The organism is Pseudomonas sp. ABFPK, from assembly GCF_001586765.1.
In the GTDB taxonomy this organism is placed as follows: domain Bacteria; phylum Pseudomonadota; class Gammaproteobacteria; order Pseudomonadales; family Pseudomonadaceae; genus Aquipseudomonas; species Aquipseudomonas asiatica.
Map to the genome: position 1 here is coordinate 283,889 of NZ_LQXW01000001.1, position 55,880 is coordinate 339,768.

Genomic DNA, 55,880 nt, shown 5'->3' on the forward strand with positions numbered 1-55,880 from the left:
GGACATTCCGCATCATTTGTTCGCCAGTGCCGAGGCGTTGTTCGAGGCCCGCCTGGAAACCCCCTATGCCTGCCTGTTGCTGGACATGCACCTGCCCGATACCAGCGGCCTGGAAGTCCAAGATGCGCTGCGCCGACTTGCGCTGCCCTGGCCGATCGTGTTCATGACCGGCTTCGGCACCATCCCGATGACCGTCCAGGCCATGCGTGCCGGAGCCGTGGAGTTCCTGACCAAACCGTTCGACGAAGACCAGCTGCTGACACTGCTGCAGGCGGTGCGCACGCGTGCCGTGGCCGAAGGGCGCAAGTGGCACCATGCGCGGCAGGTCGAGGAAAAGTACCAGCGCCTGACCCAGCGCGAGCGCCAGGTGTTCTCGCTGGTGGTCGGTGGCCTGTCGCACAAGCAGATCGCCAGGCAGATCGGCACCAGCGAGGTGACGACCAAGGTGCACAAGAAAAACATCATGAACAAGATGCAGTCCCGCTCGCTGCTTGAACTGGTGGCCATGCACAACGTTATCGGGGCGCAGCCTGAGGGCCTGGGCGGCGCATGAGCAGCACTGTGTGCATCGTTGACGACGATGCTTCGGTGCGCAAAAGCCTGGCCAACCTGCTGCGTTCGGCAGGTTTCGAGACCTTGTCTTTTGCTGCCGGGGACCTGTTCCTGGCCTCGGCACTGGCGCGGCAAGCGGGGTGTGTGCTGCTCGACCTGAGGATGCCCGGAATGAGCGGGCTGGCAGTGCAGCGCGAGCTGGCCCGGCTGGAGTGGCGGTTGCCGGTGATCTGCATGTCGGCGCACTGGGATGAAGGGGCGGTGCGGGCGGCGATGGCGCTTGGGGCGCTGGTCTGCCTGGGCAAGCCATTTTCTGAAGAGGTGCTGCTGAAGGTGGTTGAAGATGCTTTGCTGGGCAGCCAGTGAGGTATTCCTGCCCCGGCCCCTTCGCGGGCTTGCCCGCTCCTACAGGGACTGCACAGGCTTTGGGCCGATGTATTCGGTGTGGGAGCTGGCTTGCCTGCGATGGGCTGCAAAGCAGCCCCGGCAATTTAACTGCTCCCCGGCCGGTACTGCAGGGCCTCGGCCAGATGCGCCCGGCCAATTGCCTGGTTACCTTCCAGATCCGCCAGCGTCCGCGCCACCTTCAGTAACCGGTGAGCCGCACGTAACGACAGGGTCAGCCGCTCACAGGCCCCCTCCAACCAGGCCTGGTCCGCCGCCGCCAACCCACAATGGCAGCGCAACCCCTCAAGGTCGAGAAATGCATTCGCACACCCTTGCCGCCGCTGTTGCAGTTCACGTGCCTCGGCTACCTTGGCCGCCACATCGGCACTGGTCTCGCCGCAGGGCTGGTTGTTCAGCGTGGTGCTCTCCCGGGCCACGGTCAGGTGCAGGTCGATACGGTCCAGCAATGGCCCGGACAGCTTGTTGCGATACCGCGCGATCTGCTCGGTGCTACAGCGGCAGCGGCCAGTGGGGTCGCCCAGGTAGCCGCAAGGGCAGGGGTTCATTGCCGCCACCAACTGGAAACGTGCGGGGAAGCGCACCTTGTCGCGGGCCCGGGCAATCACGATCTCGCCCGACTCCAGCGGTTCGCGCAACACTTCCAGCACGCGACGCTCGAACTCAGGTAGTTCATCCAGAAACAGCACGCCATGGTGGGCGAGGGTGATTTCGCCCGGTTGCGGCCGGCTGCTGCCGCCGACCAGTGCCGGGCCGGAGGCGGAGTGATGCGGATGGCGGAAGGGCCGCTGCGGCCAGCTGCTCAGTGGCGTATGGCCGCTGACCGACTGTATCGCCGCCACTTCCAGTGCTTCGTGCTCGTCCAGTGGTGGCAGCAGCCCCGGCAAGCGGCTGGCAAGCAAGGTCTTGCCGGTACCGGGAGGCCCGGTGAACAACAGGTTGTGCGCCCCGGCCGCCGCTAGCAGCAGCGCACGCTTGGCCGCCAGTTGGCCCTGCACTTCGCTCAGGTCCGGGTACGGACGTTGCTGCAGGATCAGGCCGTTGGCGGCATACGGTGGCAATGGCACCTGGCCGTTCAGGTGGGCGACCAGTTCCAGCAGGTGCCCCACCGCATACACCACCAGCCCGCCTGCCAGGCTGGCTTCCTCGGCATTCTCCCGCGGCACCACCAGCGCCCGGCCTGCTTCGCGTGCCGCCAGTGCTGCGGGCAACACGCCCTGCACCGGGCGCAACTTGCCAGACAGCGCCAGTTCGCCCAGGCATTCGACCTCGGCAAGGGTGGCCGTTGGTACCTGGCCATCGGCGGCGAGGATACCCAGGGCAATTGCCAGGTCATAGCGCCCGCCATCCTTGGGCAGGTCGGCGGGGGCGAGGTTCTGGGTGATGCGCCGCTGCGGGTAGTTCAAACCGGAGTTGACGATGGCGCTGCGTACCCGGTCCTTGCTCTCTTTGACCGTGGTTTCCGGCAGACCGACCAGCGTGAGATGGGGCAAACCGTTGGCCAGGTGGGTTTCGACGCTGACCGCCGGTGCCTGCACGCCCACCTGGGCGCGGCTGTGGACGAGGGCTAGGGACATGGACGCTCCGTTGTCGCTGAAGAGGGCCGCTTCCTGCGGCTTTGCAAGAATAGCGAGCACGGCCCGGACCGGCGAAAGAAGTGTGCGTCCTGGTTTTTCAGGCAGGGTTTTCCCCTGCATTGTCACCCCGTCAGGTTCGTGCCTGCTGTGCGCCGGAAGGGCTCAGGCGCGTACATAAACCCAGGCGGTCAGGCCCGATGCGAGCGTTACGGCCACGCGCTTGTAGTCTGCGACTTCATAGCGATCCGCCGCTGCCAGCTCTTCTTCGCTGATCTGGAAGACCATGCCGGCCACGCTGTCGTCTGCCTGGCTGCTGGGAGCGACGATAGGGTGATGGGACTTGCCGCTGGCTGCCAGCACGGCCGGGTCGGTGATCTCGACCCAGTCCTGGCGGTAGCCCAGCATGCGGTCGGCCTGGCCGCTCAGTTCGCGGCCGAAGTTGGCGAGCTGCACGGCTTTGTCCTGCAAGGTGCCGTAGGAAAACAACAGTACCGGGTATGCGCTGGAGGGTTGCATTCACTCATCCTGTGGGGTCGGGTTCAGCCGGGCTTCCAGCTCGGCCACTTGTTTTTCCAAAGCCTCCAGGCGTGCGCGGGTGCGCGCCAGTACGACCATCTGGCTGTCGAATTCTTCGCGGCTGACCAGGTCCAGCTTGCTGAAGGCACCTTGCATCAGCACCTTGAACTGACTTTCCAGTTCGGCGCGGGGCTGGGCGGTATCGCTGCTGAACAGGCGCGATGCCTGGTCGCTCAGGGCATCGAGAAGGGCTTTGGGCGCGAGCATGGGGCTGTCCACTGATACTGGGAAATGGCCGGCAGTGTAACACGCATGCATGAGCATCCGGCCTCGTCGCTGGCTCCTACAGAAAGCAGCGCTCATCTGAAACTGCACATTTTTCGAGCGATGCAGCAGGTCGAGGTGCACCGAAATTGTGCATGTTTCCCATGCTGGCGACTGGCCAATCCCGACTGATTCACATAACTCCCTGTTTTCCCGAGCTTTGACGGAACTGGCAAGGTTTCTGCAAAGACCAGTGCGAGCCATGCACTGATGCAGTTCCTTGTGACCAGGCAGTGCGCACGCGGAGCCGGATGCCGACGACGCGTTACAAAGCCAACCGCTGCGCTTAGACTTGAGACGGGTTTGTTTTCCTGGGGCAAGTCCACCAAATCGGGAGAGAGTTTCATGAAGCTAGTCACAGCCATCATCAAGCCGTTCAAGCTGGACGACGTGCGCGAGTCGCTGTCGGAAATCGGCGTGCAGGGCATCACCGTCACCGAAGTCAAAGGTTTCGGTCGGCAGAAGGGCCACACCGAGCTGTATCGCGGTGCTGAATATGTGGTCGATTTCCTGCCCAAGGTGAAGATCGATGTCGCCATCGATGACAAGGACCTTGATCGGGTAATCGAAGCCATCACCAAGGCAGCCAACACCGGCAAGATCGGTGACGGCAAGATTTTCGTGGTGAATCTGGAGCAGGCGATCCGTATCCGTACCGGCGAAACCGATACCGACGCGATCTAAGCAGCAACAAAGCCTCACCAAACCCAACGCCCCAGGAGAAAACAACATGACTCTGCGTAAGATCGCAGGGCTAGGAGCCCTATTGTCCCTCGTAATGCCCGGGCTTGCCCTGGCAGAGGAAGCTGCCCCAGCGCTGAACTCCGGCGACACCGCCTGGATGCTCACCGCAACGGCGCTGGTGCTGTTCATGACCATTCCGGGCCTGGCCCTGTTCTATGGCGGCATGGTGCGATCCAAGAACGTGCTGTCGGTGATGATGCAGTGCTTTGCAATCACTGGCCTGATGAGCATTCTCTGGGTCGTCTACGGCTACAGCATGGCCTTCGATACCACTGGTATGGAAAAGGGCGTGCTCAACTTCAATTCCTTCGTCGGCGGCTTCTCCAAGGCGTTCCTCAGCGGCGTCACGCCCTCGAACCTGACCTCGGCTGCCGCGCTGTTCCCTGAAGCGGTATTCATCACCTTCCAGATGACCTTCGCCATCATCACCCCGGCGCTGATCGTCGGTGCCTTCGCCGAGCGCATGAAGTTCTCCGCGATGCTGGTGTTCATGGGCATCTGGTTCACCCTGGTCTACGCGCCGATCGCGCACATGGTCTGGAGCGGTGACGGTGCACTGATGTGGGACTGGGGCGTGCTGGACTTCGCTGGCGGCACCGTAGTGCACATCAATGCCGGTATCGCTGGCCTGGTCTGCTGCCTGGTGCTGGGCAAGCGCAAGGGCTACCCGACCACCCCGATGGCTCCGCACAACCTGGGCTATACCCTGATGGGCGCGGCCATGCTGTGGGTCGGCTGGTTCGGCTTCAACGCAGGCTCTGCCGCGGCTGCCAACGGCACCGCCGGCATGGCCATGCTGGTGACTCAGATCGCCACCGCCGCCGCGGCCCTGGGCTGGATGTTCGCCGAGTGGATCGGTCACGGTAAACCGAGCGCCCTGGGCATCGCTTCGGGTGTGGTCGCCGGCCTGGTCGCCATCACCCCGGCTGCCGGTACCGTAGGCCCCATGGGTGCCCTGGTGATCGGCCTGGTCTCGGGTGTGGTCTGCTACTTCTGCGCCACCAGCCTCAAGCGCAAGCTGGGCTATGACGACTCCCTGGACGCCTTCGGCGTGCACGGCATCGGCGGTATCGTCGGCGCCATCCTTACCGGTGTGTTCGCAGCTCCGGCGCTGGGCGGCTTCGGTGCCGTCACCGACATCGGCATGCAGGTCTGGATCCAGGCCAAGGGCGTGATCTTCACCGTGGTCTACACCGCCATCGTCACCTACGTGATTCTCAAGGTGCTTGATGTGGTGATGGGCCTGCGGGCAAGCGAAGAAGAAGAGTCTGTCGGCCTCGACCTGGCTCAGCACAACGAGCGCGGCTACAACCTGTAACTGCGACGCGGTAAAAACTTGCCCGGCTTGCCGGGCATTTTTTTGCCAGATTTTTAGCATTTCCCGCACGGCAAACGGTTTATCCGACACGTTCGCGACGTAGGCGGAAATCTTACAAAACGCAGAGCATTCATGGTGCTTTGCTTTTTCTGCTGGCGCGCTAGAATGCGCGCCGAAGGGTGTTTGACGAGTAGTCCACACGCTTCGCCAGCCTTTGCTAGGCTTGCCAATAGCGTGTGGCCAGCAGGGGCTAAAGGATTTGTCAGGTCCTGCCAGGAGCAGGGTCTGCTGGGTGCCGCCTCCCATCAGGAGCGCCGACCCTAGGGCAGTGGCCTAACCCACGGCCAGTTGAATTTTCACTGGTGGCTGCCGGTCTACGGCTGCACTGGTCTATAACTAACCTGCTTTTCGCAAGTCATGAGGTAGAACATGAGCGACGACGATCTGGAAAATGATGACCTCGAAGTAGGCGACGAAGACGAGGGCGATGAAGGCCTCGAAGCGGCAGCTGATGATGGTGCCGAAGACGCTGGCGATGACGACAGCAGCCCGGCGCCCGCTGCCAAGGGCAAATCCAAGGCGGCGGTCTCGGTAGACGAGATGCCGAGCATGGAAGCCAAGCAGAAGGAGCGTGACGCCCTGGCCAAGGCCATGGAAGAGTTCCTCGCTCGCGGCGGCAAGGTTCAGGAAGTCGAGGCCAACGTGGTCGCCGATCCGCCCAAGAAGCCGGATAACAAGTACGGCAGCCGCCCTATCTGAGTGGCTGATCGAAAAAAAGCCCGCCGTCGCTGCGGGCTTTTTTGTGCCTGTCAGTTTTGTGTTGCCTGTACCGGCCTCTTCGCGGGCACGCCCGCTCCCACAGGGATCGCGCAGAAGCTGAGAGGGCAGTAAACCTGTGGGAGCGGGCGTGCCCGCGAATGGGCCGCGAAGCGGCCCCTGTCAGCGCCAGCGCGCAAGGATGTCGGGTAACTGCGACAGGCGCTGGATCTCGGCGTCCGGCGCCTGTTCGCCTACCCACGCCTTGCCCTGGGGGTTGAACCACACCGCCCGCAGCCCGGCGCGCTGGGCGCCGGCAATGTCATCGCCCGGGTGGTCACCGATGTGCACCGCTGCGCTGGCCTCCACGTCACCGCGGCGCAGGGCTTCGAGGAACGGCGCCGGGTCCGGCTTGCCGATGCCGAGGTCTTCGGCACACAGGGCAAAGCGGAAATAGTCCGCCAGCCCCAGCCGGCTTACGTCGGCATTGCCGTTGGTGACCACGCCCAAGGTGTAGTGATGGCGCAGGATCTCCAGCACCGGCTGCACCTCCGGGAAAATCTCCACCTGGTGGCGGGCATGCAGGAATACTTCGAAACCTTCGTTGGCCAGCTCTTGCGCATGTTTTTCGCTGTAGCCGACTTCTTCCAGGGCATGAAACAGCACCCGTCGACGCAGGGCGCTGATACGGTGCTTCAGGCCGGGTTCGGCTTGTACCAGGCGCTCGCGAATGGCGAACAGGTGCTCCACCGGTACGCCGCCAAGGATCGGGGCGTTGGCTTCGAGCCAGTCGCGCAGCACTACTTCCGCGCTGGCAATCACCGGCGCGGTATCCCACAGGGTGTCGTCGAGGTCGAAGGTGATCAGCTTGATGCTCATGAGTCTGTGCCTTTGCTGCGTTTGGCCCGAGGGTGGGCGCTGTCGTACACCGCGGCCAGGTGCTGGAAGTCCAGGTGGGTGTAGATCTGCGTGGTGCCGATGTCGGCGTGGCCGAGCATCTCCTGCACCGCGCGCAGGTCCTGGGACGATTCCAGCACGTGGCTGGCGAAGGAATGGCGAAGCATGTGCGGGTGCAGGTGCTGGCCCAGCTCGCGCTCACCGGCTGCCTTCACCCGTTGCTGAACGGCCCGTGGGCTGATGCGGTTGCCTTGGCGGGTGATGAAAACCGCGCGGTCGCGCGGGTTGCCGATGCCGCGCAGGCGGTACCAGGCCTGCAATGCCTCGCGGGCCTTGCGGCCGACCGGCAGCACGCGGGCCTTGCCGCCCTTGCCCAGCACCTGCACCAGGCCGGCTGCGAGGTCGAGGTGATCGAGGTCGAGGTTGGTCAGCTCGGACAGGCGCAGGCCCGACGAATAGAACAGTTCGAGGATGGCCTGGTCACGACGGGCGATGAAGTCATCGTCGACACCGCCATCCAGCAGTTGCAGGGCGCGGTCGGTGTCCAGCACCTTGGGCAGCCGGCGTTCGCCCTTGGGCGCGCTCAGGCCGCTGGCCGGGTCGTGCTGGCACAGGCCTTCGCGGTTGAGATAGCGGTACAGGCCACGCACCGCCGACAGCAGCCGGGCCAGGCTGCGCGAGGACTGGCCGTGGTGGTGCTGGCGGGCGATCAGCTGGCGCAGCTGCTGGATCTGCAGCGCCTGCCAATCGGCAATGCCGTGCTCCTTGCAGTAGGCGACCACCTTGTCCAGGTCGCGACGGTAGCCCAGCAGGGTGTGCTCGGACACCTGGCGCTCGTTGCGCAAGTGTGCGCAATAAGCCTCCAGCTGGCGTTCCATCAGCGTACCGGGCGCAGGGTCTGGGTAACGCGTGGCACAACGCGGCCAAGCACCTCGGCAATGTAGCCAAGGAACAAGGTGCCGACGCTGCTCTTGTAGTGTTGCGGGTCGCGGCTGCCGATGGCCAGCACCCCGTGCAGGCCCTGGTATTCCAGGGCAGCCACGGCGCTGGAGCCCACTTCCCGGCGCTGTTCTTCACCGAACAGGAAGGCCAGCTCGTGCTCGCGCAGGTTGCCGCTGACCGTCTTGCCGCCGCCCAGCAGGGCACCGATGGCCTGCTGCGCTTCGGCGTTACTCACCCAGCGCCCGACCGGCGCGACGTTTTCGCCGAACAGGATCAGGCTGACGAAGGGCACCTGGAATTCCTGGCGCAGGCTGTCTTCGACTGCCATCACCACTTCCTCCAGGCTGCCGGCGTCGAGCAGGTCGAGGATCAGCCGGCGGGTCTTGTCGAAAAGCCGATCGTTGTCGCGGGCCACGTCCATCAGTTGCGACAGGCGGTGGCGCATCTCGATGTTGCGGTCGCGCAGCAAACTGAGCTGGCGCTCCACCAGCGACACGCTGTCGCCACGCTGGTGAGGGATGCGCTGTTCGATCAGCAACTCGTCGTGCTCGGCGAAGAAGGTGGGGTGGGCGCGCAGGTAGGCGACCACCGCTTCGGCATCGAGCTCGGCGGACTGCTGGGGTACAACCTGGGGCTGATCGGTCATGGCGGTTACTCGCTTAGAGACGAACCTGTCCTTCGTAGACGCGTACGGCTGGGCCAGTCATCAGCACGGGCTTGCCGGGGCCGGCCCATTCGATGTGCAGGCGGCCACCGGGCAGGTCGAGGGATACCGGGGAGTCCATCCAGCCCTGGCTGATCGCCGCCACGGCGGCGGCGCAGGCGCCGGTGCCGCAGGCCTGGGTTTCGCCCGCGCCACGTTCCCACACCCGCAGGTTGGCGCGGTGGCGGTCGATGACCTCGAGGAAGCCGGCATTTACCCGCTGCGGGAAGCGTGGGTGGTTTTCGATCTTCGGGCCCAGCTCATGCACAGGGGCGGTACGCACGTCGTCGACACGCAGTACGGCATGCGGGTTACCCATGGACACGGCGGCAATCGAATGCACCTGGCCGTCGACTTCCAGTGGGTAGTTCAGCGCCTGCTCGTCGGCGACGAAGGGGATTTCGGCAGGGATGAAGCGCGGTGGGCCCATGTCGACACTGATCTGGCCGTCGTTCTGCACGTCCAGTTCGATGATGCCGCTCTTGGTTTCCACTCGGATACGCTTTTTAGCGGTCAGGCGCTTGTCCAGCACGAAGCGGGCGAAGCAGCGCGCACCGTTGCCGCACTGCTCGACCTCGGAGCCGTCGGCATTGAAGATGCGGTAGCGGAAGTCCACTTCCGGGTTGTTCGGCGCCTCGACTATCAGCAACTGGTCGAAGCCGATGCCGGTGTGGCGGTCACCCCATTGCTTGGCGTGCTTGGGCTGGATGTGCGCGTGCTGGCTGACCAGGTCGAGGACCATGAAGTCGTTGCCCAGCCCATGCATCTTGGTAAAACGCAGCAGCATGGGCTTACTCCGGCAGCAGGCTTTCGCCAGCGTACAATTCGGCGATGGTCTCGCGGCGGCGTACTTCGAAGGCCTGGTCGCCGTCGACCAGGATTTCAGCGCAACGGCCACGGGTGTTGTAGTTGGAGCTCATAACAAAACCATAGGCGCCCGCGGACTGTACGGCCAGCAGGTCACCTTCGGCCAGGTTCAGCACGCGGTCCTTGCCGAGGAAGTCGCCAGTCTCGCAGATCGGGCCGACCAGGTCGTAGGCACGGCCTTCGCCTGCGCGTGGCTTGACCGCGCTGACACCCATCCAGGCCTGGTACAGGGCTGGGCGGATCAGGTCGTTCATCGCCGCATCGATGATGGCGAAGTCCTTGTGTTCGGTGTGCTTGAGGTATTCCACGCGGGTCAGCAGGACGCCGGCGTTGGCCACGATGTAGCGGCCCGGCTCGAACACCAGGGCCAGATCGCGGTCGCCGACGCGCTCGCGGATCGCCTTGATGTAGTCGGCCACCAGCGGCGGTTCCTCATCGCGGTAACGCACGCCGACGCCGCCACCCAGGTCCAGGTGGCGCAGATGGATGCCGCACTCGGCCAGGCGGTCGACCAGCACCAGCAGGCGGTCGAGGGCATCGAGGAAAGGCTCGACGGTGGTCAGCTGCGAACCGATGTGGCAGTCGACGCCGACCACTTCCAGGTTCGGCAACTGCGCGGCCCGCACGTAGATGGCCTCGGCGTCGGCGATGGCGACGCCGAACTTGTTCTCTTTCAGGCCGGTGGAGATGTACGGGTGGGTGCCGGCGTCGACGTCCGGGTTGACCCGCAGCGAGACCGGGGCAACCTTGCCCATCTCGGCGGCCACCACTTGCAGGCGCTCCAGTTCGTCGGTGGATTCGACGTTGAAGCAGTGCACCCCGACTTCCAGGGCACGGCGCATGTCGTCGCGGGTCTTGCCGACACCGGAGAACACCACGCGGTCGGCACGGCCGCCAGCGGCCAGCACGCGCTCCAGCTCACCGCCGGATACGATGTCGAAGCCTGCGCCCAGGCGTGCCAGCACGTTCAGCACGCCGAGGTTGGAGTTGGCCTTGACCGCGAAACACACCAGGTGCTCGGTGCCTTGCAGTGCATCGGCGTAGCTACGGTACTGGGCCTCGATGTGGGCGCGCGAATACACGTAGGTAGGGGTGCCGTAGCGTTCGGCGATGGCCGACAGGCCCACGCCTTCCGCGAACAGCTCGCCGTCGCGGTAGTTGAAAGCGTTCATCTGGTTTCCTTACTGCGCTGGCGACTGCTCGGGCTCGGACTGCAGCTCGGGTTGCTGCTCCTGCGTCGGGGCCGGCTTGGCTTTTGGCTGGTACTGGTGCGACTTGTGGCTGGCTTTGCCGTCCTTGCCATCTTCAGGCAGGTACAGCGGGCCTTTCTGGCCGCAGGCCGAAACGAGGCAGGCAACAGCGACCAGCGCCGCGAGGGAGGAAATCAGGCGCTTCATGGGTGAAATCCTTAGAAATATGCAGTATTGCGCCCGAGTATACCGAGCGACCGACGGCTTGCCTATGCAAGGGCCGGCCCGCCGGGCGGGCTATTCTTACCGCCTGCAAGGGCCCTTTCGCGGCTGAAGCCGCTCCCACCTCGACCGCATTGGCCTCACGCCATGTGCAGTACCGTAGGAGCAGCCTTGTGCTGCGAAGAGGCCGGTACTGGCAACACATATCGCAGCCTTGCCGGCCTCTTCGCAGCACAAGGCTGCTCCTACAGTACTGCACTGGCCTCGGGCCCTGTAGGAGCGGCTTTAGCCGCGAAGGGGCAAGTGAAGGTAGCGGCTAAACCTTTGCATTCGGCGGCAAGCGCCCGTATCTTGCCGGGCTTGCCTGTAACGCAGCCAATTTCGAGGTTCCTGCAATGAGTTTGAGTGAAGCGCGTTTCCATGATCTGGTCGACGCGACCCAACAGGCCCTGGAAGACCTGTTCGACGAGAGCGGCCTGGACCTGGACATGGAGAACTCCGCTGGTGTCCTGACCATCAAGTTCGACAATGGCAGCACGCTGATCTTCAGCCGCCAGGAGCCGCTGCGCCAGCTGTGGCTGGCCGACCGTTCCGGCGGTTTCCACTTCGACTACGACGAAGAAAGCGGCAAGTGGGTGTGCGAGAAGAGCGAGGAGCTGCTGGGCGAAATGCTCGAGCGCATCGTCTGGGAGCGGGCCGGCGAGAAGCTGGACTTCGACGAGATCTGACATGAGCAGTACCCAGGCCCGGCCGCCCAAACCGCTCTACAGCAACGTCAGCCCCGCCGTGCCGTCGCCGTGCATCAGCGTTTGCCGGCTGGACGAACAGCGGGTGTGCACAGGTTGCCACCGGCATGTCGAGCATATCCGTGAATGGCGTTCGGCCGATGACGAACGGCGCCGGCAGATTTGCCGCGAGGCCCAGGCCCTGCGCGACCAGGCTAAGGCACACTGATCGCAGGGGCTTGAGTATTTACCCGGCTGTGGTAACGTCGGGTTCTGCGTCGGTGACGCCAAAGCCTTCACAAACCCCGCCCTTGGGCGGGGTTTTGCTTTATCTGCACGATGAAAACCGCCTGTTCAAAGGAGTCTGACTGGATCATGAGCACCAAGCCTTCCCTCATCCTCACCCGATTGGACGTACAACGTCTGGAGCGTCTGATCGACAGCCTCGACGAGAGTACGCCGGGTGTGCTCGCCCTGCAGGGCGAGCTGGACCGCGCCGAGCAGGTGGTCGGTCACGAGGAAGTACCGGCTGGCGTGGTGACCATGAACTCGCGCGTGCACTGCCGTGAGGAAGCCAGCGGCAAGGACTACCACCTGACCCTGGTGTACCCGAAGGATGCCGGGCCGGAAGGCAAGGTCTCGATCCTGGCGCCGATCGGTTGCGCCTTGCTGGGGTTGTCGGTGGGCGAACAGATCGACTGGCCGGCCCCGGGGGGCAAGACCCTCAAGCTGAAGCTGCTGGAAGTGGAATACCAGCCGGAAGCGGCGGGCGATTTCGACCTGTAAGGGCCAGGGGGCCGCTTTGCGGCCCCTTGTCATTCAATTAGCACCTGCTCCAACCCCTCGTTCAAAGCCTGCTCCAGCTCCCGCTTGTAGCGCAGGTACAGCTGCGTCGACCCCAGCTGGTCATCCAGCAACTCGGACAAATCCAGGTCCGTGATGTAGCAGCGGTACTGCCCTGCACCACGTCGCTGCCCGATGATCTGCCGGGCCACCACCGCATACAACTGCTCACCATGCTCCAGTTCGGAAAACTCCTGCTGGTCGCAATACAGCGTCACGTGCGCCGCGCCTGCCACCCCGGCCTGGATGATCGCCTGCACCTCATAGTAAGGCTGGTCGCTACCCTCGACCGGCGCCTGGCGCGGCTCGATGCTGCGCGCCTTGCCTGGCCCGGAAGGCAACAGTTGCGCGTAGTGGATGTCCAGTGAAGCCGCGCGCTGGGTGTCCAGCGGCAGCCGGGCATCACGGCGCATCACCACCGAGCGCAGAAAGCGCTGCAGCGGCAACAGCAAGTGAGCTTCGTCGTGCAGCGGTAGGCGTTGCTGCCACAGGGCATTGTATTCATCCAGCACGTACAACTCGGCCCAGCCACCCTGCAGGCGGTAGAACACTTGGATGCAGGACGGCCGGCCTTGCTCCAGCACCAGGGGCAGGTCGTGGTCCTGCAGGGCGTTGGCATCCAGGTACAGTGGGCTGTAGGCGCTGCGTTCTTCGCCCAGATGGTTCAGCAGTGCCTCATGCTCGGCCAAGGTGGTGAGGCCGACATGCCCGGCCATCAGCTCCAGCACATGGGTGTGCTGGGCCACCTGCAGCAGGTAGCGGTGGTTCAGGCCCTGGTCCAGCAGCAGTTGTACGGTGTCGAATATTTCCTCCACGCGTTGGCCGATGGCCTGGGCGCGGCTCTGGCAGAAGCAACGCACTCGCACCTTCGGCCGGTGTCCGCGCGGCACGGGGCTGTTGAGGAAGTCGCGCAGGCAGCGCACCAGTGCGTGCTCGCCGTCATAGCGCTGGACCAGTACTTCGTTCCAGCTGTTGAGGATGACCTGGTCCAGGGTCAGGACCAGGTTTTCGCGCACGCCTGCGTAGCTCAAAGAGTCTGTGCGCTCGGTGGTCATCAGGATGTTCATATCGCGGTGGTGGCGCAGCGGGTCGATGGCGACGTTGACCAGCAACAGCACCTCGTCGGCAACGCTCGGCTGCAACAAGCGCACCTCGCTGACGGTCGGCAAGGGCAGGGGAATGCTCTGCTGCAGGCAGCCGATCAGGTTGAATAGCTCGTATTCGCTGAGGTCGCTGACACCCGGGTGCAGCGCCAGGCGCGTGCTGCTGTCGATCACTCCGTTGCGATAAGCCCAGGTCAGCAACTCGAGCACCTCGCGGCAGCGTTTGAGCGGGCTGAAGTGGTCCACCTCATGGGGGCTCAGGTTGCCGGTGTACAGCTCCCAGTGATGGCTGCCGGGCTCCTTGCGATTAGGCGCTTGTACCAGGGTCAGGGTGCTTTCGGCCAGGTCCGGGGCGATACCGGGGTTGATGACTTCGACCTTGCCGGCGCGGCGCTCGAAGGCGGCGTAAAGGCGCCGGCCCAGCACATTGAGATCGCGTTGGTCGGCGCGGCTGCTGGCGTTCTGGGTACGAGCGAACTGGCTGAGAAATCGGTAGCTATGGTTCAGTTCGGCCACCAGTTCACGGCGCTCGATGGCAACCTGCTGCACCTTCCATTGATTGCGACTGTCCAGCAGGGCCAGCTGGCGCTCGTCCCAGCCCCATTCGTCGGCCAGGCGCTGCAACAGCCGGCGTTGCCAGCCATTGGCCCGGGTCGGGTCGCTGAGTTTCTTGTTCACCTTCAGGTACAGGCTGCGCCGCACCAGCTCCAGGCGCGCGTGTTCGCCACGCTGCAGCAGGTAGCGCTCGATGCGCCGGTACACCATCACGTAGGGGTCCAGCTCGTCGAGGTCTAGCTGGTTGGCGAACACTGCCTGCTTGTAGTCCAGGCTCAGGCAGCGAACGGTGGGGTGCTCGCTGGCATAGGCCTCGGTCAGCAGCAGCTTGAGCAGCGACTTGTAGGGCGAGTCGATGCCTTTGAACAGCTGCCACAAGCCGGCGCCGACGAACTCGCCGGGCGGGATGTGCGCCAGGTTGCCGAGATCGAGGGCGTCCTGGCTGCGGATGAAACGCTTGGACAGCAGGGTCTGGGTATAGGTGTGGTAATCGTGTTCCTGGTAGACCGGCACCAGCCACCACAGTGGCGTGCGCCCGGCCAGCCAGATAGTGGTGCGGTAGAACTCGTCCAGCAGCAGATAGTGCTGGGTGGTACCGCAATCGTCGGAGCCGAGCTGGCCTTCGCGCTGGCCCTGGGCGAAACCTTGCGTGTCGATCAGGAAGAAGTGCGCCTCGGCACCCAGGCTTTCCGCCCATGCCTCAAGCAGCTGGCATTTGCGGCGCAGTTCGTCCAGCAGCTCATCGGCCAGGCCCGGGGCGTGGCAAACCCACAGGTCCATATCGCTTTGCTCGGCCTGGGCCAGTGAGCCCAGGCTGCCCATCAGGAACAGGCCGTGGATCGGCTGCGGTGGGTTGCCATGGCGGGCCTTGTAGGTGAACGAGCGGGCCAGGCGCTGGGCCTCGACTACCAGCTCGGCGCTTGGCTCGTAGCCCGATACGCCGGCGGGGGTGCTGCCGGAGACATAGCCCGGCAGCAACGGGTGGTTCACATGAAACAGCAGCGGCAGCAGTGTCAGCACCTGTTGCTGGCGCGTCGACAGGCCCTCCAGTGCCCGCTGCAGCCGGCCTTGGTTGAGCCGCAGGAAGCGCGCACGCAATGTCGCCAGGACCTTGCGGTCGATGCCTTCGTCCAGGTCGGGGCGGATTTCGTGGGGGTGGTTCATTGCGCACTCGGGCAGGCCAGCGGGGCTGTGGCGAGTGTAGCCTGAGTGGCGAGGTCGGATAAGCGGCAATTGAAATATTGGCGCCATTTTTCCAGCGACCGTGGGTGGCTGCTGCAGCTTTCGTTGCGCTTGAGGCATGATGGGGGCCTCAAGCTGATTGCGAGGTTTTCCGATGCGTGTGTGGATCGATGCCGACGCCTGCCCCAAGGCAGCCAAGGATCTGATCGTCAAGTTCGCCCTCAAGCGCAGGTTCGAGGTAGTGATGGTGGCGGGCCAGGCTGTGGCCAAGCCGGCGTTCGCTATCGTGCGCCTGATCGTGGTACCCAGCGGCATGGACGCAGCCGACGATTACCTGGTGGAGCACGCCGTGCCTGGTGAGTTGGTGATCTGCAGTGACGTGCCGCTGGCCGACCGCCTGGTGAAAAAGGGCGTGGCGGCACTGGACCCGCGCGGGCGCGAGTTCGACGAGCGCAACATGGGTGACCGGCTGGCGGCGCGCAACTTGTTTACCGAGTTGCGCGAGCAGGGCCAGGTGGGGGGAGGGCAGGCGCCTTATGGCGAGCGCGAGAAGCAGGCGTTTGCCAATGCGCTGGACCGGATCATCGCCCGGTTGTCCAAACCCTGAAGCGACCCGGCTGGCAGGATGGACACGACGTGTGGGAGCGGCCTTGTGTCGCGAAAGGGCCGCGAAGCGGCCCCAGGATTTCAGCTTCGCCGCATAAATTGCCGGGGCCGCGCTGCGGCCCTTTCGCGACACAAGGCCGCTCCCACAGGGACCGCGTCAGATTCTGAATCTTGCACCAGTTACTCGTGCGTCAGCTCCAGAACCCGATCCACCAGCTTGTAGATCCCGCCAGCCGCTTCACTGATCGACTTGGCCTCCATGTACGCCGGGGTGGTCACCAGCTTGCGCTGGGTGTCCTCGACAATATCGTGCACATCGCATTCTTCATGAGTGCCACCCATCTTCTGCACGGCCGCCGCAGTGCCAGCGTCGGTACCGATGGTGCAGACCACGCCTGGCCCGTAGATCTTCGCCGCCAGCGCCGGCGAGATGCAGATCAGGCCGACCGGCTTGCAGGCGTCGGCAAAGGCTTCGGCCAGGGCCAGCACATCCGGGTTAACGGTGCAGTTGGCGCCTTCCACGGCAAAGTTGGACAGGTTCTTCGCCGCCCCGAAACCGCCCGGCACGATCAGCGCATCGAAGTCTTCGGCCTTGGCCTCGCGGATGTCCTTGACCTCGCCACGGGCAATGCGCGCCGACTCCACCAGCACATTGCGCGATTCGGGCATTTCCTCGCCGGTCAGGTGGTTGATCACATGCATCTGCGCAATGTTCGGCGCGAAGCACTGCACCTGCGCACCACGCTGGTCGAGGCGCAGCAGGGTGATCACGCTTTCGTGGATTTCGGCGCCGTCATAAACGCCACAGCCGGAAAGAATCACCGCTACTTTTTTTGTCATGCTTTTTACTCCAGTGTCGAGGCGCTAAATGTCCTCTAGTTTGGCAGATGTAGCCATAGGGATTCCTGCAAGCGCGGCCTAATCTTGGCGGATAACGTCTGAGGTCGTACCCATGGACCTGATCCTGCTGGCCGTGCCGTTCTTCTTCGTGCTGATCGCCGTCGAACTGCTGGCCGACCGTGTGCGTGGCCAGCGCAACTTCACCCTCGCCGACTCGATCAACAGCCTCAGCACCGGCGCACTGTCGACCAGTACCGGGTTGCTGACCAAGGGGGTGGGGTTGGTGACCTATGCGCTGGTGTTCGAGCACATGGCGTTGCTGCGCCTGCCGCCGCAGGCCTGGTGGGTGTGGTTGCTGGCCTTTGTCCTGTACGACTTCTGCTACTACTGGCTGCATCGTCTTGGCCACGAGCGCAACGTGCTGTGGGCTGCGCATTCGGTGCATCATCAGAGCGAGGAGTACAACCTCACCACGGCGCTGCGCCAGACCAGCAGTGGGTTCATCTTTTCGTGGCTGTTCTACATGCCGCTGGCGTTGCTCGGTGTGCCGCCGCTGGTGTTCATCACGGTGGCATCGCTCAACCTGCTGTACCAGTTCTGGGTGCATACCCGGCACATTCCCAAGCTGGGCTGGTTTGAGTGGGTGTTGATCACGCCATCCAACCATCGCGTCCACCATGCGCAAAATCCTGCTTACTTGGATCGCAATTACGGCGGCGTGTTCATTCTCTGGGATCGTCTGTTCGGTACCTTCAAAGAGGAGGACCCAGCCGAGCCGGTGGTGTTCGGGGTGACCACGCCGCTGGCCAGCTGGAACCCGCTGTGGGCCAACCTGCAGTTCTATACCCAGCTCTGGCACGACGCCCGGCGCGCCGACAGCCTGTGGGACAAGCTGCGCATCTGGTTCATGCCCACCGGCTGGCGCCCGGCCGATGTGGCCGCACGCTACCCGCAGGCCAAGCAGGACCTGGCGTTGTTTCGCAAGTTCGAGGTTGCCCTGGGCCGTGCGCAGCAGGCCTATGTGGCGGCGCAATTCGTGGGTTACGTGGCGCTGGGCAGCTATCTAATGGAGGTGGCCGAACGCGTGCCAACCGCCGCCCTGGTACTCGGCTGGGCGCTGATGGCGTTTGGCTTGTTCGTGCTGGGCGCGTTGCTGGAGAACCGGCCATGGGCCATGCGCCTGGAGTTGGTACGGCTGCTGGCGAATGCGCCGGCGCTGTACCTGGCGGGTGCACTGGGCCTAGCGGTGGTCGTGCCGCCGACCTGGTTCGTGCTCGTGGCTTACAGCCTGCTCAGCCTCTGGGGCCTGGGCTTTGCCCGCCGCCTTGCGCTCCGCGCGCAACGTGCGGAAACGCCGGCGCAGCCACAACAGGCCGCCCAGCGCCAACAGGCCACCGAGCACCCATAGCTCGTAGCGTTTCACGTTGCCCAGCAGGCCTTCAAGGATGGCGCCGAAGTGATACGCGGCCGCGCCCAGGGCCACTGCCCAGATGGCCGCGCCGATACCGTTCAGCAGCAGGTAGCGGCGTGGCGGGTAGCCGGACAGGCCAATGGCCACCGGCATGACCGTGCGCAAGCCATAGACGAAGCGGAAACTCAGTACCCAGATGTCGGGGTGGCGACGGATGTGGTCCAGCGCCCGGTCACCCATCGCCTGCCAGCGTGGCTTGCGCGCCAGGATCCTGCGCCCGTGGCGGCGGCCCATGAAGTACCACAGCTGGTCGCCGGCATAGCTGCCGAAAAATGCCACCAGACACACCAGGTTTATGTCCATGTAACCGCGGAACGCAAGGAATCCTGCAAGCACCAGGATGGTCTCGCCTTCGAAGAAGGTGCCTAGAAAAAGGGCGAAGTAGCCGAAATCCTGCAGGAATTGTTGAAGCATTTTCTGAGGTGCTGGCGAAATGAACGCGAAGCCTACCCCTTCGCGCGCGTTCGTGAAAGTGTCCAGATGTGTCTCGACATGAACAATTCCTGCTTGGAGAATGCCAGAAGCCACGCGCCACGGCTTGCCCTGGCGTGTAACACAGGCGTCATAATGGGCGCTTATCTTGCCGCTCAATAGATGATAGGGCGTTAACGTCCTCAGGAACGCCAGATGAATAATGAAGTGCTAACCCCTGTCGCGATCAAGGATGCTCAGGAACTCCCCGAAGAGATGGTGCAGACCCCGCCAGACCTGCCGCCAGCGCCCCTGCCTGCCGAACCGGTGGCAGAGACTGCGGCCCCGGCCCCTGCGCCGGCCCCGGCGATCGTCATCCCAGGCCTGGACGACAGCAGCCTGTACATTCATCGCGAACTCTCGCAGCTGCAGTTCAATATCCGTGTGCTGGAGCAGGCGCTGGACGAGAACTACCCGCTGCTCGAACGCCTCAAGTTCCTGTTGATCTTCTCCAGCAACCTCGACGAATTCTTCGAGATTCGCGTCGCCGGCCTGAAGAAGCAGATCAACTTTGCCCGTGAACAGGCTGGTGCCGACGGCCTGCAGCCGCACCAGGCGCTGGCGCGCATCAGCGACCTGGTGCACAGCGAAGTGGAGCGCCAGTACGCGATCCTCAACGACGTGCTGCTGCCCGAGCTGGAAAAGCACCATATCCGCTTCATCCGCCGGCGTTACTGGACGCCGAAGCTCAAGACCTGGGTGCGCCGCTACTTCCGCGACGAAATCGCCCCGATCATTACCCCGATCGGCCTCGACCCTACCCACCCGTTCCCGCTGCTGGTGAACAAGAGCCTCAACTTCATCGTCGAGCTCGAGGGTGTCGACGCCTTCGGCCGCGACTCGGGCCTGGCGATCATCCCGGCCCCGCGCCTGCTGCCGCGGGTCATCCGGGTGCCGGAAGAGGTGGGTGGCCCGGGCGCCAACTATGTGTTCCTGTCGTCGATGATCCATGCGCACGCCGACGACCTGTTCCAGGGCATGAAGGTGAAGGGCTGCTACCAGTTCCGCCTGACCCGTAACGCCGACCTGGCGCTGGACTCCGAAGAGGTCGATGACTTGGCCCGCGCCCTGCGCGGCGAGCTGTTCTCGCGCCGCTACGGTGACGCCGTTCGCCTGGAGGTGGCCGACACCTGCCCGAAACACCTGTCGGACTACCTGCTCAAGCAGTTCAGCCTCAGCGAAAGCGAGCTTTACCAGGTCAACGGCCCGGTCAACCTTACCCGCCTGTTCAGCATCACCGGCCTGGACAGCCACCCCGAGTTGCAGTACACGCCGTTCACCCCGGCGATCCCCAAGCTACTGCAGAACGCCGACAACATATTCAGCGTGATCGGCAAGCAGGACATCCTGCTGATGCACCCGTTCGAGTCCTTCACCCCGGTGATCGACCTGCTGCGCCAGGCCGCCAAGGACCCGCATGTGCTTGCCGTGCGCCAGACTCTGTACCGTTCCGGGGCCAACTCGGAAATCGTCGATGCGCTGGTGGACGCGGCGCGTAACGGCAAGGAGGTCACTGCGGTGATCGAGTTGCGGGCGCGCTTCGACGAAGAGTCCAACCTGCAGATGGCCAGCCGCCTGCAAGCGGCCGGTGCGGTGGTGATCTACGGTGTGGTCGGCTTCAAGACCCACGCCAAGATGATGCTGATTCTGCGCCGCGAGCACGGCGAGATCGTGCGTTATGCGCACCTGGGCACCGGTAACTACCACGCCGGCAACGCCCGCCTGTATACCGACTACAGCCTGCTGACCTCTGACGATGCCCTCACCGAGGACGTCGGCAAGCTGTTCAGCCAGTTGATCGGCATGGGCAAGACCCTGCGCATGAAGAAGCTGCTGCACGCGCCGTTCACCCTGAAGAAGGGCATGCTCGACATGATCGCGCGGGAAACCCAGTTCGCCCTCGAAGGCAAGCCGGCGCATATCATCGCCAAGTTCAACTCGCTGACCGACGCGAAGGTCATCAAGGCGCTGTACAAGGCCAGCCAGTCGGGCGTGAAGATCGACCTGGTGGTGCGTGGCATGTGCTGCTTGCGCCCAGGCATTCCGGGGGTTTCGCACAACATCCAGGTGCGCTCGATCATCGGCCGCTTCCTCGAGCACACGCGGGTGTTCTACTTCCTCAATGGCGGCGAAGAGCAGATCTACCTGTCCAGTGCCGACTGGATGGAGCGCAACCTCGACAAGCGCGTCGAAACCTGCTTCCCGGTGGAAGGCAAGAAGCTGTTGCTGCGGGTGAAGAAGGAGCTGGAAGGCTACCTGACCGATAACACCCACGCCTGGACCCTGCAGCCGGACGGGCGCTATGTGCGCAGCACGCCGACCGGCAACCAGAACCCGCGCAGTGCCCAGGCGACCCTGCTGGAGCGCCTGAGCAACCCGGTCCTCAACGTACGCTGAGGACGAAGCCGACCCGGGCCAGCCACTCCGCCTCGTTGGCGAAGTCGGCCTGGGTCAGCTGGTTCTGTTCCAGCCAGCCCTCAGGGAAGGCGACATCGAGGCTGCTGTCGGCAGCCTTGAGCTCGACCTTCGGCATCTGCTGATTGCCACGGATGTGGTGGAACAGGATGGCGAAGCGCAGCAGCACGCACAGGCGCAGCAGCTTGACGCCTTCCTCGCCCAGTTCGGCGATCTTGTCCTTTGGGATGTTGCGGCGATGGCCGCGTACCAGCAAGGCCATCATCTGCTGGTCCTCGCGGGAGAAGCCCGACAGGTCGGAGTGCTCGATCAGGTAGGCGCCGTGCTTGTGGTAATGGTAGTGGGCGATATCCAGGCCGATTTCGTGCACTTTCGCCGCCCAGCCCAGTAGATCGCGCCAGTTCCCGTCTTTGAGGTCCCACGCGTCGGCCACCTGGTCGAAGGCGTGCAATGCCTTGCGCTCGACGCGTGCAGCCTGGCCCTGATCCACGTGGTAGCGCTCCATCAGCGAGTTCAGGGTGCGTTCGCGCACGTCTTCGTGGTGGTGGCGGCCCAGCAGGTCGAACAGTACGCCTTCGCGCAGGGCGCCGTCGCAGTGGTCCATGCGCTGCAGTTCCAGGGCATCGAAGATCGCTTCGAGAATCGCCAGGCCCGCCGGGAAGATGGTGCGGCGGTCCGGCTTGACGCCTTCGAAGTCGATCTTGTCGACCTCTCCCAGCTTGAACAGCTTGCGCTTGACCCAGGCCAGCCCTTCGGCGTTGACCTCGCCATTGCCCAGGCCGCCTGCCTTGATGGCGGCGCCGATGGCACGAATGGTACCGGACGAGCCGATGGCCTCGTCCCAGGTCAGGCGGTGCAAGGCATTCTCGATGCTCATCAACTCCAGGCGCGCGGCGGTGTAGGCCTGGGCGTAGCGGGCCGGGGTTATCTTGCCGTCGCGGAAGTAGCGCTGGGTGAAGCTTACACAGCCCATCTGAAGGCTTTCGCGCAGCAGCGGCTCGAAGCGCTGGCCGATGATGAACTCGGTACTGCCGCCGCCGATATCGGCCACCAGGCGCTTGCCGGGGGTATCGGCCAGGGTGTGCGACACGCCCAGGTAGATCAGGCGCGCTTCTTCACGGCCGGAGATCACCTCGACCGGGTGGCCAAGGATGGCTTCGGCGCGCTGGATGAATTCGTTGCGGTTGCGCGCTTCGCGCAAGGCGTTGGTACCGACGATGCGCACGGAGCCTGCCGGCATGCCGTTGATCAGTTGGGAAAAGCGCTTGAGGCAATCCAGGCCTCGTTCCATTGCCTCTTCACTGAGCATGCGTTCTTCGTCGATGCCAGCGGCCAGCTGAACCTTCTCGCCGAGCCGCTCGAGAATGCGGATTTCGGTATGGTGGGCCTTGGCCACGACCATGTGGAAGCTGTTGGAGCCAAGGTCGATGGCGGCAATCAGGGACAGGTTCTTCGCGATGGTATGCGGCATGATCTGGTTTTTCTCGGTCGTTAACCCGGCAATCGTGCCACGATAGCAGGCTGTCGCCAACGCGTGGTACACAGCCATTGAGCTGGCCTTGATGCAAGGCAATGTGCCATTCGATGCTATGACGTCTGTATGACAGTTTCGATTCGTGGCGTCTTGCACAACTATAGTTACACTCAATCGTCCGTGGCTTCCTGTCGGGCGTGGGTACGGCTATCATGGGCCACGTTTTTTTGCTTACGACCCTGGAGATATCCATGAGCAGCGATCTGATCAAACATGTCACCGACGCCTCCTTCGAAGCCGATGTCCTTAAGGCCGAAGGCGCCGTACTGGTCGACTACTGGGCTGAATGGTGCGGTCCATGCAAGATGATCGCTCCGGTACTGGACGACATCGCCTCCACCTACGAGGGCAAGCTGACCGTCGCCAAGCTGAACATCGACGAGAACCAGGAAACCCCGGCCAAGCACGGCGTGCGTGGTATCCCGACGCTGATGCTGTTCAAGAACGGCAACGTCGAAGCCACCAAGGTCGGCGCCCTGTCCAAATCGCAGCTGGCCGCGTTCCTCGACGCCCACCTGTGATGTGAAAAAGCCCCGCAGATGCGGGGTTTTTTTTGCCTCTGCAAAGGCAGTCTTGCCCATGTAGGAGCAGCCTTGTGCTGCGAAAGGGCCGGTAAGGCTGACGTTGTCGCTGCGGCTGATGGCCTCTTCGCAGCACAAGGCTGCTCCTACAGACAGGTGTGTTGCAGCTGAAAATGGCAGGGCAAAACCACTAGACGCAGAAAAAAGCAAGTGTTACATTCGGCCTCGCACTGCTTCTCCAGTGCCCTCTACACGCCGTCGCCGAAGCATCCCTAATTCGAATCAGTACGCGATCTTGTCGCCATCTAGCGGCGCGGCCTCATTAAGCCAGAAGCTTAATTCTCCCTTCTTACATGATTACGTCATTCCCCTTATGAACCTGACTGAACTCAAGCAAAAGCCGATTACCGATCTTTTGGAAATGGCCGAACAGATGGGCATCGAAAACATGGCCCGTTCGCGCAAACAGGACGTGATTTTCGCCCTGCTGAAGAAGCACGCGAAAAGCGGCGAAGAGATCTCGGGTGACGGCGTGCTGGAGATTCTCCAGGATGGTTTCGGTTTCCTGCGTTCGGCTGATGCGTCCTACCTGGCCGGCCCTGACGATATCTACGTCTCGCCCAGCCAGATCCGCCGCTTCAACCTGCGTACCGGCGACACCATCGTCGGCAAGATCCGCCCGCCGAAGGAAGGGGAGCGTTACTTCGCCCTGCTGAAGGTCGACACCATCAACTTCGACCGCCCGGAAAACGCGAAGAACAAGATTCTGTTCGAAAACCTGACGCCGCTGTTCCCGAACAAGCGCCTGAAGATGGAAGCGGGTAACGGCTCCACCGAAGACCTGACCGGCCGCGTCATCGACCTGTGTGCCCCGATCGGCAAAGGTCAGCGTGGCCTGATCGTTGCTCCGCCGAAAGCGGGCAAGACGATCATGCTGCAGAACATCGCGGCCAACATCACCCGTAACAACCCCGAGTGCCACCTGATCGTCCTGCTGATCGACGAGCGCCCGGAAGAAGTGACCGAAATGCAGCGCACCGTGCGCGGCGAAGTGGTTGCCTCCACCTTCGACGAGCCGCCAACCCGCCACGTGCAGGTTGCCGAAATGGTAATCGAGAAGGCCAAGCGCCTGGTCGAGCACAAGAAGGACGTGGTCATCCTGCTGGACTCCATCACCCGTCTGGCGCGTGCCTACAACACCGTGATCCCGAGCTCCGGCAAGGTACTGACCGGTGGTGTCGACGCCCACGCCCTGGAGAAGCCGAAGCGCTTCTTCGGCGCCGCGCGTAACATCGAGGAAGGCGGTTCGCTGACCATCATCGCTACCGCGCTGGTCGAAACCGGCTCGAAGATGGACGAAGTGATCTACGAAGAGTTCAAGGGCACCGGCAACATGGAGCTGCCTCTGGACCGCCGCATCGCCGAGAAGCGCGTGTTCCCGGCCATCAACATCAACCGCTCCGGTACCCGCCGCGAAGAGCTGCTGACTGCCGACGACGAGCTGCAGCGCATGTGGATCCTGCGCAAGTTGCTGCACCCGATGGACGAAATCGCCGCCATCGAGTTCCTGGTCGACAAGCTCAAGCAGACCAAGACCAACGACGAGTTCTTCCTGTCGATGAAGCGCAAGTAAGCGTTTCAGGCCGGAATTGATTGGGGCTGCTTCGCAGCCCATCGCCGGCAAGCCAGCTCCCACAGGCACTGTACAGCTCTTGAAGCTTGTGCGGACTCTGTGGGAGCTGGCTTGCCGGCGATGGGGCGCGAAGCGGCCCCAAGTCATTTTTGGCCATTGGGTACTGAACGGCGCTACACTCTGCACCCCCGACCGATACGGCCAACATGAGGCTTCTGCATGCAGTATCGCGACTTGCGCGACTTCATCCGTGGCCTGGAACAGCGCGGCGAGCTCAAGCGCATCCAGGTTCCGATCTCCCCCGTCCTGGAAATGACCGAGGTCTGCGACCGCACCTTGCGTGCCAAGGGCCCTGCATTGCTGTTCGAAAAGCCCACCGGCTTCGATATCCCGGTGCTGGGCAACCTGTTCGGCACCCCGGAACGTGTGGCCATGGGCATGGGTGCCGAGTCGGTCGATGAACTGCGGGAAATCGGCAAGCTGCTGGCCTTCCTCAAGGAGCCGGAGCCGCCGAAGGGTCTGAAGGATGCCTGGTCCAAGCTTCCGATCTTCAAGAAAGTCGTGTCGATGGCGCCGAAAGTGGTCAAGGACGCGGTGTGTCAGGAAGTGGTCATCGAGGGCGATGACGTCGACCTCGGCGCTCTGCCAATCCAGCACTGCTGGCCGGGCGACGTGGCGCCGCTGATCACCTGGGGCCTTACCGTCACCCGCGGCCCGAACAAGGACCGTCAGAACCTGGGCATCTACCGCCAGCAGGTTATCGGCCGCAACAAGGTCATCATGCGCTGGCTCAGCCACCGTGGCGGCGCCCTGGACTACCGCGAATGGTGTGAGAAGAACCCTGGCCAGCCGTTCCCGGTGGCCGTGGCCCTGGGCGCCGACCCGGCGACCATCCTCGGCGCCGTGACCCCGGTGCCGGACACCCTCTCCGAGTATGCCTTTGCCGGCCTGCTGCGTGGCAACCGCACCGAACTGGTCAAGTGCCGGGGCAGCAACCTGCAGGTACCGGCCACCGCCGAAATCATCCTGGAAGGCGTGATCCACCCGGGCGAAATGGCGCCGGAAGGCCCGTATGGCGACCACACCGGCTACTACAACGAAGTGGACAGCTTCCCGGTGTTCACCGTCGAGCGCATCACCCATCGGCAGAAACCGATCTACCACAGCACCTACACCGGCCGCCCGCCAGATGAGCCGGCGATCCTCGGCGTGGCGCTGAACGAAGTGTTTGTGCCGATCCTGCAGAAGCAGTTCCCGGAAATCGTCGATTTCTATCTGCCACCGGAAGGCTGCTCGTATCGCATGGCGGTGGTGACCATGAAGAAGCAGTACCCGGGCCACGCCAAGCGCGTGATGCTGGGTGTGTGGTCGTTCCTGCGACAGTTCATGTACACCAAGTTCGTTATTGTCACCGATGACGATATCAATGCCCGTGACTGGAATGACGTGATCTGGGCCATCACCACACGCATGGACCCCAAGCGTGATACGGTGATGATCGACAACACCCCGATCGACTACCTGGACTTCGCGTCACCGGTATCCGGGCTGGGGTCGAAGATGGGCCTGGATGCCACGCACAAGTGGCCGGGCGAGACTACACGCGAATGGGGACGAGTCATCGTCAAGGACGAAGCCGTCACCCGCCGTATCGATGAGCTGTGGGATCAGTTGGGAATAGATTGATGCAGGTAACGTTGCAGCCGTCCGGGGCGGTGCTGGCGCTCGAACCCGGGGAACGGATCCTGGATGGAGCGCGGCGGCTGGGCTATGACTGCCCGAACAGCTGCCGCAATGGCAATTGCCATGTCTGCGCCGCGTTGTTGGTCGAAGGCCGGGTACGCCAGGACGGCGAAGTCCGCGACCATGGCGAGCTGTTCACCTGCATTGCCGAACCGCTGGAGGACTGCGTGTTGCTCTGGGATGGTGTGCTCGCCCTTGGCGAGCTGCCGGTGCGCAAACTGGCGTGCAGTGTCAGTGAGTGCGTCGAGGTCGGTGGCGACGTCTGGCGCGTGCGGTTGCGCGCGCCGGCTGGCAGGCCGCCGCGCTATCACGCGGGGCAGTACCTGATGATCGAGCGCGAAGGCGGCAAGCAGGCGGCGTTTTCGCTGGCTTCCGCACCCCATGCCGGGCGCGAGCTGGAGCTGCATGTGCTGGCGCGCGAGCCCAGTGCGCTGCAACTTATCGAACAGCTCAAGCGCGACGGCCTGGCGCGCATTGAAATGCCGTTCGGTGACACCCACCTGGCCGAGTTGCCCGACGGGCCGCTGGTGCTGATCGCTGCTGGCACCGGCATGGGTCAGATGCACAGCCTGGTCGAGCATTGCCGGGCACAGGGTTTCAAGCACCCGGTGCACCTGTACTGGGGCGTGCGTCGGCCCGAGGACTTCTACCAGATCGAGCACTGGGACGAATGGCAGCGCCTGCCCAACCTGTTCCTGCACCAGGTGGTCAGCGACCTGTGCGGTTGGGAAGGCCGTTGCGGCATGCTGCATGAGGCGGTCTGCGAAGACATCGCCGATCTCAACAGCGTGCATGTATATGCCAGCGGCTCGCCGAACATGATCTATGCCACGCTCGACGCCTTGGTCGAAGCCGGCATGGATGCGCATCGCATGCGTGCCGATGTGTTTGCCTACGCACCGCGCTGCTAATAACTGGAGTTTGAAAGTATTGGTATAAGGCGGTAATTGTTACCGCCTTGGCTAATAACTTTCACAGTTGCTGAAACAGTACTTTCCAGTCGTCGGGAGCGAGGATGAAACTCTGGCGGGAGGGCTTGAGTATTCCTGCACTTCTGTCCTATGGTTATTGCAAGCGCCCCTGGTACAGAGGCTTGGGGTCGCATCTTAATCGAATCTCGCTACATCCGTAGTTCACAGGGATAATGGCGGCAGCTTATGTCGGCACTTGAAAGTATGTCCTGGGAAGTTTCATATCCACCGACACTCGACTTCGGTCAGCAACATACTCGCGAACAGTTGTTCAACTCCATGAAGACAACCATGTCTCGCCATCAGGGTGGGCCGGTGTGGCTGTTCGCCTATGGTTCGTTGATCTGGCGGCCGGAATGCAACTCGGTGGAGCGCCAGCGCGCGCGGGTGCATGGTTACCACCGTGGCTTGTACCTGTGGTCGCATGAGCACCGTGGCACCCCGGAAACCCCTGGCCTGGTGTTCGGCCTGGACCGTGGTGGCTCCTGCAGCGGTTTTGCCTATCGGCTGGATGACAGCAGCCTGGACGATTCGCTGATGGCCTTGTGGCAGCGCGAGATGCCGTACCCGGCGTACCGGCCGCACTGGCTCAGCTGCCGGTTGGGTGATGGCAGCAAGGTGCAGGCCCTGGGCTTCGTGCTGGAGCGGCATTTGCCGTGCTATGCCGGGAACCTGCCGGACACCCTGCTCAGCCAGATCCTGGCCAGTGCCAAGGGGCGCTATGGCACCACGCGTGATTATGTCGAGCAGACCCTGAATGCCCTGCGCAGCCACCAGATGCCCGATCGCAACCTGGAGGCGCGTTTCAGGCGCTGCCATAACCTGCGGGAGGTTTGATCACCTGTGCCGGCTTCTTCGCGGGTGAACCCGCTCCCACAGGTACTGCACCTTCCTTGAGGGCGGTGCGGTCCTTGTGGGAGCGGGTTCACCCGCGAAAAGGCCGGAACTGTCTTACCTGGCCAGCACCACCAACTTACCCACAGCCTGACGCTGCCCCAACTTTTCAATGGCAGCCCCAGCCTCTGCCAGTGGATAAGTCTGCGACACCAGTGGCTTCAACTTGCCTTCGGCATGCCATGCAAACAGCTGCCGGAAGTTGGCCGCATTGTCCTCCGGCTGACGCTGGGCAAACGCCCCCCAGAACACCCCGAGCACCGCTGCGCCCTTGAGCAACACCAGGTTGGCCGCCAGCTGCGGGATGGTCCCGCTGGCAAAGCCCACCACCAGCAACCGGCCATTCCAGGCCAGCCCGCGCACGGCCTGCTCGAACAACTCGCCACCCACCGGGTCGTAGATCACGTCTACGCCCTGGCCGCCAGTCAGGCGCTTGATCTCTTCACGCAGGCTGGCCTGGCTGTAGTCGATCAGTTCATCCGCGCCGGCTGCCTTGGCCACGGCCAGTTTTTCCGCACTGCTGGCGGCCGCGAGCACCCGCGCGCCCATGGCCTTGCCGATCTCCACCGCCGCCAGGCCGACCCCGCCGGATGCACCCAGCACCAACAGGGTCTCGCCCGCCTGCAACTGGCCGCGCTGGCGCAGGGCGTGCATGGAGGTGCCGTAGGTCATGCCGAATGCCGCGGCAGTAGTGAAGTCCATGCTCGCCGGGATCGGCAACACATTGTAGAACGGCACCGCCACCTGCTCGGCGAATGCACCCCAGCCGGTCAGCGCCATGACCCGGTCACCGACCTTGAACGCGCCGGCCTTTTCCCCGACTGCGGCCACCAAGCCCGCTGCCTCGCCGCCGGGGGAGAACGGCAACGGTGGCTGGAACTGGTACTTGCCTTCGATGATCAGGGTGTCGGGGAAGTTGACCCCAGCGGCCTGCACATCCAGCAGGATCTCGTTTTTCTTCGGCACCGGGCTGGCCACCTCTTCCAGCACCAGGTCGCGCGCCGGGCCCAGGGTTTTGCACAACACAGCTTTCATCGGGCTATTCCTTTGCGGGTCGTGGCCGATAAGTGTAGGAGGGCCGCCTGCCCGGTCAACGAGCATGGGGCGCCCTGATGTGCAGGCATAAGCGGCGGCACAAGCACGGGCTTGGGTTTGAGCGGCATGCTGGGTAAGCTGGCACCAACTGTATTGAGGAGCGAATTCTTGAAAGCGTGGATCTTGATGGTGCTGGCGCTGCTGCTGCCGGCTGCGGCCATGGGCGAGGAAGCCAAGGAAGGGGCGCCGAAAGTCGCCTACATCAGCCTGAGCCCGCCCTTTGTGGGCAACTACGCCCTCGACGGTAGCCCGCGGCTGCGCGTGTACAAGGCCGACGTGGCCCTGCGCGTGACCGGCGACGAAGCCGCCAAGGCGGTGAAGCACCACGAGCCGCTGATCCGCAACCAGCTGGTGGCGCTGTTCACCCAACAGTCGGTGGACAGCATGAGCAATGTCGAGGCCAAGGAGCATCTTCGCCAGGAAGCGCTGAAACAGGTGCAGCAGGTGATGGAAGCCGAAGAGGGCAAACCGATCGTTGAAGACTTGCTGTTCAACAACCTGATCGTGCAGTGACCGGCAAGCCGGCTCTCTCAGGAACAGCGCAATCCGCACTGTGGCGCGATCCCTGTGGGAGCGGCTTTAGCCGCGAAGAATCCAACGCGGTGCATGGCACCGGCTGCGCCGGTGTTCGCGGGTAAACCCGCTCCCACAGGAATCGCGCAATCTTTCAGATTTTGAGCCGGGTATGCGCGGATCAAGACGCCAGGCTTCGACGAAACCGCGCCAGTGCCACGCCGAAGAACACCAGCCCGATCACGGCCAGCGCCAGGATGTCCGGCCACACCACCGTCCAACCGGCATCACGAAACAGAATTGCGGCGCCAAGGCTGACAAAGTGCGTCGACGGCGACCCCTGCATCACCCACTGCAGCCACTGCGGCATGCTGTCCAGCGGTGTGCTGCCGCCGGACAGCAACAGCATCGGGATGATCACCGGAATCGCCAGCAGGCCGAATTGTGGCGTCGAGCGCGCCAGGGTGGCGAGGAAGATGCCCAGTGCGGTACTGGCGAACAGGTAGAGCGCCGTCACGGCCAGGAACAGGCCCATCGAACCGGACAGCGGCACGCCAAGCGCGCCCTTGACCACCACCACCAGCGAAATCCAGGTACAGATCACCACTACCAGCGCGTTGCTGGCAATCTTCGCCAGCATGATTTCCAGCGCGGTCAGCGGTAGCACCAGCAGGTGGTCGAGGGTGCCGTGCTCGCGCTCGCGCAGCAACGCGGTGCCGGTGAGGATGATCGCCAGTATGGTGATGTTGTTGACGATCTGGATCACCGCAAGGAACCAGCCGCCCTCTAGGTTGGGGTTGAACAGAGCCTTGGCGTTTATTACCACCGGGCTCTGTGTGTTGCTGCGCTGGCTGTAGTCGAGCAACTCGCGTTCGAAGATGCGGCCGATGTAGCCGGCCCCCATGAACGCCTGGCTCATGGCCGTGGCGTCGACATAGATCTGCAGTTCCGGCGAGCGCCCGGCCAGCAGGTCGCTCTGGAAGTTCACCGGCACGTTGATCACGAAGGTGTACTGGCCGCTGTCCATGGCCTGGTCCAGACGCTGCGGGGCCAGTGGCACGGCGGGCTGGAACTCGGGTGGTTGCAGGGCTTCACCAAGCTTGCGCGATAGCAGGCTGTGGTCTTCGTCCACCATCGCGACACTGGCGTTGTGCACGCCGATCACCGAGCCGGCTGCCGGCATGTAAATGGCCACGCTGAAGGCATACAGCAGGAACAGCAGTAGCACGCTGTCATGGCGCAGGCTGGTCAGCTCTTTCAGGCCAAGACGCAGGGTGTGGTTCAGGCGTGACATATCAGGCCTCCTGCTTTTTCAGCATGGCCAGGCTCAGGCCGGTGAACACGGCAAAGAAGCTGAGCAGGATCAGGCACTGCGGCCACAGCTCGCGCAGTCCCAGCGCTTTGGTGAATGTGCCGACCGCGATATCGAGGAAGTAGCCCGCCGGGAACAGTTGGCCCATCACCGCCGCCGCGCCGTCCAGCGACGAGCGTGGCACGATCAGCCCGGAGAACTGGATGGTCGGCAGGCTGGTGATGATCATGGTGCCCAGGATGGCGGCGATCTGGGTGCGGGTGAAGGCCGAGATCAGCAGGCCCAGGCTGGTGGTAGCCAGCAGGTAGGCGACGCCGCCGCAGGCCAGGGCGAGCACGCTGCCCTTTAGCGGCACGGCGAACAGCCAGCGGTTCATCGCCACCAGCAGTGCCAGGTTGACCAGGCTCACGGCCAGGTAGGGCATCTGCTTGCCGAGGAGGAACTCCAGGCGGGTGAGGGGGGTGGCGTAGAAGTTGGTGATGGAGCCGAGCTCTTTCTCGCGGACGATACCCAGCGCGGTGAGCATGGCCGGGATGAAGGCGAGGATCAGCGCCATTACCCCTGGGCCGATGGCGTTCACGCTGACCACATCCTGGTTGTAGCGAAAACGGGTTTCCAGGCGCACCAGGTCCTGGCGCGGCTGCGGCTGTGGGCTGGCTTTGGCCAGTTGCTCGAGGTTGGCCTGGTGCACGGCTTCCACGTAATTGCGGCTGGTTTCGGCGCGGAACGGCATACCGCCATCGAGCCAGGCGGCCACCACCGGTTGACGCCCGGCATAGAGGTCGCGGCCGAAGCCGGGTGGAATTTCCAGTGCCAGTTTGATTTCCGAGCGCTGCAGGCGCTGGTGCATTTCGCGGGTGTCGCGGATGGGCGCCTGTTCGGCGAAATAGCGTGAACCACGGAAGGCTTCGAGGTAGGCACGGCTTTGCGGGCTCTGGTCCTGGTCGTGTACGGCGAAGGCGAGGTTTTCCACATCCAGTGAAATGCCATAGCCGAAGATCACCATCATGAACATCGCCCCCAGCAGGGCGAAGGCCAGGCGCACCTTGTCGCGCAACAGCTCCTTGCCCTCACGGCTGGCCACCGCCAGCAGGCGACGCAGGCTGAAGCCCTGGCGCAGCGGCGGCGCAGGCGCGGCGGCCTGTTCCAGCACGGCGTTGCCGGTGGCTTGCGGCGCCAGTTCCTGAGCTTGTTCCAGGCAGCGCACGAACGCGTCTTCCAGAGTGTTGCCCTGGTAGTGGCGTTGCAGGGCATCCGGCGTGTCGCAGGCCAGCACCCGGCCTGCATGCATAAGCGAGATACGGTCGCAGCGCTGGGCTTCGTTCATGAAGTGGGTAGAAAGGAAAATGGTCACGCCCTGCTCGCGTGAAAGCTCCACCAGCAGGCGCCAGAAGTCGTCACGGGCAGCCGGGTCGACACCGGAGGTGGGTTCGTCGAGGATCAGCACTTCCGGTCGGTGCAGCACCGCTACCGCCAGTGACAGGCGCTGACGCAGGCCGAGGGGCAGGGCGCCGGATGGCTGGTCGGCGATGGCACCCAGGTCGAAGCGCTCGATCAGCTCGTCGATGCGCCGGGCGCTCTCGGCCTTGGGCAGGTCGAACAGGCGTGCATGCAGAGTGAGGTTCTGCCGGGTGTTGAGCTCCCCATACAGCGAAAAACTTTGCGACATGAAACCGACCCGCTTGCGCGTGGCCAGGTCGCTGGCATCCACCGGGCGGCCGAGCAGGCTGGCGCTGCCTTCGCTGGCCGGCATCAGGCCGGTGAGCACTTTCATGGTGGTGGTCTTGCCGCAGCCGTTGGAGCCCAGGAAGCCGAAAATCTCCCCGCGGCCAATGGCGAAGCTGACCTTGTTCACGGCAGTGAAATCGCCAAAGCGCAGGGTCAGGTCGTGAGCCTCGATGGCGACCGAGGTGTCAGTGGCCGGGCGCGGTGGAATGATGAGCGGACGATGTTGTGCCTTGCCCGCGCCCTGGTAGTGAGTGAAGGCGTCGTCCAGCTTGCCACTGGGGGTGACTGCGCTCAGCTCATGGCTGGGGCCGGCGGCCAGCAGGCGGCCGCCATCGAGCATCAGGCAATGCTCGAACTGTTCGGCCTCCTCCATGTAGGCGGTGGCCACCAGCAGGGTCAGTTGCGGGCGCTGTGCGCGTACCTGTTCGACCAGCTGCCAGAAGCGCCGCCGCGACAGTGGGTCGACGCCGGTGGTCGGCTCGTCGAGGATCAGCAGGTCCGGCTCGTGGATCAGCGCGCAGCATAGGCCAAGCTTCTGCTTCATGCCGCCCGACAGTTTGCCCGCCGGGCGCTCGGCAAAGCGCTGCAGGTCGGTGGCCTGTAGCAGGTTGGCCATGCGCTGTTCGCATTCGCGACGGCCGAGGCCGAACAGGGTGGCGAAAAAGCGAATGTTCTCGCTGATCGACAGCTCCGGATACAGGTTGTTGCCCAGCCCCTGCGGCATGAACGCCACTTTCGGGTATAGCGCCCCGCGATGGCGCCGCTGGCGGATCGAACCACCCAGCACCTGCAGTTCGCCCTGTTGCAGGCGCTTGACGCCGGCGATCAGCCCCAGCAGGGTCGATTTGCCAGCCCCGTCAGGGCCGATCAGCGCGCAACGGGTGCCCGCCGGCAGGCTGAACCCGAGGGGATGCAGGGCCACCAGGTCGCCGTAGCGATGGCTGATACCCTCGGCCAGCAGTGCCGGGGCGTTCATCGCAGGTTGGCCGGCCAGTCCACCTCAGCCGTGCGTACATAGCCGGCGCCTGGCATGCCCGGTTTGGCCTGCGGCACGGCGCCCGGGTCGGTCAGGCGCAGCTTGACCCGGAACACCAGCTTCTGCCGCTCGTCGCGGGTTTCCACCTGCTTGGGGGTGAACTGGGCCTTGGCCGCGACAAAGGCCACCTTCGCCGGCAGCGCCCGCTCGGGCAGGGCGTCGAGCACGATCCGCGCCTGGTCGCCGACGGTCAGTCGGCCGCTGGTGGCCGCCGGCAGGTAGAGGTTCATGTACTGGTCGCTGGGGTCGATCAGCATCAGCACGCGGCCGCCGGCACCCAGCACTTCACCGGGCTCGGCCAGGCGCAGCTGGATGATGCCACTGATCGGTGCGCGCAGACTGCTGTCGTCGATTTCGCTGGTGAGCTGCGCTACCTGGGCCTCGGCGGCGCCGATGGCGGCCTTGATCGCCGCCAGTTGGGCGCGGGCGGCGACCACGGCGGCGTTGGCTGTGTCGAAGCGCGCCTGCTGTTGGTCGAGCAATTGCTGGCTAGCGTATTTGCGCTGGAAGATCTCACGCACGCGCTTGAGCTCCTGGCTGGCCAGCAGCAGTTCACTTTGGCGCAGCTGCACGCTGGCCTGGGCGGCGGCGTAGTTTTCCCGGGCGCGCAGCACTTCGGCTTCGGCCTGGCTGCGCTGGGCTTCCATGGTACGGGTGTCGATGCGCGCCAACAGTTGGCCGCGAGACACCTTGTCACCTTCGTCGACCAGCACCTCGGCCAGGCGGCCAGGGATTTTGCTGGCGATCTGCACTTCGGTGGCCTCCAGGCGGCCGTTGCCCATGCTCAGGCCTTCGGGCAACTGGTCGTGGATCGACTTCCAGTACCCCAGCCCACCGGCTGCTGCGAGTAGGGCGATCAGCGCGGTGGCGAAGATCCTGGGGGCGTATCGGTTCATCGGTCTGCATCCTTGCGGTCATGCACACTGCATCATGGCCTGCGGCCATGAGCGATGTGTTGATGCCGGTCAAAGTCCTTATGCGGTGCCTGTGGGAGCGGCCTTGTGTCGCGAAAGGGCGCGCAACGCGGCCCCAGGATTTTCGCGCCCCTGCACAAATCTATGGGGCTGCTTCGCAGCCCTTTCGCGACGCAAGGCCGCTCCCACATTACCGAGTAACTGCGCAAAGACTGACCTTAGCCGCAGTTTCAACGCAAAGCGACAATCACCGCCCATTGCTCTGGCGTCACCGGCATCACCGACAGGCGGCTGCCCTTCTGCACCAGCGGCAGTTCGGCCAGGCCTATCTGCTGTTTCAGCCAGCCTAGCTCCAGCACCCGTGGCAGGGTTTGCACATGGGCCACATCGACCGCGCTCCAAGGGTTCTTGTCGGCCGTGGCCTTGGCATCGTAGTAGGGGCTCTGCGGGTCCAGCGCGGTTGGGTCCGGGTAGGCTGCGCGGGTGATCCTGGCAATGCCGGCGATGCCCGGCTGCGGACAGCTGGAGTGGTAGAAGAAGAACTCGTCGCCAACGCTCATGGCCCGCAGGAAATTACGTGCCTGATAGTTGCGCACGCCGTCCCAGCGCGCTTCGCCAAGCCGGCCGAGGGCTTCGATGGAGAGCTCGTCGGGCTCGGATTTCATCAGCCAGTAGGCCATGGGTGCTGCTCCTGAAAAGGTTTGAAATAACCTGTTGCACGAAACCGACAGCCGGTTGGCGTCAAGGTTTGCGTGCAGACGCAGGTTGTCGGAAAATGCGCCCCGTTTAAAGCGCGATGCTCCGGCAATACCCAGAAAGTTGCCGAGCGTGAACAGTTTGCCTGGGGGGCAATCTTCGATGAATCAACGTAACAAGCCGGATCTGTTGTGGGTCTTGGTGTTCATTTTCGGCCTGGGTGTGGTCACTACCGGTTATGCGCAAGGGTTCTGGGAGCGCAAGCTGGACAACGCCTATCAGATGCCGGTCGACGCCAGCCAGCCGCAACGTTGATGCCCCCGCTGGCGCCGCTCAACGCGGCGCCAGGTACCAGCCACGGTCCGAGACCGTCCCCTGCAGCGGTACATCCCAACTGGCCTGAGCCAGCCGCTCGACCTTCTGGCATTCATGTGCCAGCCCCAACAGCAACGGCTTTTTCCAGGTCTGGCGACGCGCCTGGTAGGCTAGGCTGCGATCATAGAAACCACCGCCCATTCCCAGGCGACCGCCCACTTCGTCGAAACCGACCAGCGGTAGCAGGATCAGGTCCAGCGACCAGATCGGGCGCTGGCGCTTGCGCTCGGTGACCGGCTCGGGAATGCGAAAGCGGTTGGGCTTGAGCTTCTCGCCCTGCTCGAAGCGCTGGAACACCATGCGCGTGCGCGGCCAGGCGTGCAGCACCGGCAGGTAGGTGCGCTTGCCGCGGCGCTGGGCTTCGCGCAGCAGCAGGTAAGGATCGATCTCGCCGTCGTTGGGCAGGTACAGGGCAATGTGCCGGGCGCGGCGGAACAGCGGGTGCTGCGCAAGCTGGCGATACAGGCCAAGGGCGGCCTGGCGTTGCTGGGCAGGGGTAAGGGCGCGGCGGGCATTGCGGAGCAGGCGACGGAGCTGGGGGCGGGTGAGCTGCGCGGTGTCGGTCATGGCACGGGCGATCCCAGGTGCTGGCCGACGTGGTCGGCCAAAACGAATTGCCCGCCGGAAGGGCGGGCAAGAGAATTCAGGCTCCCCGATAAGACCGCTATCGGTGTAGCCCTTGAACCCGAAAGTTCAAGGTGGAGATTGCAGGGGGCGTTAAGGCTTTCCGTCGGGCGGACATGCACACCGGCCCCAGCGTGCAACCCCCGTGGTTGTGCGTATCGGCTCAGGGACATAACCGACTGGCGCATCCCCCAGGGAGTGGCGCCAGTATACCAATCTCAGCCGATTTTGGTATCCGCGTCGTCGGACAGTGCCTGGTCGACCCGTTCCAGCAGGTCGCGCACCTGTTCGCGGGTGGTGCCGCCTGCCGGAGCATCGTTGCGGTCTTCCTGGCGGTGCAGCATTTCGTGGGTGATGTTCAACGCTGCCATGACCGCGATGCGGTCGGCGCCGATCACCTTGCCGCTGCTGCGGATTTCGCGCATCTTGCCGTCCAGGTAGCGCGCGGCACTGACCAGGTTGTTGCGCTCTTCCGGCGGGCAGATGATCGAATATTCCTTGTCGAGGATCTGCACGGTGACGCTATTGCTTGAACTCATGAGTCTTGCTCCAGAGCCTTGAGGCGTAAAATCATCGACTCGACCTTGCGCTTGGCGATCTCGTTCTTTTCGATGAGGTGGGCGCGCTCTTCGCGCCAGGACTTTTCCTGAGCTACTAGGAGTGCATTTTGCCGTTTTAGTTGCTCGACACGTTCGATCAGCAACTCGAATCGGCTCATCAGTGCCTGCAGGTCGTTCTCTTGCGTGGGTTGCACTCGATTCGCTCCGTCGTTGAGTCACCTGGCGATGATGCCTCTCCCTGGGCGGCGACGGCCAGTGCCGATGGTCTTGGCGCGCCTGCCGGTGCTAGGATACAAGGTCTCCATTCTAGTCATTGCGCCGTCTGGCGCCTAGCTGCCCATGCCCAATACCCAATCGCCCTACATCGCCTTCGCCATGCTGCTGTCCAGCAATGGCCATCCTGTAACCCCGGCCGAACTGCACGGCCTGCTGATCGGCCGCAGCTGCGCCGGTGCCGGCTTCGACGCCGACGGCTGGCTGGCCGATGCCGCCCAGCTGCTGGAAACCGAGCCCGGTGACACCGTACGTAACGCACTGGTCGGCCTGCAGGAAATGGTCAAGGGCGAACTGACCAGCGACGAAATGGCGATCGTCCTGCTGCTGCCTTCCGACGACGCCGCCCTGAGCGATCGCGCCACCGCGCTGGGTCAGTGGTGCCAGGGCTTCATCACCGGTTTCGGCCTGAATGCCGGTGGCAAGGACCTGTCCGACGAGGCCAAGGAAGTGCTGCAGGACCTGGTGGCCATTTCCCAGGTCCAGGAAGCCCTCGAGGAGTCCGAGGATGGCGAGAGCGATTACATGGAAGTCATGGAATACCTGCGTGTGGCGCCGTTGCTGCTGTTCTCCGAGCTGGCCAAGCCGGCCGCCCCTGCACCCAAGCCATCGCTGCACTGATCAACCAGGGGTAGTCTGCCCATGAGCCACATTCCCAAGGCCGAGTATGCCCGTCGGCGCAAGGCGCTGATGGCGCAGATGGTCCCCAACAGCATCGCCATCCTGCCCGCCGCCGCGGTTGCCATCCGCAACCGCGACGTCGAGCACGTTTACCGCCAGGACAGCGACTTCCAGTACCTCAGTGGTTTCCCCGAGCCGGAAGCGGTGATTGCGCTGATCCCCGGGCGCGAGCATGGCGAATACGTGCTGTTCTGCCGTGAACGCAACCCCGAGCGCGAGCTGTGGGATGGTCTGCGGGCCGGCCAGGAAGGTGCGGTGCGCGATTTTGGCGCAGACGATGCCTTCCCCATCACCGACATCGACGAGATCCTGCCGGGCCTGATCGAAGGCCGTGAGCGGGTGTACAGCGCCATGGGCAGCAACCCCGAGTTCGATCGCCGGCTGATGGACTGGATCAACGTGATCCGCTCCAAGGCGCGCCTGGGGGCCCAGCCGCCGAACGAGTTCGTTGCGCTGGATCATCTGCTGCACGACATGCGTCTGTATAAATCGGCAGCGGAAGTGAAGGTGATGCGCGCTGCCGCAGACATCTCGGCGCGGGCCCACGTGCGGGCCATGCAGGCCTGCCGGGCCGGCTTGCACGAATACAGCCTGGAAGCCGAGCTGGACTACGAGTTCCGCAAGGGCGGGGCGAAGATGCCGGCCTACGGCTCGATAGTCGCGGCTGGGCGCAATGGCTGCATCCTGCACTATCAGCAGAACGACGCCCCACTCAAGGATGGCGACCTGGTGTTGATCGACGCCGGCTGCGAGATCGACTGCTACGCCAGCGACATCACCCGTACCTTCCCGGTCAGCGGGCGCTTTTCGCCGGAGCAGAAGGCCATCTACGAGCTGGTGCTCAAGGCCCAGGCAGCGGCGTTTGCCGAAATCGCCCCTGGCAAGCACTGGAACCACGCCCATGAGGCGACCGTGCGGGTCATCACCGAGGGCCTGGTGGAACTGGGCCTGCTGACGGGCGAGGTACAGGCGCTGATCGACAGCGAGGCCTATCGTGCCTTCTACATGCACCGCGCCGGGCACTGGCTGGGCATGGATGTGCACGATGTGGGCGAGTACAAGGTGGGCGGCGAGTGGCGGGTGCTCGAACCCGGCATGGCGCTGACCGTCGAGCCGGGCATCTACATAGGCGCCGACAATCAGGCCGTGGCCAAGAAATGGCGCGGCATTGGTGTAAGGATCGAGGACGACGTGGTAGTGACCAGGCAAGGCTGTGAAATCCTGACTTCGGGCGTGCCGCGCACGGTCGCCGAGATCGAGGCGCTGATGCAGGCCGCCCGCAAGGACGCGGCATGAATCGGGTAAACCTGGCGATCATCGGTGGCGGCCTGGTGGGCGCGAGCCTGGCCCTGGCCCTGCAGGCGGGGGCCAAGGCGCGAGGCTGGAAGATCCTGCTGATCGAGCCGTTCGCCCCCGGTGACAGCTTCCAGCCCAGCTACGACGCGCGTTCATCGGCACTGTCGTTCGGTACCCAGCAGATCTACCAGCAGTTGGGCCTGTGGCAGGCCATCGGCCATCGCGCCGAGCCGATCTTGCAGATTCACGTGTCCGACCGCGGCCGTTTCGGTGCCACCCGCCTGGATGCCCGGGAAGAGGGTGTGCCGGCGCTTGGCTACGTGGTGGAAAACGCCTGGCTGGGCCAGTGCCTTTGGCAAGGGCTGGACAGCGAGGTGGTGAGCTGGCGCTGCCCGGCGGAAGTGACTGCGATGCAGGCCATCGAAGGTGGTTACCGCCTGCAGCTGAACGATGACACCCAGTTGGAGTGCGACCTGGCTGTACTGGCCGACGGTGGCCGTTCCGGCCTGCGCGAACAACTGGGTATCCACGTGCGCCACACGCCCTACCAACAGAGCGCGCTGATCGCCAACATAACCCCGGGCGAGGCCCACGGCGGCCAGGCCTTCGAACGTTTCACCGAAGAAGGCCCCATGGCCCTGCTGCCGCTGCCGGATAACCGCTGCGCGCTGGTCTGGACCCGCCAGGGCATGGACGCGCGGCGTCTGGCCGACATCGACGAGCGCAATTTCCTGCGTGAACTGCAGGGCGTGTTCGGCTATCGCCTGGGCGCCTTGCGCCAGGTCGGCGCGCGGCACCTCTACCCACTGTCGCTGATCGAGGCCCAGGAGCAGGTGCGGCCGCATCTGGTGGTGCTGGGTAACGCCGCGCACAGCCTGCACCCTATTGCCGGCCAAGGCTTCAATCTGTCGCTGCGTGACGTGCAGGCGCTTGCCGAGGCGCTGCTGGCCGGCCCGCAGCAGCCTGGCGACCTGACAACATTGCAGGCCTACCACCAGCGCCAGCGCGTGGACCAGGCCATGACCATCGGCTTTTCCGATCAGGTCACCCGTCTGTTCGGCAGCAGCCAGCCATTGCTGGCCGCCGGCCGCAACCTTGGCCTGCTCGGGCTCGACCTGCTGCCACCGGCCAAAAGCTGGTTCGCCCGCCAGGCCATGGGCCTGGGCACCCGCCCCGATCCGCGAGGTCAGGCATGAGTGACAACACGCGCAGGCTGGCGCGCCGGGCGTGCCTGTTGCGCTGGCGGCTGAACCTGTTCCCGCCGCACCTCGGCGCTGGTATCCGCGTACAGCACATCAGCCCGGACCTGCGCAGCGTCAAGGTGGCGATGAAGCTGACCCGCTGGAACCGCAACTACGTCGGCACCCAGTGCGGCGGCAGCCTGTACGGCATGGTCGACCCGTTCTACATGCTGCTGTTGATCGAGCAGCTGGGGCGTGACTACATCGTCTGGGACAAGGCCGCCAGCATCGATTTCATTTCGCCGGGCAAAGGCCCGGTGTATGCCGAACTCCACGTCGATGACGCGCTGCTGGACGAAATCCGCCAGCAGACTGCCACCGGCAAGAAGTGCCTGCCGCGTTTGCAGGTCGATATCCGCGACGGCGCCGGCGAGCTGGTGGCGCGGGTCGATAAAACCCTATATGTGCGGCTCAAGCCGCAAGCGAGGCTGGCGTAAGGCATGGAAATGCGCGCAGATCTGTTGATTGTCGGTGCCGGTATGGTCGGCAGCGCCCTGGCCCTGGCGTTGCGCCACAGTGGCTTGCAAATCCTCTTGCTCGACGGTGGCCCGCTGACGGTCAAGCCGTTCGATGCCCAGGCCCCGTTCGAGCCGCGTGTCAGCGCGCTGTCGGCAGCCAGCCAGCGCATCCTCGAGCGCCTTGGCGCTTGGGATGGCATCGCCCGCCGGCGTGTCACGCCATACTCGGACATGCATGTATGGGATGGCAGCGGCACCGGGCAGATTCACTTCTCGGCTGCCAGCGTGCATGCCCAAGTGCTCGGCCACATCGTCGAGAACCGGGTGGTGCAGGATGGCCTGCTGGAGCGCCTGCATGACAGCGATATCGGCCTGCTGCCCAATGCGCGGCTCGAACAGCTGCGACGCTCCGGCGACGAGTGGCTGCTGACCCTCGCCGATGGCCGCCAGCTGCGTGCGCCGCTGGTGATCGCGGCCGACGGTGCCAACTCGGCAGTGCGGCGCCTGGCCGGCTGCGAAACCCGCGAGTGGGATTACCTGCACCACGCCATTGTCACCAGCGTGCGTTGCAGCGCCGGGCACCAGGCCACGGCCTGGCAGCGCTTTACCGACGAAGGACCATTGGCGTTCCTGCCGCTGACCCGCGACGGCCAGCAGGACTGGTGCTCGATCGTGTGGTCGACCACGCCGGAGCATGCCGAGCAGTTGATGGCGCTGGATGAAGCTGCGTTCCTGAAGGCCCTTGAGCGGGCTTTCGAGGGGCGCCTGGGTGATGTACTGCAGGCCGACCCTCGGGTGTGCGTGCCGCTGCGCCAGCGCCACGCCAAGCGCTATGTGGATGAAGGCCTGGCATTGATCGGCGATGCCGCGCACACCATTCACCCGCTGGCCGGGCAGGGCGTCAACCTGGGCTTCCTCGATGCTGCAGTGCTGGCCGAGGTGCTGGTCAACGCCTGCGAGCGTGGCGAGCGGCTGGCGGATGTGAAGGTACTGAGCCGTTACGAGCGACGGCGCATGCCGCACAACCTGGCGCTGATGGCGGCGATGGAGGGGTTCGAGCGGTTGTTCCAGGCCAACCCGTTGCCGTTGCGCTGGTTGCGTAACAGCGGGTTGAAGCTGGTGGAGCAGATGCCGGAGGCCAAGGCGATGTTCGTGCGGCAGGCGCTGGGTTTGAGCGGTGACCTTCCGGATCTGGCCAAAGCCTGAAGGTCTTGCACGATCAGCTGTAGGAGCAGCCTTGTGCTGCGAAGAGGCCCGGGAAGCCAGCCAATCATTCAGATTGGGCTGCCAGCCCTTTCGCAGCACAAGGCTGCTCCTACACAGACGAAGCAAGTTCTGCAACATCCGGTAACGGCTAGGTAGATGAGTCGGAAAATGGGATTCACTACCATTTGCGCCTCTCATACGATCCGAGGAGTGCTTTCCATGTTGCCACGCAAGCCCCTACTGGCCGCCCTGGCCCTGACCCTGTTCGGCGGCACCGCCCAGGCAGCGGACGAAGTGGTGGTGTACTCCTCGCGCATCGACGAGCTGATCAAGCCGGTGTTCGATGCCTATACCGCCAAGACTGGGGTCAAGATCAAGTTCATCACCGACAAGGAAGCCCCGCTGATGCAGCGCATCAAGGCCGAGGGCGAAAACGGCGTGGCCGACCTGCTGCTGACCGTCGATGCCGGCAACCTGTGGCAGGCTGAGCAGATGGGCATCCTGCAGCCGATCAAGTCCGACATCATCGACCAGAACATCCCGTCGCAGTACCGTGCCTCGTCCCACGACTGGACCGGCCTGAGCCTGCGCGCGCGCACCATCATCTACTCCACCGAGCGGGTCAAGCCGCAGGAGCTGAGCACCTACGAAGCCCTGGCCGACAAGCAGTGGGAAGGCCGCCTGTGCCTGCGCACGGCGAAGAAAGTGTACAACCAGTCGCTCACCGCCACCCTGATCGAGACCCACGGCGAGGCGAAGACCGAGCAGATTGTCAAAGGCTGGGTCAACAACCTGTCCACCGACGTGTTCTCCGACGACAACGCAGTGATCCAGGCCATCGAGGCCGGCCAGTGCGATGTGGGCGTGGTCAACACCTACTACTACGGTCGCCTGCACAACCAGAACCCGAAACTGCCGGTGAAAATCTTCTGGCCCAACCAGGGTGACCGTGGCGTGCATGTGAACCTGTCGGGCATCGGCCTGACCAAGCATGCGCCACACCCGGAGGCAGCGAAGAAGCTGGTTGAATGGATGACTGGTGAAGAGGCGCAGAAGCTGTTCGCCGACATCAACCAGGAGTTCCCGGCCAACCCGAAGGTCAAGCCATCGGAAGAAGTGGCAGCGTGGGGCAGCTTCAAGGCTGACAGCATTCCGGTTGAAATCGCTGGCAAGCGCCAGGCTGAAGCGATTCGCTTGATGGATCGGGCTGGCTGGAACTAAGCGCCAGGCTTTATCCTTCCGGGGCCTTTCAGGGCCTCTTCGCGGGCATGCCCGCTCCCACAGGATTACTCGATCCCTGTGGGAGCGGGCGTGCCCGCGAACGACCGCATAGCGGTCGCAAACCAGCCACAGAGACATTCAACTTGCCCCACGCCCCCCAACGCCGCTGGTACCTCCCGGTCACCCTGGTCGCCGCCCTGGTGCTCCTGCCCCTGAGCGTCCTGCTGCTGTCCTGGCAGTCGATCGACCTGCAGATCTGGTCGCACCTGCTCGACACCCAGATGACTCGCCTGCTGGGCAATACCCTGACGCTGGTGGCGGGTGTGGGCTTCGGCGTCACGGTACTGGGGGTCAGCCTGGCCTGGTTGACCAGCCTCTGCGAGTTCCCTGGCCGGCGCTGGCTGGACTGGGCGCTGATGCTACCGTTCGCCATACCGGCCTATGTGCTGGCGTTCGTCTTCGTCGGCCTGCTGGACTTCGCCGGCCCGGTGCAGAGCGCACTGCGCGAGGTGTTCGGGCCGATGCGCCTGCCGCGGGTGCGCTCCACCGGCGGGGTGATCGTCGTACTGGTGCTGGTGTTCTACCCCTATGTCTACCTGCTGGCGCGCAGCGCATTCCTGGCCCAGGGCAAGGGCCTGATGGAAGCCGCGCGGGTGCTGGGGCTGTCCCCGCTGCAAGCGTTCTGGCGCGTGGCCCTGCCCATGGCTCGGCCGGCGATCGGCGCCGGTATTGCCCTGGCCCTGATGGAAACCCTGGCCGACTTCGGCGCGGTTGCGGTATTCAACTTCGACACTTTCACCACGGCCATCTACAAGACCTGGTACGGCTTCTTCAGCCTGTCCAGCGCTGCCCAGCTGGCCAGCCTGCTGCTGCTGGCGGTGATGCTGGTGCTGTATGGCGAGCGCCGTGCCAGGGGGGCCAGCCGCAGCGGCAACGAGCGGCCGCGCGGGCAGGCGTTGTACCACCTGCACGGGGTCAAGGCGTTGCTGGCCAGCGGTTGGTGCTTGCTGGTGTTCGCCTGCGCCTTCGTCATCCCGCTGCTGCAACTGCTGGCGTGGTTCTGGCAGCGTGGCCGACATGACTTGGACGAGCGCTATGTCGGCCTGGTGTTGCACACCCTGTACCTGGGCGGCATGGCGGCGCTGGTCACGGTGTGCGTGGCGTTGCTGCTGGCCTTTGCCCGGCGCCAGGCGCCGACGGGTGGTATTCGCGCCGGGGTGGGCCTGGCCAATCTTGGCTATGCCTTGCCCGGCTCGGTGCTGGCGGTGTCGATCATGCTGGCCTTCAGTTACCTCGACAACCACCTGGTCATCCCGCTGTCCAGCTGGCTGGGCGGTGCCGGCAAGCCGCTGCTGCTGGGCAGCCTGGCCGCGTTGCTGCTGGCCTATCTGGTGCGCTTCATCGCGGTGGCCTACGGGCCGCTGGAGAGCAGCCTGGAGCGTATCCGCCCGTCACTGCCCGAGGCGTCCCGTAGCCTCGGCGTCGGTGGCGCGGGGTTGTTTTTCAAGGTGTATCTGCCGCTGCTGGTGCCTGGCGCGCTCAGCGCCGCCCTGCTGGTGTTCGTCGACGTGCTCAAGGAAATGCCGGCCACCTTGCTGATGCGCCCGTTCGGCTGGGATACCTTGGCGGTACGGGTGTTCGAGATGACCAGCGAGGGTGAGTGGGCGCGTGCATCGCTGCCGGCACTGACCTTGGTGCTGGTGGGCCTGCTGCCGGTCATCGGCCTGATCCGCCGTTCGGCACGTCGACCTGGTCACAGTCACTGAGGGTGCCAGCCCGCGCCCTTGCGGCTACAATGCGCGGCATTCGCGCGGCGGGTCCTACACAAGAAGAGCTGACGACCCGACGTCATCGACCGCCGCCGCTTCGCCACGCCCGGAAGGAGAAACCCATGGGACAGCGCACGCTTTTGTATGACCTGCACCTGGCGCTTGGCGCCAAGACGGTCGATTTCGGTGGCTGGGACATGCCCCTGCACTATGGCTCGCAGGTCGAGGAGCACCATCAGGTGCGCAGCGATTGCGGGGTGTTCGATGTTTCCCACATGACCGTGATCGATGTCGATGGTAGCGACGCCACCGCCTGGTTGCAGCGTCTGCTGGCCAACGACGTGGCCCGCCTCGACGACACCGGCAAGGCGCTGTACAGCCCGCTGTTGCAGGAACAGGGCAGGGTGATCGACGACCTGATCGTCTACCGCACACAACATGGCTATCGCCTGGTCACCAACGCCGCCACCCGTGCCAAGGTACTCGACTGGCTGCAGCAGCAGCGTGGCGGTTTTGCCGTGGACTTCCAGGTCCGCCCAGACCTGGCCATCCTTGCCATCCAGGGCCCGCATGCTCGAGAAAAGGTTGCAGCCCTGCTCAGCCCCTCGCGTGCGGCGCTGATCCGCGAACTGCGTCCTTTCGAAGGCTTTGCCGAAGGCGACTGGTTCATTGCCCGCACCGGTTATACCGGTGAAGACGGCCTGGAGATCATCCTCCCCGGCGAGCAGGCCGTGGCCTTCTTCAACGACCTGGTCGGTGCCGGCATCGCCCCCAGCGGCCTTGGTGCCCGCGATACCCTGCGCCTGGAAGCCGGCATGAACCTGTACGGCCAGGACATCGACGAAAACCACACACCGCTCACCTCCAACCTCGGCTGGAGCATCGCCTGGGAGCCGGCCGAGCGCGACTTCATCGGGCGCGCCGGGCTGCTGGCGGAAATCGAGCACGGCGTGCAGGAAAAACTGGTCGGCCTGGTGCTGGAAGAGCGTGGCGTGCTGCGTGCCCACCAGGTGGTGCGTGTAGCCGGGATTGGCGAAGGGGAGATCACCAGTGGTAGTTTCTCGCCTACGCTGAGCAAGTCCATTGCCCTTGCACGCGTGCCCATGGCCACCGGCGACCGGGCCGAGGTGGAAATTCGCAGCAAGTGGTACCCGGTGCGGGTGGTCAAACCGACCTTCGTGCGCCACGGCAAGATTTTGATCTGAACAATATTTAACCGGCGGGCGTACCGCTGAGCCAATCGAGGAATTCAAGACATGAGCAATATCCCCGCCGAACTGCGTTTTGCCGAAAGCCACGAGTGGGCTCGCCTGGAAGCCGACGGCACCGTGACTGTTGGTATCAGCGACCACGCCCAGCAAGCCCTGGGTGACGTGGTGTTCGTCGAGTTGGCCGAAGTCGGCAAGGTATTCGCCGCTGGCGATGCGGCCGGTGTGGTCGAGTCGGTCAAGGCCGCTTCGGACATCTACGCCCCGGTCGGTGGCGAAGTGATTGCGGTCAACGAAGAGCTGGCTGACAGCCCTGAGCTGCTCAACGAAGAACCTTACGATTCTTGGATTTTCAAGCTGAAGCCAAGCAACCCGGCCGAACTGGACAAGCTGCTGGACGCTGCGGGCTACAAGGCCGCGATCGGCGAGTAAGACCGCGTCGCCGTCTTCGCGGCTAAAGCCGCTCCCGCAGGGAATGCACAGCGTCTGATACCTGTGCGGTCCCTGTGGGAGCGGCTTTGCCGCGAAGAGGCCGGGCCTGCGAGCAACTTTCCCCGCAGAATCGGCAATCCCTTCCTAGACTTGTAAGTCTCCATGAGAGCTGTTCCAGGAAGAGAGCGTCGTCATGTCCCAGTCGCCATCCCTGCATCAACTGCAAGAGCTCAACCCTTTCCTGCGTCGCCACCTTGGCCCGGATGCCACGGAGCAGCAGGCCATGCTCAACGCGCTGGGTGTCGCCAGCCGCAGTGAGCTGATCGAGCAGACCGTACCGCCAGACATCCGCCTCAATCGCCCCCTCGACCTGCCGCCGGCACTGGACGAACAGGCCGCTCTGGCCAAGCTCGCCGGTTACGCCGGGCTGAACCAGGTCTGGACCAGCCTGATCGGCATGGGCTACCACGGCACCATCACCCCCACGGTCATCCTGCGCAACGTGCTGGAGAACCCGGGCTGGTACACCGCCTACACGCCCTATCAGCCCGAGATTGCCCAAGGCCGGCTGGAGGCGCTGCTGAACTTCCAGCAGATGGTCATCGACCTCACCGGGCTGGCCCTGGCCAATGCCTCGCTGCTCGACGAAGCCACTGCCGCCGCCGAGGCAATGGCCCTGGCCAAGCGGGTGGCGCGCAACAAGAGCAATGCCTTCTTCGCCGACGAGCACTGTCACCCGCAAACCCTGTCGGTACTCAAGACCCGTGCCGAGGGCTTCGGCTTCGAGCTGATCGTCGACTCTGTGGATAACCTTGGCAAACACGCGGTTTTCGGGGCCTTGCTGCAGTACCCGGATACCCACGGCGAGGTGCGCGACCTGCGCCCGCTGATCGACCATTTGCACAGCCAGCATGCCCTGGCCTGCGTTGCCGCCGACCTGCTCAGCCTGGTGGTGCTGGCACCGCCTGGGGAGCTGGGTGCCGATGTTGTGCTGGGCTCGACCCAGCGCTTTGGCGTACCGATGGGCTATGGCGGCCCCCACGCGGCCTATTTCGCCTGCCGCGATGACTACAAGCGAGCCATGCCGGGGCGCATCATCGGCGTGTCGCGCGATGCCCGTGGCAACACCGCGTTGCGCATGGCCCTGCAGACCCGCGAGCAGCATATCCGCCGCGAGAAGGCCAACTCCAACATCTGCACGGCCCAGGTGCTGCTGGCCAACATTGCCGGCTTCTATGCGGTATACCATGGCCCCGAAGGCCTGCAGCGCATTGCCCAGCGCGTGCACCGGCTGACCTTCATCCTGGCCGCCGGCCTTGAGGCCAAGGGCATCAAGCGCCTCAACCAGCACTTCTTCGACACCCTTACCCTGGACGTCGGCGGTGCCCAGGCGGCCATCATCGAAAGCGCCGAGGCCGCCCAGATCAACCTGCGAATCCTTGGCCGCGGGCATCTGGGCGTGAGCCTGGACGAGACTTGCTCGGAGCAGACCGTGCTGCGCCTGTTCGATATCTTCCTGGGGGTGGATCACGGCCTGGATATAGCCGCACTCGACCAGTTGGCGCTGCCCGAAGGCATCCCTGCCAGCCTGGTGCGGCGCACGCCGTTCCTCGCCCACCCGGTGTTCAACCTGCACCACAGCGAAACCGAGATGCTGCGCTACCTCAAGCAACTCGAGAACAAGGACCTGGCGCTGAACCAGTCGATGATCCCGCTGGGCTCGTGCACCATGAAGCTCAACGCTACCAGCGAGATGATCCCCATCACCTGGCCTGGCTTTGCCCAGCTGCACCCGTTTGCCCCGGCGGCCCAGGCCACCGGCTACAAGGCGATGATCGACGAACTGGAAAGCTGGCTGTGCGCCATTACCGGCTTCGATGCCATCTGTATGCAGCCCAACTCCGGCGCCCAGGGCGAGTACGCCGGCCTGATGGCCATTACCCGCTACCACCGTAGCCGCCACCAGCCGCAACGCACGCTGTGCCTGATCCCGTCGTCGGCCCACGGCACCAACCCGGCATCGGCGCAAATGGCCGGCATGGAGGTGGTGATCGTCGATTGCGACGACGATGGCAACGTCGACCTGGCCGATCTCAAGGCCAAGGCCCACTCGGCCGGGGATCGGTTGTCGTGCCTGATGATCACTTACCCATCGACCCACGGCGTGTACGAGGAGGGGATTCGCGAAATCTGCGAAGTGGTCCACCAGCATGGTGGCCAGGTGTACATGGATGGCGCCAACCTCAATGCCCAGGTGGGCCTGGCGCGTCCCGCGGATATCGGCGCCGACGTTTCACACATGAACCTGCACAAGACCTTCTGCATCCCCCACGGTGGTGGCGGCCCGGGCATGGGCCCGATCGGCATTCGCGCGCACCTCAAGCCGTTCGTTGCCAGCCATCCGGTGGTGCCGGTACCCGGCCTGGACCCGAACAACAGCGCGGTCAGCGCCGCGCCCTGGGGCAGTGCGAGCATTTTGCCGATCAGCTGGATGTACATAGCCATGATGGGCCCGCAACTGGCCGATGCCAGCGAGGTGGCGATCCTCTCGGCCAATTACCTGGCCAGCCAGCTGGGTGGTGCCTTCCCGGTGCTCTACCGCGGGCGCAACCAGCGGGTGGCGCATGAGTGCATCCTCGACCTGCGGCCGCTGAAGGCGCTGACCGGCATCAGTGAAGAGGACGTGGCCAAGCGCCTGATGGACTATGGCTTCCATGCCCCGACCATGTCGTTCCCGGTGCCGGGCACGCTGATGGTCGAGCCGACCGAGAGTGAATCGAAGGCTGAACTGGACCGCTTCGTCGAGGCGATGCTGGCGATTAGGGCGGAAATTGGCGAAGTTCAGGAGGGCAACTGGCCTGCGGAGAACAACCCGCTCAAGCATGCGCCGCATACCCTGGCCGATGTGCTGACGGTGTGGGACAGGCCTTACAGCCTGGAGCAGGCGGTGGCGCCCAGTGCTCACGTGCGCCAGCACAAGTACTGGCCAGCGGTGAACCGGGTCGACAACGTTTATGGGGACAGGAATCTGTTCTGTGCTTGTGTGCCGGTGGAGGCGTATCGCTAATTGTGGTTTGCCTGTGGCGGCCCCTTCGCGGGTAAACCCGCTCCTACAGGACTTGTACAAGTTTCGAATACTGTGCAGTACCTGTGGGAGCGGGTTCACCCGCGAAGCAGGCGCCGCGGTTACTCGGCTACCGCATTCTTGGCCAGGATGGCATTGGCCAGTTCCATGTCGGAAGCCTGCATCCCTGGGTTCTCCGCGCGAGCCTGGCGAATCGCCGCTTCGAGGAACGGCCCACGGATCGCGCCTTCGCTGGCCACGAAGCTGCCGGCGTCATCCTGCGCCGCCATCACCAGCTTGTGATCCCCGGAAGTCAGGTAGCTCGATGCCGTGGTAGCACCAGTAGTCATCACGTTACGCCAGAAGGTATCGGCCATGGCCGAGCCGATAGGCAGCGAAAGCAAGGCAGCGGCAGCGATGGCGGTTTTGAAACGCATGTTGAAACACCTCGAAGGGTGAGGGTTGAAGATGCGCGATTTGATCCTGCCGCAGGGGTGCAAGTTCCTTGAATACAAAGGATTTTTGCTCAGGAACAGGCCCGTAGCACTTCCTCTTGGCGGGTCTGCCCGCAGGCTACCTTGGCATCGCCGCAGCGGCGCAGATCGAGCAAGCCATCGGCCACGGCCTGGCGCCGCAAACTGGCCAGATCGCTGTCCGGGCCTATCAGGGCGCGCAGGCTGTCGCTGGGTATCAGCAGCTCGAACAACCCTGTGCGGCCATGGAACCCCGTGCCACGACAGGTACGGCATGGCTGCCCTTCGCGCAGCGCTGTATCACCCCGGCAATCCGCGCACAGTGTGCGCACCAGCCGCTGGGCCATGACCCCCACCAGCGTCGCCTTGATCAGGTAGTCGGCCACACCCAGTTCCTGCAGGCGGGTGATCGCGCCACAGGCGTCGTTGGTATGCAGGGTCGACAGCACCAGGTGCCCGGTCAGGGCTGCCTGCACCGCCACCAGGGCGGTCTCGCGATCACGGATTTCGCCGATCATGATGATGTCCGGGTCCTGGCGCAGCATGGCCCGCACACCATTGGCGAATCCCAGATCCAGGGCGGGTTGCACCTGCAACTGGTTGAAGGCGGGTTCCAGGCGCTCGATCGGGTCTTCGATGGTGCACAGGTTGACCTGCGGCGTGGCCAGCAGCTTGAGGCTGGCGTAAAGCGTGCTGGTCTTGCCGGACCCGGTGGGGCCGGTAACCAGGATGATGCCCTGACGATGACGCAGCAGGCCTTGCCACTGGTCCAGTTGCGCCCCGTCCAGGCCGAGCCGGTCGAAGCCTTCTTGCAACTGTTGCGGGTCGAAAAGGCGCAGCACCAGTTTCTCGCCGAACGGAGTCGGCAAGGTCGACAGCCGCAGTTCTACCTCGCCGCCGCCAGGCAGGCGGCTTTGCAGCCGGCCATCCTGCGGTCGGCGCTTTTCCGCGACGTCCATGCGCCCCAGGTGTTTCAGGCGGCTGACCAGCGCCAAGGTCACGCCGGCAGGGAAGGCATAGACGTTGTGCAGCAGGCCGTCGATGCGGTAGCGCAGCTGGCCCTGTTCGCGGCGTGGTTCCAGGTGGATATCGCTGGCGCGTTGCTCGATGGCGTACTGCAGCAGCCAGTCGACGATATGCACGATGTGCGCGTCGTCCGCACTGGCCTCGGCCTGGCGCTTGCCCAGCTCCAGCAGCTGTTCGAGTTCGCCCAGGCTGGCTGACTGCTGGTGTTGCGCGCCCTTTACCGATTGGGCCAGGCGGTGGAACGACTGCCCTGCCTGGCGGACCTGCTGCGGGCTGGCCAGAACGCGCCGGATCGGCCGGCCCAGGCTGCGGGTGAGGTCGGCCAGCCAGTCGTCCTGGTAGGGCTGGGCGCTGGCGACGGTGACGCTGGAGGCGTCGGCGGCGACGATAAGGATGCCGTGGCGCTGGGCGAAGGCCGGGGATATCAGGCCGGTGACCTGGGGCAGGTCCAGTTGCAGCGGGTCGATGCGCAGGTAGGGCTGGCCGACCTTGTTGGCCAGCCATTGGCAGAGGCGGTCCAGGTCCAGGGGCTTGCCAGGGTGTCGGCGGTCTTCCAGGGCGCAGGCGGCGACCTGTTCCAGCGGGTGGGCGGTGGGGTGATTGGCGGCGTGCTCGAGTACCTGCAGGGTGTCGTTGGCGTACAGGTGCTGGTCGGCGAGCAGGACCTGGAGCACGCGCTTGAGGTCGAGTGCCGGGTTGTCGGGGGTGTGCATGGTTGGCGTCCGTGCCTGATAGGGGAGTGCTGATCAAGGCTAGCCGGGCGAGGGAGGGTTACCGAGGGTGAAAGGTTTCGAAATTTTGCTTTGCTTGTGCCGGCCTCTTCGCGGGTAAACCCGCGAAGAGGCCGGCACAAGCACCGAGCATGGCTCAGACCACCGCCAGCTCCACCCGCTGCAGGTTGCTCAGGCTCACTTCACCCACACACACCAGGTTGCGCAGTTTCTGCGCAATCACCTCGGCCCGGTGCCAGCTGAGGCCGCCGATGCCGACCTCGATATCCAGCCAGTCGTCCTGCTGACTGACCTGCACGCTGTGCGGGGTCAGGAACTGCAGGGCAAACAGGTTGAGCACCCGGCACAGGCTGTCAGGCTCGGCCTCGGCCTGCAGGCGATAGTGCACGGTGCTGTGGGCGCTGCTGGCGGCCCAGGCGTCGGTACGGGGCTGTGCGTTCATGCTGGTCTCCGCAAATGTGGGAGAAATTCTTGCACGTTGGCGGCGGTATTTTTTCGCTATGATTTGATCATTTCGCTGTATTGGCGAATTGATCTATTCATAAAGTTATTCTCTGGAGAATTATTTATGCACAGCGAGCTGGATGCCTACGACCGCCGTATCCTCGAACTGCTGCAGGAGGACGCTTCGCTGTCCAGCGCGCAGATCGCCGAACGCGTGGGGCTGTCGCAATCGCCGTGCTGGCGGCGTATCCAGCGGTTGAAGGAGGAGGGAGTGATTCGTGGGCAGGTGACTTTGCTGGACCGCAAGAAGGTCGGCCTGAACACGCAGATTTTCGCCGAGGTGAAACTGAACGCCCACGGGCGCTCCAACTTCACAGAGTTCACCGACGCGATCCGCGGGTTTCCCGAGGTGCTGGAGTGTTATGTGCTGATGGGGTCGGTGGACTTTCTGTTGCGCATCGTCACCCCGGATATCGAGGCTTATGAACGGTTCTTCTTCGAAAAGCTGTCGAACGTGCCGGGGATTCAGGAGGTGAACTCGATCGTGGCGCTGTCGGAGATCAAGTCCACCACCAGCTTGCCACTGTCGCGCTGAGGTCTTCGCAGCACAAGGCTGCTCCTACAGGGGATATCGGTGCCCTGTAGGAGCAGCCTTGTGCTGCGAAGCAGGCGACGCGGTATCAAGCCTTGAGCAGGTGCTTCCAGCCGCGGCTCTGATCCACCGCCCGAGCCTGCTCGATACGCGCTTCCAGTACTTCATCGCTGATCGGCTGCTCAGCCAGCTCATGCAGCTTCTTTAGGTCGCCATACAGGCGGTCCATCTGGGGCGCCTCCAGCACCTGGCGAGCATGGTGCAGCCAGGCCAGCAGCTGCTCGATACGCGGCAGTTGCTCGGCCAGGTCTTCCGGCCGCTGGGTGTACAGCGGCAGCTTCAGCGCTCGGCCTTCTTCGCCCAGCAGGTGCGCCAGCCAGCTTGCCAGCTGCGCCTTGCCCTGGCGCTCGCCACGGCCTTTGCGCTCCACGGTCCAGGCACGGGCCAGCAGCCAGCGCGAGGTTTCCAGCGAGAACTGGCCCCAGCGCACGTCCTCCAGCTCTTCGGCGAACTGCTCGGGCGCGGCACGGCGGATATCTTCGTCTTCGTTACCGGCCTGCACCAGCGGGCGCCAGTCTTCGAGCAAGGCGTCCAGGCTGCTGCGCAGGTCACGGGTGGTGGCGCGTGGCGCGGCCTGGCCCAGGCTGGCGGTAATGGCACGCAGCTCGCTCAGGCACTCGACCCAGTCCTGCAGCAAGCGCCAATGGCCGTTGTGGCGGTATTGCTCGGCCAGGCGCTGGCTGCTGCCCAGCAGTTGCCAGGCCAGTGCGGCGTAGGCGTCGTCCACGGCCATTTCGGCTTCCAGCTCGGTGTGCGGCAGGCCCAGCTCGTAGCTGTCCGGCTCCAGCAGGCGGTAGCCACGCTCGGCCTTGCTGATGTCACATGGCATCAGCGGCAGGCTGGCGGCCAGCTCGGCGGCCAGTTCCAGCAGTGCCTGCGGCTCACCTTCACGCAGTTCCAGTTCCAGCTCGCAGATTTCTTCCTTGCGCTTGCCGGCGATCACGAAACCCTGGTCCAGCGCGGCCTCGATCACCACCTTGCTCTTGCCACGGCCCCAGGCGATTTCGGCGTATTCACGGCTGAAGTCGGTGGTGAACAGCGGCTTGATGGTCTTTTTGTCCAGGTTGGCCAGTTGCGCGGGCCAGCAGCTGTCGTCGAGCTTCTTCAGGTCGAGCTTGACCTTGTCCAGCTGCCATTCATGCTCGTTGCGCTCGGATAGACCGGCCACACTGGTGCCGCGGCACTTGAGGGTCTGGATGATGGCCTCGCCATCGCGGCGCAGGCGCAGGGCGACACGGGCAGCAGAGAGCTCGCGCTCGGGAGTGTCGAAGTACTGGTTGAGCAGTTCGCGGGTCTGCCAGCCGGACTTGTTGCGCTTTTTCAGCAGAGGGTGCTCGCGCAGGGCGGCAAGGGTCTCGCGGCTGGCGCGGAGCTTGAGTTCGGTTTCTTTGTGCATCACAGGCTCGAAGGAGGGGCGTGGTTGCCCAGCAGTCTACAGGAGTCGGCTCTCGTCTGTTGGATCGTGGAGGCTTCTTCGCGGGTGAACCCGCTGCCACAGGTCCTGTGCTGCCCTCAGGTGCGGCGCTTTCCCTGTGGTAGCGGGTTTACCCGCGAAGAAGCCCACACGGTTGGACGGCATTGCTATGATGGGCAACGCTTCCGAGGAGTACGCGCATGCCGTTGCCGACGCTGAAAGACCAGTTCGCCGCCCTGATCGCCGCGCCCTCGGTCAGTTGCACCCAGCCTGCGCTGGACCAGTCCAATCGCCAGGTCATCGACCTGCTGGCCGGTTGGTTGGGCGACCTGGGTTTCAAGTGCGACATCCAGCAGGTCAGCCCCGGCAAGTTCAACCTGCTGGCCAGCCGTGGCACCGGCCCGGGTGGCCTGGTGCTGGCGGGGCACAGCGACACGGTGCCCTATGACGAACAGCTGTGGGCCAGCGACCCGCTGAAGCTGACCGAAACCGATGGCTGCTGGGTCGGCCTGGGCAGCTGCGACATGAAGGGCTTCTTCGCCCTGGTCATCGAGGCGGTCATCCCGCTGCTGGAGCACGGTTTCAAGCAGCCGCTGCTGATCCTCGCTACCTGTGACGAAGAAAGCTCCATGTCCGGGGCCCGTGCCCTGGCCGAGGCCGGCCAGCCGCTCGGCCGTGCGGCGGTGATCGGCGAGCCCACCGGGCTGCGGCCGATCCGCATGCACAAGGGCATCCTCATGGACCGCATCGACATCCTCGGGCGCAGCGGCCACTCCTCGGACCCAAGCCTGGGCCGCAGCGCCATGGAGGCCATGCACGCAGTGATGGGCGAGCTGATGGGCCTGCGCCAGCAATGGCAGCAAACCTACCGCAACCCGCAGTTCACCGTACCGACCCCAACCATGAACTTCGGCTGCA

The 55,880-nt window shown here is 64.2% G+C and carries 54 protein-coding genes, 1 other RNA gene and 1 pseudogene (2 of these 56 running past the window's edge); 30 read left to right on the plus strand and 26 right to left on the minus strand.

Annotated features, from left to right (window positions below):
* Together WM94_RS01305 and WM94_RS01310 are read left to right on the plus strand one after the other, a co-directional pair.
* Positions 1–553, plus strand: partial view of a response regulator gene (locus WM94_RS01305; RefSeq protein ID WP_039612306.1) — the 3' portion only. Its footprint begins 440 nt before the window's first position; 553 of the gene's 993 nt are visible here — the last part of the coding sequence; its start codon lies beyond the left edge, outside the window; the stop codon is at positions 551–553.
* On the plus strand, positions 550–918 hold the full coding sequence (locus WM94_RS01310; protein WP_177342340.1) for a response regulator transcription factor: 369 nt from the start codon (positions 550–552) through the stop codon (positions 916–918). The genes WM94_RS01305 and WM94_RS01310 overlap by 4 nt, the downstream gene beginning before the upstream one ends.
* Positions 919–1,043: 125 nt before the next feature.
* Here the strand turns inward: WM94_RS01310 and WM94_RS01315 are convergent, their stop codons facing one another.
* From WM94_RS01315 to WM94_RS01325, 3 genes are all read right to left on the minus strand, one after another.
* A complete protein-coding gene (locus WM94_RS01315) occupies positions 1,044–2,534 on the minus strand; it encodes a YifB family Mg chelatase-like AAA ATPase (protein ID WP_024087897.1) in 1,491 nt (496 codons plus the stop codon).
* Positions 2,535–2,696: 162 nt separating this feature from the next.
* On the minus strand, positions 2,697–3,050 hold the full coding sequence (locus tag WM94_RS01320; protein WP_023662910.1) for a gamma-glutamylcyclotransferase family protein: 354 nt from the start codon (positions 3,048–3,050) through the stop codon (positions 2,697–2,699).
* Complete coding sequence (locus WM94_RS01325; RefSeq protein ID WP_015272255.1) at positions 3,051–3,317, minus strand: accessory factor UbiK family protein; 267 nt, start codon at positions 3,315–3,317, stop codon at positions 3,051–3,053.
* A 402-nt stretch (positions 3,318–3,719) separates the two neighbouring features.
* Here WM94_RS01325 and glnK point away from each other — a divergent pair, with 402 nt between their 5' ends.
* The 3 genes from glnK to sutA all read left to right on the plus strand — a co-directional run bounded on the left by glnK (position 3,720) and on the right by sutA (position 6,195).
* Positions 3,720–4,058, plus strand: coding sequence for a P-II family nitrogen regulator (glnK, locus tag WM94_RS01330; protein WP_002555808.1), 339 nt, complete (start codon positions 3,720–3,722; stop codon positions 4,056–4,058).
* Between the two features lie 46 nt (positions 4,059–4,104).
* Positions 4,105–5,436, plus strand: coding sequence for an ammonium transporter (locus WM94_RS01335; RefSeq protein WP_015272254.1), 1,332 nt, complete (start codon positions 4,105–4,107; stop codon positions 5,434–5,436).
* A 429-nt stretch (positions 5,437–5,865) separates the two neighbouring features.
* Entirely contained in the window at positions 5,866–6,195 is a 330-nt protein-coding gene (sutA, locus tag WM94_RS01340; protein ID WP_013974748.1) for a transcriptional regulator SutA, read from the plus strand.
* A gap of 180 nt (positions 6,196–6,375) precedes the next feature.
* Here the strand turns inward: sutA and WM94_RS01345 are convergent, their stop codons facing one another.
* The 6 genes from WM94_RS01345 to WM94_RS01370 are packed head-to-tail and all read right to left on the minus strand — an operon-like array spanning position 6,376 to position 10,998.
* On the minus strand, positions 6,376–7,071 hold the full coding sequence (locus WM94_RS01345; protein WP_013974747.1) for an HAD family hydrolase: 696 nt from the start codon (positions 7,069–7,071) through the stop codon (positions 6,376–6,378).
* On the minus strand, positions 7,068–7,967 hold the full coding sequence (gene xerC, locus WM94_RS01350; RefSeq protein ID WP_013974746.1) for a tyrosine recombinase XerC: 900 nt from the start codon (positions 7,965–7,967) through the stop codon (positions 7,068–7,070). Before xerC ends, WM94_RS01345 begins: the two co-directional genes overlap by 4 nt.
* Positions 7,967–8,677: a DUF484 family protein gene (locus WM94_RS01355; RefSeq protein WP_013974745.1), complete on the minus strand. Its 711-nt coding sequence runs from the start codon at positions 8,675–8,677 to the stop codon at positions 7,967–7,969. Before WM94_RS01355 ends, xerC begins: the two co-directional genes overlap by 1 nt.
* 13 nt (positions 8,678–8,690) lie before the next feature.
* Positions 8,691–9,521 carry a diaminopimelate epimerase gene (gene dapF / locus WM94_RS01360; protein WP_061550259.1) on the minus strand — a complete coding sequence of 277 codons (831 nt, stop codon included), beginning with the start codon at positions 9,519–9,521 and terminating at the stop codon, positions 8,691–8,693.
* 4 nt (positions 9,522–9,525) lie between these two features.
* Positions 9,526–10,773, minus strand: a complete 1,248-nt coding sequence (lysA, locus tag WM94_RS01365) for a diaminopimelate decarboxylase (protein WP_061550260.1) — start codon at positions 10,771–10,773, stop codon at positions 9,526–9,528.
* A gap of 9 nt (positions 10,774–10,782) precedes the next feature.
* A complete protein-coding gene (locus WM94_RS01370) occupies positions 10,783–10,998 on the minus strand; it encodes a lipoprotein (protein WP_004375542.1) in 216 nt (71 codons plus the stop codon).
* A gap of 410 nt (positions 10,999–11,408) precedes the next feature.
* Between WM94_RS01370 and cyaY the strand changes: the two genes are divergently transcribed.
* From cyaY to rnk, 3 genes are all read left to right on the plus strand, one after another.
* Complete coding sequence (gene cyaY, locus WM94_RS01375; protein ID WP_004375540.1) at positions 11,409–11,741, plus strand: iron donor protein CyaY; 333 nt, start codon at positions 11,409–11,411, stop codon at positions 11,739–11,741.
* A gap of 1 nt (position 11,742) precedes the next feature.
* Positions 11,743–11,967 (plus strand): DUF1289 domain-containing protein, encoded by a 225-nt coding sequence (locus WM94_RS01380; RefSeq protein WP_013974742.1) that lies wholly within the window; start codon positions 11,743–11,745, stop codon positions 11,965–11,967.
* Positions 11,968–12,113: 146 nt separating this feature from the next.
* Positions 12,114–12,524: a nucleoside diphosphate kinase regulator gene (gene rnk, locus WM94_RS01385; protein WP_023661830.1), complete on the plus strand. Its 411-nt coding sequence runs from the start codon at positions 12,114–12,116 to the stop codon at positions 12,522–12,524.
* A gap of 29 nt (positions 12,525–12,553) precedes the next feature.
* On the opposite strand, the gene WM94_RS01390 is transcribed toward rnk, so the two are convergent.
* Entirely contained in the window at positions 12,554–15,403 is a 2,850-nt protein-coding gene (locus WM94_RS01390; protein WP_061550261.1) for a class I adenylate cyclase, read from the minus strand.
* Positions 15,404–15,575: 172 nt separating this feature from the next.
* Between WM94_RS01390 and WM94_RS01395 the strand changes: the two genes are divergently transcribed.
* Positions 15,576–16,028 (plus strand): YaiI/YqxD family protein, encoded by a 453-nt coding sequence (locus WM94_RS01395; RefSeq protein WP_061550262.1) that lies wholly within the window; start codon positions 15,576–15,578, stop codon positions 16,026–16,028.
* Between the two features lie 179 nt (positions 16,029–16,207).
* Here the strand turns inward: WM94_RS01395 and elbB are convergent, their stop codons facing one another.
* Positions 16,208–16,867 (minus strand): isoprenoid biosynthesis glyoxalase ElbB, encoded by a 660-nt coding sequence (gene elbB / locus WM94_RS01400; protein WP_004375530.1) that lies wholly within the window; start codon positions 16,865–16,867, stop codon positions 16,208–16,210.
* Between the two features lie 310 nt (positions 16,868–17,177).
* Here elbB and WM94_RS30655 point away from each other — a divergent pair.
* Positions 17,178–17,606 (plus strand): annotated as a pseudogene (locus WM94_RS30655) (sterol desaturase family protein); the annotation flags it as partial.
* 501 nt (positions 17,607–18,107) lie between these two features.
* Here the strand turns inward: WM94_RS30655 and WM94_RS28645 are convergent.
* Positions 18,108–18,752: a DedA family protein gene (locus tag WM94_RS28645; RefSeq protein ID WP_161795729.1), complete on the minus strand. Its 645-nt coding sequence runs from the start codon at positions 18,750–18,752 to the stop codon at positions 18,108–18,110.
* Positions 18,753–18,965: 213 nt separating this feature from the next.
* On the opposite strand from WM94_RS28645, the gene ppk1 reads away from it, so the two are divergent.
* Complete coding sequence (gene ppk1, locus WM94_RS01415; RefSeq protein WP_013974735.1) at positions 18,966–21,206, plus strand: polyphosphate kinase 1; 2,241 nt, start codon at positions 18,966–18,968, stop codon at positions 21,204–21,206.
* On the opposite strand, the gene ppx is transcribed toward ppk1, so the two are convergent.
* Positions 21,193–22,695 carry an exopolyphosphatase gene (gene ppx, locus WM94_RS01420; RefSeq protein ID WP_004375529.1) on the minus strand — a complete coding sequence of 501 codons (1,503 nt, stop codon included), beginning with the start codon at positions 22,693–22,695 and terminating at the stop codon, positions 21,193–21,195. The genes ppk1 and ppx overlap by 14 nt on opposite strands.
* Before the next feature lie 254 nt (positions 22,696–22,949).
* Between ppx and trxA the strand changes: the two genes are divergently transcribed.
* The 5 genes from trxA (at position 22,950) to WM94_RS01445 (ending at position 28,463) form a co-directional block, all read left to right on the plus strand.
* Complete coding sequence (trxA, locus tag WM94_RS01425) at positions 22,950–23,279, plus strand: thioredoxin TrxA (protein WP_003253660.1); 330 nt, start codon at positions 22,950–22,952, stop codon at positions 23,277–23,279.
* 373 nt (positions 23,280–23,652) lie between these two features.
* The gene (gene rho / locus WM94_RS01430) at positions 23,653–24,912 is read left to right on the plus strand and encodes a transcription termination factor Rho (protein WP_003253661.1); all 1,260 of its coding nucleotides are present in this window, start codon (positions 23,653–23,655) and stop codon (positions 24,910–24,912) included.
* Between the two features lie 219 nt (positions 24,913–25,131).
* Positions 25,132–26,598, plus strand: coding sequence for a 4-hydroxy-3-polyprenylbenzoate decarboxylase (gene ubiD, locus WM94_RS01435; RefSeq protein ID WP_013974733.1), 1,467 nt, complete (start codon positions 25,132–25,134; stop codon positions 26,596–26,598).
* Positions 26,598–27,566: a CDP-6-deoxy-delta-3,4-glucoseen reductase gene (locus tag WM94_RS01440; RefSeq protein WP_061550265.1), complete on the plus strand. Its 969-nt coding sequence runs from the start codon at positions 26,598–26,600 to the stop codon at positions 27,564–27,566. Before ubiD ends, WM94_RS01440 begins: the two co-directional genes overlap by 1 nt.
* Positions 27,567–27,812: 246 nt before the next feature.
* On the plus strand, positions 27,813–28,463 hold the full coding sequence (locus tag WM94_RS01445) for a gamma-glutamylcyclotransferase (protein ID WP_043935995.1): 651 nt from the start codon (positions 27,813–27,815) through the stop codon (positions 28,461–28,463).
* Between the two features lie 114 nt (positions 28,464–28,577).
* Here WM94_RS01445 and WM94_RS01450 read toward each other — a convergent pair whose 3' ends face one another.
* A complete protein-coding gene (locus WM94_RS01450) occupies positions 28,578–29,555 on the minus strand; it encodes an NADPH:quinone oxidoreductase family protein (RefSeq protein ID WP_061550266.1) in 978 nt (325 codons plus the stop codon).
* A 168-nt stretch (positions 29,556–29,723) separates the two neighbouring features.
* On the opposite strand from WM94_RS01450, the gene WM94_RS01455 reads away from it, so the two are divergent.
* The gene (locus WM94_RS01455) at positions 29,724–30,128 is read left to right on the plus strand and encodes a flagellar basal body-associated protein FliL (protein WP_003259380.1); all 405 of its coding nucleotides are present in this window, start codon (positions 29,724–29,726) and stop codon (positions 30,126–30,128) included.
* 181 nt (positions 30,129–30,309) lie between these two features.
* Here WM94_RS01455 and WM94_RS01460 read toward each other — a convergent pair whose 3' ends face one another.
* The 4 genes from WM94_RS01460 to WM94_RS01475 form a co-directional block, all read right to left on the minus strand.
* Positions 30,310–31,422 carry an ABC transporter permease gene (locus WM94_RS01460; protein WP_039612295.1) on the minus strand — a complete coding sequence of 371 codons (1,113 nt, stop codon included), beginning with the start codon at positions 31,420–31,422 and terminating at the stop codon, positions 30,310–30,312.
* A 1-nt stretch (position 31,423) separates the two neighbouring features.
* Entirely contained in the window at positions 31,424–34,144 is a 2,721-nt protein-coding gene (rbbA, locus tag WM94_RS01465) for a ribosome-associated ATPase/putative transporter RbbA (RefSeq protein WP_061550267.1), read from the minus strand.
* The gene (locus WM94_RS01470) at positions 34,141–35,100 is read right to left on the minus strand and encodes an HlyD family secretion protein (RefSeq protein WP_061550268.1); all 960 of its coding nucleotides are present in this window, start codon (positions 35,098–35,100) and stop codon (positions 34,141–34,143) included. The genes rbbA and WM94_RS01470 overlap by 4 nt, the downstream gene beginning before the upstream one ends.
* Before the next feature lie 248 nt (positions 35,101–35,348).
* Entirely contained in the window at positions 35,349–35,798 is a 450-nt protein-coding gene (locus WM94_RS01475; protein ID WP_061550269.1) for an EVE domain-containing protein, read from the minus strand.
* 178 nt (positions 35,799–35,976) lie between these two features.
* Here WM94_RS01475 and WM94_RS30360 point away from each other — a divergent pair, with 178 nt between their 5' ends.
* On the plus strand, positions 35,977–36,129 hold the full coding sequence (locus WM94_RS30360; protein ID WP_170033651.1) for a hypothetical protein: 153 nt from the start codon (positions 35,977–35,979) through the stop codon (positions 36,127–36,129).
* A gap of 18 nt (positions 36,130–36,147) precedes the next feature.
* Here the strand turns inward: WM94_RS30360 and WM94_RS01480 are convergent, their stop codons facing one another.
* From WM94_RS01480 to WM94_RS01495, 4 genes are all read right to left on the minus strand, one after another.
* Positions 36,148–36,756, minus strand: a complete 609-nt coding sequence (locus WM94_RS01480; protein WP_003259369.1) for a 5-formyltetrahydrofolate cyclo-ligase — start codon at positions 36,754–36,756, stop codon at positions 36,148–36,150.
* Positions 36,757–36,834: 78 nt separating this feature from the next.
* Positions 36,835–37,014, minus strand: a non-coding RNA gene (gene ssrS, locus WM94_RS01485) — 6S RNA.
* Positions 37,015–37,031: 17 nt separating this feature from the next.
* The gene (locus WM94_RS01490; protein ID WP_003259368.1) at positions 37,032–37,352 is read right to left on the minus strand and encodes a cell division protein ZapA; all 321 of its coding nucleotides are present in this window, start codon (positions 37,350–37,352) and stop codon (positions 37,032–37,034) included.
* Positions 37,349–37,531, minus strand: coding sequence for a TIGR02449 family protein (locus WM94_RS01495; protein ID WP_029886233.1), 183 nt, complete (start codon positions 37,529–37,531; stop codon positions 37,349–37,351). The genes WM94_RS01490 and WM94_RS01495 overlap by 4 nt, the downstream gene beginning before the upstream one ends.
* A gap of 181 nt (positions 37,532–37,712) precedes the next feature.
* On the opposite strand from WM94_RS01495, the gene WM94_RS01500 reads away from it, so the two are divergent.
* The 10 genes from WM94_RS01500 to gcvP all read left to right on the plus strand — a co-directional run bounded on the left by WM94_RS01500 (position 37,713) and on the right by gcvP (position 50,225).
* Complete coding sequence (locus WM94_RS01500; protein WP_013974723.1) at positions 37,713–38,267, plus strand: YecA family protein; 555 nt, start codon at positions 37,713–37,715, stop codon at positions 38,265–38,267.
* Between the two features lie 21 nt (positions 38,268–38,288).
* Positions 38,289–39,623, plus strand: coding sequence for a Xaa-Pro aminopeptidase (gene pepP, locus WM94_RS01505; protein ID WP_025341052.1), 1,335 nt, complete (start codon positions 38,289–38,291; stop codon positions 39,621–39,623).
* A complete protein-coding gene (ubiH, locus tag WM94_RS01510) occupies positions 39,620–40,819 on the plus strand; it encodes a 2-octaprenyl-6-methoxyphenyl hydroxylase (protein WP_015272233.1) in 1,200 nt (399 codons plus the stop codon). Before pepP ends, ubiH begins: the two co-directional genes overlap by 4 nt.
* Positions 40,816–41,301, plus strand: a complete 486-nt coding sequence (locus WM94_RS01515; RefSeq protein WP_013974720.1) for a DUF4442 domain-containing protein — start codon at positions 40,816–40,818, stop codon at positions 41,299–41,301. Before ubiH ends, WM94_RS01515 begins: the two co-directional genes overlap by 4 nt.
* Positions 41,302–41,310: 9 nt before the next feature.
* Positions 41,311–42,528: a 2-octaprenyl-3-methyl-6-methoxy-1,4-benzoquinol hydroxylase gene (locus WM94_RS01520; protein WP_177342342.1), complete on the plus strand. Its 1,218-nt coding sequence runs from the start codon at positions 41,311–41,313 to the stop codon at positions 42,526–42,528.
* A 219-nt stretch (positions 42,529–42,747) separates the two neighbouring features.
* The gene (locus WM94_RS01525) at positions 42,748–43,749 is read left to right on the plus strand and encodes an extracellular solute-binding protein (RefSeq protein ID WP_013974718.1); all 1,002 of its coding nucleotides are present in this window, start codon (positions 42,748–42,750) and stop codon (positions 43,747–43,749) included.
* Positions 43,750–43,892: 143 nt separating this feature from the next.
* On the plus strand, positions 43,893–45,515 hold the full coding sequence (locus WM94_RS01530) for an iron ABC transporter permease (protein WP_061550271.1): 1,623 nt from the start codon (positions 43,893–43,895) through the stop codon (positions 45,513–45,515).
* Between the two features lie 125 nt (positions 45,516–45,640).
* Positions 45,641–46,723, plus strand: a complete 1,083-nt coding sequence (gene gcvT, locus WM94_RS01535; RefSeq protein WP_015272229.1) for a glycine cleavage system aminomethyltransferase GcvT — start codon at positions 45,641–45,643, stop codon at positions 46,721–46,723.
* Positions 46,724–46,774: 51 nt separating this feature from the next.
* A complete protein-coding gene (gene gcvH, locus WM94_RS01540) occupies positions 46,775–47,158 on the plus strand; it encodes a glycine cleavage system protein GcvH (protein WP_013974715.1) in 384 nt (127 codons plus the stop codon).
* Between the two features lie 193 nt (positions 47,159–47,351).
* Entirely contained in the window at positions 47,352–50,225 is a 2,874-nt protein-coding gene (gene gcvP, locus WM94_RS01545) for an aminomethyl-transferring glycine dehydrogenase (protein ID WP_061550272.1), read from the plus strand.
* A 119-nt stretch (positions 50,226–50,344) separates the two neighbouring features.
* Here gcvP and WM94_RS01550 read toward each other — a convergent pair whose 3' ends face one another.
* The 3 genes from WM94_RS01550 to WM94_RS01560 form a co-directional block, all read right to left on the minus strand.
* Positions 50,345–50,659: a DUF2388 domain-containing protein gene (locus WM94_RS01550; RefSeq protein ID WP_003259356.1), complete on the minus strand. Its 315-nt coding sequence runs from the start codon at positions 50,657–50,659 to the stop codon at positions 50,345–50,347.
* Positions 50,660–50,748: 89 nt separating this feature from the next.
* Positions 50,749–52,434: a GspE/PulE family protein gene (locus WM94_RS01555; RefSeq protein ID WP_061550273.1), complete on the minus strand. Its 1,686-nt coding sequence runs from the start codon at positions 52,432–52,434 to the stop codon at positions 50,749–50,751.
* A gap of 154 nt (positions 52,435–52,588) precedes the next feature.
* Entirely contained in the window at positions 52,589–52,894 is a 306-nt protein-coding gene (locus tag WM94_RS01560; protein WP_003259353.1) for a hypothetical protein, read from the minus strand.
* Positions 52,895–53,020: 126 nt separating this feature from the next.
* Here WM94_RS01560 and WM94_RS01565 point away from each other — a divergent pair, with 126 nt between their 5' ends.
* The gene (locus WM94_RS01565; RefSeq protein ID WP_015272225.1) at positions 53,021–53,491 is read left to right on the plus strand and encodes an Lrp/AsnC family transcriptional regulator; all 471 of its coding nucleotides are present in this window, start codon (positions 53,021–53,023) and stop codon (positions 53,489–53,491) included.
* A gap of 85 nt (positions 53,492–53,576) precedes the next feature.
* Here WM94_RS01565 and WM94_RS01570 read toward each other — a convergent pair whose 3' ends face one another.
* Positions 53,577–54,944, minus strand: coding sequence for a CYTH domain-containing protein (locus WM94_RS01570; RefSeq protein WP_003259352.1), 1,368 nt, complete (start codon positions 54,942–54,944; stop codon positions 53,577–53,579).
* Positions 54,945–55,162: 218 nt separating this feature from the next.
* Between WM94_RS01570 and argE the strand changes: the two genes are divergently transcribed.
* Positions 55,163–55,880: the 5' portion of an acetylornithine deacetylase gene (argE, locus tag WM94_RS01575; protein WP_061550274.1), read on the plus strand. The gene runs 425 nt beyond the window's last position; only the first 718 of its 1,143 coding nucleotides appear in the window; its start codon is at positions 55,163–55,165; the stop codon falls past the right edge of the window.

Coding starts and splice junctions, on each gene's coding strand:
- WM94_RS01550 (WP_003259356.1), bottom strand. CDS start 50,659: ATGCGTTTCAAAACCGCCATCGCTGCCGCTGCCTTGCTTTCGCTGCCT.
- WM94_RS01490 (WP_003259368.1), bottom strand. CDS start 37,352: ATGAGTTCAAGCAATAGCGTCACCGTGCAGATCCTCGACAAGGAATAT.
- WM94_RS01565 (WP_015272225.1), top strand. CDS start 53,021: ATGCACAGCGAGCTGGATGCCTACGACCGCCGTATCCTCGAACTGCTG.
- ubiH (WP_015272233.1), top strand. CDS start 39,620: ATGAATCGGGTAAACCTGGCGATCATCGGTGGCGGCCTGGTGGGCGCG.
- dapF (WP_061550259.1), bottom strand. CDS start 9,521: ATGCTGCTGCGTTTTACCAAGATGCATGGGCTGGGCAACGACTTCATG.
- cyaY (WP_004375540.1), top strand. CDS start 11,409: ATGAGTTTGAGTGAAGCGCGTTTCCATGATCTGGTCGACGCGACCCAA.
- WM94_RS01390 (WP_061550261.1), bottom strand. CDS start 15,403: ATGAACCACCCCCACGAAATCCGCCCCGACCTGGACGAAGGCATCGAC.
- WM94_RS01355 (WP_013974745.1), bottom strand. CDS start 8,677: ATGACCGATCAGCCCCAGGTTGTACCCCAGCAGTCCGCCGAGCTCGAT.
- ppk1 (WP_013974735.1), top strand. CDS start 18,966: ATGAATAATGAAGTGCTAACCCCTGTCGCGATCAAGGATGCTCAGGAA.
- glnK (WP_002555808.1), top strand. CDS start 3,720: ATGAAGCTAGTCACAGCCATCATCAAGCCGTTCAAGCTGGACGACGTG.
- rbbA (WP_061550267.1), bottom strand. CDS start 34,144: ATGAACGCCCCGGCACTGCTGGCCGAGGGTATCAGCCATCGCTACGGC.
- WM94_RS01320 (WP_023662910.1), bottom strand. CDS start 3,050: ATGCAACCCTCCAGCGCATACCCGGTACTGTTGTTTTCCTACGGCACC.
- WM94_RS01345 (WP_013974747.1), bottom strand. CDS start 7,071: ATGAGCATCAAGCTGATCACCTTCGACCTCGACGACACCCTGTGGGAT.
- WM94_RS01395 (WP_061550262.1), top strand. CDS start 15,576: ATGCGTGTGTGGATCGATGCCGACGCCTGCCCCAAGGCAGCCAAGGAT.
- pepP (WP_025341052.1), top strand. CDS start 38,289: ATGAGCCACATTCCCAAGGCCGAGTATGCCCGTCGGCGCAAGGCGCTG.
- WM94_RS01380 (WP_013974742.1), top strand. CDS start 11,743: ATGAGCAGTACCCAGGCCCGGCCGCCCAAACCGCTCTACAGCAACGTC.
- WM94_RS01475 (WP_061550269.1), bottom strand. CDS start 35,798: ATGGCCTACTGGCTGATGAAATCCGAGCCCGACGAGCTCTCCATCGAA.
- gcvT (WP_015272229.1), top strand. CDS start 45,641: ATGGGACAGCGCACGCTTTTGTATGACCTGCACCTGGCGCTTGGCGCC.
- WM94_RS01480 (WP_003259369.1), bottom strand. CDS start 36,756: ATGACCGACACCGCGCAGCTCACCCGCCCCCAGCTCCGTCGCCTGCTC.
- WM94_RS01560 (WP_003259353.1), bottom strand. CDS start 52,894: ATGAACGCACAGCCCCGTACCGACGCCTGGGCCGCCAGCAGCGCCCAC.
- WM94_RS28645 (WP_161795729.1), bottom strand. CDS start 18,752: ATGCTTCAACAATTCCTGCAGGATTTCGGCTACTTCGCCCTTTTTCTA.
- WM94_RS01515 (WP_013974720.1), top strand. CDS start 40,816: ATGAGTGACAACACGCGCAGGCTGGCGCGCCGGGCGTGCCTGTTGCGC.
- WM94_RS01570 (WP_003259352.1), bottom strand. CDS start 54,944: ATGCACAAAGAAACCGAACTCAAGCTCCGCGCCAGCCGCGAGACCCTT.
- WM94_RS30360 (WP_170033651.1), top strand. CDS start 35,977: ATGAATCAACGTAACAAGCCGGATCTGTTGTGGGTCTTGGTGTTCATT.
- WM94_RS01520 (WP_177342342.1), top strand. CDS start 41,311: ATGCGCGCAGATCTGTTGATTGTCGGTGCCGGTATGGTCGGCAGCGCC.
- WM94_RS01310 (WP_177342340.1), top strand. CDS start 550: ATGAGCAGCACTGTGTGCATCGTTGACGACGATGCTTCGGTGCGCAAA.
- sutA (WP_013974748.1), top strand. CDS start 5,866: ATGAGCGACGACGATCTGGAAAATGATGACCTCGAAGTAGGCGACGAA.
- WM94_RS01440 (WP_061550265.1), top strand. CDS start 26,598: ATGCAGGTAACGTTGCAGCCGTCCGGGGCGGTGCTGGCGCTCGAACCC.
- ppx (WP_004375529.1), bottom strand. CDS start 22,695: ATGCCGCATACCATCGCGAAGAACCTGTCCCTGATTGCCGCCATCGAC.
- WM94_RS01445 (WP_043935995.1), top strand. CDS start 27,813: ATGTCGGCACTTGAAAGTATGTCCTGGGAAGTTTCATATCCACCGACA.
- WM94_RS01525 (WP_013974718.1), top strand. CDS start 42,748: ATGTTGCCACGCAAGCCCCTACTGGCCGCCCTGGCCCTGACCCTGTTC.
- WM94_RS01325 (WP_015272255.1), bottom strand. CDS start 3,317: ATGCTCGCGCCCAAAGCCCTTCTCGATGCCCTGAGCGACCAGGCATCG.
- WM94_RS01460 (WP_039612295.1), bottom strand. CDS start 31,422: ATGTCACGCCTGAACCACACCCTGCGTCTTGGCCTGAAAGAGCTGACC.
- WM94_RS01495 (WP_029886233.1), bottom strand. CDS start 37,531: ATGAGCCGATTCGAGTTGCTGATCGAACGTGTCGAGCAACTAAAACGG.
- gcvH (WP_013974715.1), top strand. CDS start 46,775: ATGAGCAATATCCCCGCCGAACTGCGTTTTGCCGAAAGCCACGAGTGG.
- WM94_RS01500 (WP_013974723.1), top strand. CDS start 37,713: ATGCCCAATACCCAATCGCCCTACATCGCCTTCGCCATGCTGCTGTCC.
- elbB (WP_004375530.1), bottom strand. CDS start 16,867: ATGACAAAAAAAGTAGCGGTGATTCTTTCCGGCTGTGGCGTTTATGAC.
- WM94_RS01370 (WP_004375542.1), bottom strand. CDS start 10,998: ATGAAGCGCCTGATTTCCTCCCTCGCGGCGCTGGTCGCTGTTGCCTGC.
- lysA (WP_061550260.1), bottom strand. CDS start 10,773: ATGAACGCTTTCAACTACCGCGACGGCGAGCTGTTCGCGGAAGGCGTG.
- WM94_RS01335 (WP_015272254.1), top strand. CDS start 4,105: ATGACTCTGCGTAAGATCGCAGGGCTAGGAGCCCTATTGTCCCTCGTA.
- gcvP (WP_061550272.1), top strand. CDS start 47,352: ATGTCCCAGTCGCCATCCCTGCATCAACTGCAAGAGCTCAACCCTTTC.
- trxA (WP_003253660.1), top strand. CDS start 22,950: ATGAGCAGCGATCTGATCAAACATGTCACCGACGCCTCCTTCGAAGCC.
- WM94_RS01450 (WP_061550266.1), bottom strand. CDS start 29,555: ATGAAAGCTGTGTTGTGCAAAACCCTGGGCCCGGCGCGCGACCTGGTG.
- rnk (WP_023661830.1), top strand. CDS start 12,114: ATGAGCACCAAGCCTTCCCTCATCCTCACCCGATTGGACGTACAACGT.
- WM94_RS01315 (WP_024087897.1), bottom strand. CDS start 2,534: ATGTCCCTAGCCCTCGTCCACAGCCGCGCCCAGGTGGGCGTGCAGGCA.
- WM94_RS01470 (WP_061550268.1), bottom strand. CDS start 35,100: ATGAACCGATACGCCCCCAGGATCTTCGCCACCGCGCTGATCGCCCTA.
- ubiD (WP_013974733.1), top strand. CDS start 25,132: ATGCAGTATCGCGACTTGCGCGACTTCATCCGTGGCCTGGAACAGCGC.
- xerC (WP_013974746.1), bottom strand. CDS start 7,967: ATGGAACGCCAGCTGGAGGCTTATTGCGCACACTTGCGCAACGAGCGC.
- WM94_RS01555 (WP_061550273.1), bottom strand. CDS start 52,434: ATGCACACCCCCGACAACCCGGCACTCGACCTCAAGCGCGTGCTCCAG.
- rho (WP_003253661.1), top strand. CDS start 23,653: ATGAACCTGACTGAACTCAAGCAAAAGCCGATTACCGATCTTTTGGAA.